At 70.2% G+C, this 56,290-nt stretch carries 55 protein-coding genes, 1 tRNA gene and 1 pseudogene (1 of these 57 cut by a window edge); 14 read left to right on the top strand and 43 right to left on the bottom strand.

The annotated features are described in order from the left end of the window. From E1218_RS05610 to metG (E1218_RS05585), 7 genes are all read right to left on the bottom strand, one after another. Positions 1 to 776 carry the 5' portion of a 4-(cytidine 5'-diphospho)-2-C-methyl-D-erythritol kinase gene (locus E1218_RS05610; RefSeq protein WP_132316920.1) on the bottom strand. The gene continues 163 nt to the left of window position 1, outside the view, so 776 of the gene's 939 nt are visible here — the first part of the coding sequence; it begins with the start codon at positions 774 to 776; the stop codon falls past the left edge of the window. Positions 777 to 800: 24 nt separating this feature from the next. Next, positions 801 to 1,625 (bottom strand): 16S rRNA (adenine(1518)-N(6)/adenine(1519)-N(6))-dimethyltransferase RsmA, encoded by an 825-nt coding sequence (gene rsmA / locus E1218_RS05605; protein ID WP_233712026.1) that lies wholly within the window; start codon positions 1,623 to 1,625, stop codon positions 801 to 803. 75 nt (positions 1,626 to 1,700) lie between these two features. Then, the gene (locus E1218_RS37035; protein WP_132316916.1) at positions 1,701 to 2,819 is read right to left on the bottom strand and encodes a resuscitation-promoting factor; all 1,119 of its coding nucleotides are present in this window, start codon (positions 2,817 to 2,819) and stop codon (positions 1,701 to 1,703) included. A gap of 232 nt (positions 2,820 to 3,051) precedes the next feature. Further along, on the bottom strand, positions 3,052 to 3,666 hold the full coding sequence (locus tag E1218_RS05595) for a nitroreductase family protein (protein ID WP_132316914.1): 615 nt from the start codon (positions 3,664 to 3,666) through the stop codon (positions 3,052 to 3,054). A 9-nt stretch (positions 3,667 to 3,675) separates the two neighbouring features. Further along, the gene (locus E1218_RS05590) at positions 3,676 to 4,590 is read right to left on the bottom strand and encodes a TatD family hydrolase (RefSeq protein ID WP_132316912.1); all 915 of its coding nucleotides are present in this window, start codon (positions 4,588 to 4,590) and stop codon (positions 3,676 to 3,678) included. Between the two features lie 5 nt (positions 4,591 to 4,595). Beyond that, the gene (locus E1218_RS37715; protein ID WP_267900274.1) at positions 4,596 to 4,721 is read right to left on the bottom strand and encodes a hypothetical protein; all 126 of its coding nucleotides are present in this window, start codon (positions 4,719 to 4,721) and stop codon (positions 4,596 to 4,598) included. A gap of 63 nt (positions 4,722 to 4,784) precedes the next feature. Beyond that, positions 4,785 to 6,539, bottom strand: coding sequence for a methionine--tRNA ligase (gene metG, locus E1218_RS05585; protein ID WP_132316910.1), 1,755 nt, complete (start codon positions 6,537 to 6,539; stop codon positions 4,785 to 4,787). Between the two features lie 132 nt (positions 6,540 to 6,671). Here metG (E1218_RS05585) and E1218_RS05580 point away from each other — a divergent pair, with 132 nt between their 5' ends. Beyond that, a complete protein-coding gene (locus E1218_RS05580) occupies positions 6,672 to 6,935 on the top strand; it encodes a hypothetical protein (protein ID WP_132316908.1) in 264 nt (87 codons plus the stop codon). Here the strand turns inward: E1218_RS05580 and E1218_RS05575 are convergent. Then, on the bottom strand, positions 6,905 to 9,505 hold the full coding sequence (locus tag E1218_RS05575) for an ATP-binding protein (RefSeq protein WP_132316906.1): 2,601 nt from the start codon (positions 9,503 to 9,505) through the stop codon (positions 6,905 to 6,907). The two genes, E1218_RS05580 and E1218_RS05575, sit on opposite strands and share 31 nt — an antisense overlap. Before the next feature lie 109 nt (positions 9,506 to 9,614). Between E1218_RS05575 and E1218_RS05570 the strand changes: the two genes are divergently transcribed. After that, positions 9,615 to 10,856: an NAD(P)/FAD-dependent oxidoreductase gene (locus E1218_RS05570; RefSeq protein WP_165949137.1), complete on the top strand. Its 1,242-nt coding sequence runs from the start codon at positions 9,615 to 9,617 to the stop codon at positions 10,854 to 10,856. Here the strand turns inward: E1218_RS05570 and metG (E1218_RS05565) are convergent, their stop codons facing one another. After that, complete coding sequence (gene metG / locus E1218_RS05565; protein ID WP_132316902.1) at positions 10,857 to 12,425, bottom strand: methionine--tRNA ligase; 1,569 nt, start codon at positions 12,423 to 12,425, stop codon at positions 10,857 to 10,859. A 28-nt stretch (positions 12,426 to 12,453) separates the two neighbouring features. After that, complete coding sequence (gene rsmI, locus E1218_RS05560) at positions 12,454 to 13,299, bottom strand: 16S rRNA (cytidine(1402)-2'-O)-methyltransferase (protein WP_456073190.1); 846 nt, start codon at positions 13,297 to 13,299, stop codon at positions 12,454 to 12,456. Positions 13,300 to 13,583: 284 nt separating this feature from the next. On the opposite strand from rsmI, the gene E1218_RS05555 reads away from it, so the two are divergent. Beyond that, positions 13,584 to 15,134: a dolichyl-phosphate-mannose--protein mannosyltransferase gene (locus E1218_RS05555; RefSeq protein WP_165949138.1), complete on the top strand. Its 1,551-nt coding sequence runs from the start codon at positions 13,584 to 13,586 to the stop codon at positions 15,132 to 15,134. 100 nt (positions 15,135 to 15,234) lie between these two features. Here E1218_RS05555 and E1218_RS05550 read toward each other — a convergent pair whose 3' ends face one another. The 16 genes and pseudogenes from E1218_RS05550 to E1218_RS05475 all read right to left on the bottom strand — a co-directional run bounded on the left by E1218_RS05550 (position 15,235) and on the right by E1218_RS05475 (position 30,060). Beyond that, positions 15,235 to 15,906 carry a DUF1707 SHOCT-like domain-containing protein gene (locus E1218_RS05550; RefSeq protein WP_132316896.1) on the bottom strand — a complete coding sequence of 224 codons (672 nt, stop codon included), beginning with the start codon at positions 15,904 to 15,906 and terminating at the stop codon, positions 15,235 to 15,237. 20 nt (positions 15,907 to 15,926) lie between these two features. Next, positions 15,927 to 17,204, bottom strand: a complete 1,278-nt coding sequence (locus E1218_RS05545) for an MFS transporter (RefSeq protein ID WP_233712025.1) — start codon at positions 17,202 to 17,204, stop codon at positions 15,927 to 15,929. Beyond that, the gene (locus E1218_RS05540) at positions 17,201 to 18,034 is read right to left on the bottom strand and encodes a Rossmann-like domain-containing protein (RefSeq protein ID WP_132316894.1); all 834 of its coding nucleotides are present in this window, start codon (positions 18,032 to 18,034) and stop codon (positions 17,201 to 17,203) included. The genes E1218_RS05545 and E1218_RS05540 overlap by 4 nt, the downstream gene beginning before the upstream one ends. Beyond that, a complete protein-coding gene (locus tag E1218_RS05535) occupies positions 18,031 to 18,783 on the bottom strand; it encodes a phytanoyl-CoA dioxygenase family protein (protein WP_132316892.1) in 753 nt (250 codons plus the stop codon). The genes E1218_RS05540 and E1218_RS05535 overlap by 4 nt, the downstream gene beginning before the upstream one ends. A 48-nt stretch (positions 18,784 to 18,831) precedes the next feature. Beyond that, positions 18,832 to 19,890, bottom strand: a complete 1,059-nt coding sequence (locus E1218_RS05530) for a pyridoxal-phosphate dependent enzyme (protein ID WP_202865799.1) — start codon at positions 19,888 to 19,890, stop codon at positions 18,832 to 18,834. Next, positions 19,887 to 21,485 (bottom strand): ABC transporter ATP-binding protein, encoded by a 1,599-nt coding sequence (locus E1218_RS05525; protein WP_132316890.1) that lies wholly within the window; start codon positions 21,483 to 21,485, stop codon positions 19,887 to 19,889. Before E1218_RS05525 ends, E1218_RS05530 begins: the two co-directional genes overlap by 4 nt. Then, entirely contained in the window at positions 21,482 to 22,303 is an 822-nt protein-coding gene (locus E1218_RS05520) for an ABC transporter permease (RefSeq protein ID WP_132316889.1), read from the bottom strand. Before E1218_RS05520 ends, E1218_RS05525 begins: the two co-directional genes overlap by 4 nt. Beyond that, a complete protein-coding gene (locus E1218_RS05515; protein ID WP_132316887.1) occupies positions 22,300 to 23,238 on the bottom strand; it encodes an ABC transporter permease in 939 nt (312 codons plus the stop codon). Before E1218_RS05515 ends, E1218_RS05520 begins: the two co-directional genes overlap by 4 nt. After that, on the bottom strand, positions 23,239 to 24,789 hold the full coding sequence (locus E1218_RS05510) for an ABC transporter substrate-binding protein (protein WP_132316885.1): 1,551 nt from the start codon (positions 24,787 to 24,789) through the stop codon (positions 23,239 to 23,241). Between the two features lie 452 nt (positions 24,790 to 25,241). After that, positions 25,242 to 25,783, bottom strand: a pseudogene (locus E1218_RS05505) (NADPH-dependent FMN reductase). 36 nt (positions 25,784 to 25,819) lie between these two features. Next, complete coding sequence (locus E1218_RS05500) at positions 25,820 to 26,305, bottom strand: MarR family winged helix-turn-helix transcriptional regulator (RefSeq protein WP_132316883.1); 486 nt, start codon at positions 26,303 to 26,305, stop codon at positions 25,820 to 25,822. Between the two features lie 39 nt (positions 26,306 to 26,344). Further along, on the bottom strand, positions 26,345 to 27,358 hold the full coding sequence (locus E1218_RS05495; RefSeq protein ID WP_233712024.1) for a copper resistance D family protein: 1,014 nt from the start codon (positions 27,356 to 27,358) through the stop codon (positions 26,345 to 26,347). A 40-nt stretch (positions 27,359 to 27,398) separates the two neighbouring features. Continuing rightward, entirely contained in the window at positions 27,399 to 27,902 is a 504-nt protein-coding gene (locus tag E1218_RS05490) for a copper resistance CopC family protein (RefSeq protein ID WP_407657574.1), read from the bottom strand. Between the two features lie 11 nt (positions 27,903 to 27,913). Then, positions 27,914 to 28,630: a YcnI family copper-binding membrane protein gene (locus tag E1218_RS05485; RefSeq protein WP_132316881.1), complete on the bottom strand. Its 717-nt coding sequence runs from the start codon at positions 28,628 to 28,630 to the stop codon at positions 27,914 to 27,916. A gap of 44 nt (positions 28,631 to 28,674) precedes the next feature. Continuing rightward, the gene (locus E1218_RS05480) at positions 28,675 to 29,202 is read right to left on the bottom strand and encodes a hypothetical protein (protein ID WP_132316879.1); all 528 of its coding nucleotides are present in this window, start codon (positions 29,200 to 29,202) and stop codon (positions 28,675 to 28,677) included. A 21-nt stretch (positions 29,203 to 29,223) separates the two neighbouring features. Continuing rightward, the gene (locus E1218_RS05475; RefSeq protein ID WP_165949136.1) at positions 29,224 to 30,060 is read right to left on the bottom strand and encodes an alpha/beta fold hydrolase; all 837 of its coding nucleotides are present in this window, start codon (positions 30,058 to 30,060) and stop codon (positions 29,224 to 29,226) included. A gap of 39 nt (positions 30,061 to 30,099) precedes the next feature. Between E1218_RS05475 and E1218_RS05470 the strand changes: the two genes are divergently transcribed. From E1218_RS05470 to E1218_RS05460, 3 genes are read left to right on the top strand one after another with little or no spacing between them, the layout of a single operon-like run. Further along, positions 30,100 to 30,942, top strand: a complete 843-nt coding sequence (locus tag E1218_RS05470; protein WP_132316875.1) for an ROK family protein — start codon at positions 30,100 to 30,102, stop codon at positions 30,940 to 30,942. Positions 30,943 to 30,973: 31 nt separating this feature from the next. After that, positions 30,974 to 31,645, top strand: coding sequence for a pentapeptide repeat-containing protein (locus E1218_RS05465; protein ID WP_233712023.1), 672 nt, complete (start codon positions 30,974 to 30,976; stop codon positions 31,643 to 31,645). Between the two features lie 51 nt (positions 31,646 to 31,696). After that, on the top strand, positions 31,697 to 33,913 hold the full coding sequence (locus tag E1218_RS05460) for an NADP-dependent isocitrate dehydrogenase (RefSeq protein WP_132316873.1): 2,217 nt from the start codon (positions 31,697 to 31,699) through the stop codon (positions 33,911 to 33,913). A gap of 53 nt (positions 33,914 to 33,966) precedes the next feature. Here E1218_RS05460 and E1218_RS05455 read toward each other — a convergent pair whose 3' ends face one another. The 3 genes from E1218_RS05455 to E1218_RS05445 all read right to left on the bottom strand — a co-directional run bounded on the left by E1218_RS05455 (position 33,967) and on the right by E1218_RS05445 (position 37,654). Further along, positions 33,967 to 34,953 carry a response regulator transcription factor gene (locus E1218_RS05455; protein ID WP_132316871.1) on the bottom strand — a complete coding sequence of 329 codons (987 nt, stop codon included), beginning with the start codon at positions 34,951 to 34,953 and terminating at the stop codon, positions 33,967 to 33,969. A 66-nt stretch (positions 34,954 to 35,019) separates the two neighbouring features. Next, complete coding sequence (locus tag E1218_RS05450; RefSeq protein ID WP_202865798.1) at positions 35,020 to 35,829, bottom strand: hypothetical protein; 810 nt, start codon at positions 35,827 to 35,829, stop codon at positions 35,020 to 35,022. 388 nt (positions 35,830 to 36,217) lie between these two features. Beyond that, the gene (locus tag E1218_RS05445) at positions 36,218 to 37,654 is read right to left on the bottom strand and encodes a GuaB1 family IMP dehydrogenase-related protein (RefSeq protein ID WP_132316869.1); all 1,437 of its coding nucleotides are present in this window, start codon (positions 37,652 to 37,654) and stop codon (positions 36,218 to 36,220) included. Positions 37,655 to 37,724: 70 nt separating this feature from the next. Between E1218_RS05445 and E1218_RS05440 the strand changes: the two genes are divergently transcribed. Further along, positions 37,725 to 38,672 (top strand): phosphotransferase, encoded by a 948-nt coding sequence (locus tag E1218_RS05440; protein WP_165949135.1) that lies wholly within the window; start codon positions 37,725 to 37,727, stop codon positions 38,670 to 38,672. Between the two features lie 105 nt (positions 38,673 to 38,777). Here the strand turns inward: E1218_RS05440 and katG are convergent, their stop codons facing one another. Both katG and E1218_RS05430 read right to left on the bottom strand, forming a co-directional pair. After that, positions 38,778 to 40,997: a catalase/peroxidase HPI gene (gene katG, locus E1218_RS05435; protein WP_132316865.1), complete on the bottom strand. Its 2,220-nt coding sequence runs from the start codon at positions 40,995 to 40,997 to the stop codon at positions 38,778 to 38,780. Positions 40,998 to 41,030: 33 nt separating this feature from the next. Further along, a complete protein-coding gene (locus tag E1218_RS05430; RefSeq protein ID WP_132316863.1) occupies positions 41,031 to 41,462 on the bottom strand; it encodes a Fur family transcriptional regulator in 432 nt (143 codons plus the stop codon). Between the two features lie 189 nt (positions 41,463 to 41,651). Here E1218_RS05430 and E1218_RS05425 point away from each other — a divergent pair, with 189 nt between their 5' ends. Further along, positions 41,652 to 41,879: a hypothetical protein gene (locus E1218_RS05425; protein WP_132316862.1), complete on the top strand. Its 228-nt coding sequence runs from the start codon at positions 41,652 to 41,654 to the stop codon at positions 41,877 to 41,879. A gap of 92 nt (positions 41,880 to 41,971) precedes the next feature. Further along, positions 41,972 to 42,271, top strand: a complete 300-nt coding sequence (locus tag E1218_RS05420; RefSeq protein WP_132316860.1) for a hypothetical protein — start codon at positions 41,972 to 41,974, stop codon at positions 42,269 to 42,271. Between the two features lie 239 nt (positions 42,272 to 42,510). Here the strand turns inward: E1218_RS05420 and E1218_RS05415 are convergent. From E1218_RS05415 to E1218_RS05375, 8 genes are all read right to left on the bottom strand, one after another. Then, a tRNA-Ala gene (locus E1218_RS05415) sits at positions 42,511 to 42,583 on the bottom strand. Between the two features lie 85 nt (positions 42,584 to 42,668). Further along, entirely contained in the window at positions 42,669 to 43,526 is an 858-nt protein-coding gene (gene sepX / locus E1218_RS35910) for a divisome protein SepX/GlpR (RefSeq protein WP_165949133.1), read from the bottom strand. Positions 43,527 to 43,624: 98 nt separating this feature from the next. After that, on the bottom strand, positions 43,625 to 44,242 hold the full coding sequence (locus E1218_RS05400; protein ID WP_132316854.1) for a GNAT family N-acetyltransferase: 618 nt from the start codon (positions 44,240 to 44,242) through the stop codon (positions 43,625 to 43,627). Beyond that, complete coding sequence (locus tag E1218_RS05395) at positions 44,242 to 44,730, bottom strand: MogA/MoaB family molybdenum cofactor biosynthesis protein (protein ID WP_132316852.1); 489 nt, start codon at positions 44,728 to 44,730, stop codon at positions 44,242 to 44,244. The genes E1218_RS05400 and E1218_RS05395 overlap by 1 nt, the downstream gene beginning before the upstream one ends. Next, a complete protein-coding gene (moaC, locus tag E1218_RS05390; protein ID WP_267900273.1) occupies positions 44,727 to 45,272 on the bottom strand; it encodes a cyclic pyranopterin monophosphate synthase MoaC in 546 nt (181 codons plus the stop codon). Before moaC ends, E1218_RS05395 begins: the two co-directional genes overlap by 4 nt. Next, positions 45,269 to 46,495: a molybdotransferase-like divisome protein Glp gene (gene glp, locus E1218_RS05385; protein ID WP_132316850.1), complete on the bottom strand. Its 1,227-nt coding sequence runs from the start codon at positions 46,493 to 46,495 to the stop codon at positions 45,269 to 45,271. The genes moaC and glp overlap by 4 nt, the downstream gene beginning before the upstream one ends. 33 nt (positions 46,496 to 46,528) lie before the next feature. After that, entirely contained in the window at positions 46,529 to 46,999 is a 471-nt protein-coding gene (locus tag E1218_RS05380) for a GNAT family N-acetyltransferase (protein ID WP_132316848.1), read from the bottom strand. 14 nt (positions 47,000 to 47,013) lie between these two features. After that, positions 47,014 to 48,402 carry a UTP--glucose-1-phosphate uridylyltransferase gene (locus E1218_RS05375; RefSeq protein WP_132316846.1) on the bottom strand — a complete coding sequence of 463 codons (1,389 nt, stop codon included), beginning with the start codon at positions 48,400 to 48,402 and terminating at the stop codon, positions 47,014 to 47,016. 66 nt (positions 48,403 to 48,468) lie between these two features. On the opposite strand from E1218_RS05375, the gene E1218_RS05370 reads away from it, so the two are divergent. Both E1218_RS05370 and E1218_RS05365 read left to right on the top strand, forming a co-directional pair. Then, complete coding sequence (locus E1218_RS05370; protein ID WP_132316844.1) at positions 48,469 to 49,035, top strand: 5-formyltetrahydrofolate cyclo-ligase; 567 nt, start codon at positions 48,469 to 48,471, stop codon at positions 49,033 to 49,035. 96 nt (positions 49,036 to 49,131) lie between these two features. Further along, positions 49,132 to 50,196, top strand: a complete 1,065-nt coding sequence (locus E1218_RS05365) for a serine hydrolase domain-containing protein (RefSeq protein ID WP_132316842.1) — start codon at positions 49,132 to 49,134, stop codon at positions 50,194 to 50,196. Here E1218_RS05365 and E1218_RS05360 read toward each other — a convergent pair whose 3' ends face one another. Then, entirely contained in the window at positions 50,197 to 52,725 is a 2,529-nt protein-coding gene (locus E1218_RS05360; RefSeq protein ID WP_132316840.1) for a penicillin acylase family protein, read from the bottom strand. 186 nt (positions 52,726 to 52,911) lie between these two features. On the opposite strand from E1218_RS05360, the gene E1218_RS05355 reads away from it, so the two are divergent. From E1218_RS05355 to mscL, 3 genes are all read left to right on the top strand, one after another. Then, on the top strand, positions 52,912 to 53,247 hold the full coding sequence (locus E1218_RS05355; RefSeq protein ID WP_132316838.1) for an FmdB family zinc ribbon protein: 336 nt from the start codon (positions 52,912 to 52,914) through the stop codon (positions 53,245 to 53,247). 66 nt (positions 53,248 to 53,313) lie between these two features. After that, positions 53,314 to 53,934 carry an SAF domain-containing protein gene (locus E1218_RS05350; RefSeq protein WP_233712022.1) on the top strand — a complete coding sequence of 207 codons (621 nt, stop codon included), beginning with the start codon at positions 53,314 to 53,316 and terminating at the stop codon, positions 53,932 to 53,934. A gap of 126 nt (positions 53,935 to 54,060) precedes the next feature. Continuing rightward, on the top strand, positions 54,061 to 54,447 hold the full coding sequence (gene mscL, locus E1218_RS05345; RefSeq protein ID WP_132316932.1) for a large conductance mechanosensitive channel protein MscL: 387 nt from the start codon (positions 54,061 to 54,063) through the stop codon (positions 54,445 to 54,447). Between the two features lie 195 nt (positions 54,448 to 54,642). Here the strand turns inward: mscL and E1218_RS05340 are convergent, their stop codons facing one another. The 3 genes from E1218_RS05340 to E1218_RS05335 all read right to left on the bottom strand — a co-directional run bounded on the left by E1218_RS05340 (position 54,643) and on the right by E1218_RS05335 (position 55,997). Continuing rightward, positions 54,643 to 55,125 carry a GNAT family N-acetyltransferase gene (locus E1218_RS05340; protein WP_233712020.1) on the bottom strand — a complete coding sequence of 161 codons (483 nt, stop codon included), beginning with the start codon at positions 55,123 to 55,125 and terminating at the stop codon, positions 54,643 to 54,645. 78 nt (positions 55,126 to 55,203) lie between these two features. Next, positions 55,204 to 55,344 (bottom strand): hypothetical protein, encoded by a 141-nt coding sequence (locus tag E1218_RS35905; protein ID WP_165949134.1) that lies wholly within the window; start codon positions 55,342 to 55,344, stop codon positions 55,204 to 55,206. Next, positions 55,341 to 55,997 carry a hypothetical protein gene (locus E1218_RS05335; protein WP_233712019.1) on the bottom strand — a complete coding sequence of 219 codons (657 nt, stop codon included), beginning with the start codon at positions 55,995 to 55,997 and terminating at the stop codon, positions 55,341 to 55,343. The genes E1218_RS35905 and E1218_RS05335 overlap by 4 nt, the downstream gene beginning before the upstream one ends. Between the last annotated feature and the right edge of the window lie 293 nt (positions 55,998 to 56,290).

Here is a 56,290-nt window from a genome sequence, read left to right as displayed (position 1 = left end):
TGGGCGGCCAGGGCGCCCTGGTCGAGGCCGAACTGGAGGGTGTCGCCCAGCTCGGGGCGCAGGGACAGCGCGGCCGCCTGGAGGTCGTTGCTGAGAGCAACCGCGAGGGCGTCCGCCCGGCCGGACAGCAGCGCGGACAGCAGTTCCGGCCGGACCTGCGGTGCCTCGACCCGGCGGAGCGGGCGGAGGCGGTCCAGTTCGCCGTACACCGCGGGGGTGGACAGGCCGCCTTCGGCGATCGCGAACACCCAGTGGAACGTCCCGCGCGACATCACCTCGGTGACCTGCTCGCCCCGGCCGCGGCCGAGCGCGGTGTGGCCGACGAGGCAGAACGGCACGTCGCTGCCGAGTTCCCCCGCGAGGTGCTGCAACTCGGTCTGCGACAGCTGCAGTCCCCACAACCGGTTGCACGCCACCAGAGTCGCTGCCGCGTCAGTGGAACCGCCCGCCATCCCCCCCGCGACCGGGATGGTCTTCCGGATGGTCAGCGCGACGCCTTCCTCCACGTCGTACTCGGCCTGCAGCAGTTGCGCCGCCCGTACCGCCAGGTTCGTCGCGTCCGCCGGTACGTCGGCCGCGAAGTCGCCGGCCACCTCGACCGAGATCGTGGCGTCGTCGTCCCGCACGACCGCGGTGACATCGTCGTACAGGGCAACGGCCTGGTATACCGTGGCGACGGGATGGAAACCGTCCGGGCGCGGCGGACCGACCGACAGAGCGAGATTGATCTTGGCCGGCGACCGCACCGTGACCTCAGCAGAAGGTGGCACTCGCACAGGCTAGGGCATGCCCCAGGTGCCTCAGACAGTCCGCGCCGCGCCGGCGAGCGCGGCGAACTCGGTGATGCCGAGCATCTCGCCGCGCAACCGGGCGTCGACCCCTGTCCGGCGGAAGACCTCGTCGAGCCGGTCGCGGTCCGGCAGCCAGCGTGCCAGCGCGGACCGGATCGTCTTGCGCCGCTGCGAGAACGCGGCCTCGATGACGGCGAAGACCTCTTCCCGACTCGCTGACGTGGAAGGCGGTTCCCGGCGCTCGAACGCGACCAGGCCGGAGTCGACGTTCGGCGCCGGCCAGAACACGTTCCGCCCGATCGGCCCGGCGCGGCGGACCTCGGCGTACCAGGCCGCCTTCGCGGACGGTACGCCGTACGTGCGCGAACCGGGCCCGGCCGCAAGCCGGTCGGCGACCTCGGACTGCACCATCACCAGCCCGTGCCGCAGCGAGCCGGACACCTCGAGCAGATGCAGCAGCACCGGTACGGCGACGTTGTACGGCAGGTTGGCGACACATGCGCTCGGAGCACCGATCTCGGCAGGACCCACGTCCATCGCGTCCGCCTCGACCACGGTCAGTCGATCGGCCTGCCCCGGCGCGTACGACGCGATCGTCGACGGCAGCGCGGACGCGAGCAGGGGGTCGATCTCGACCGCCGTGACCCGGTGTCCCCCGGCGAGCAGCGCCAGCGTCAGCGACCCCAGTCCGGGTCCGACCTCCAGCACCGTCTCCCCGGCCTCGTCGAGCGCGGCCGCGCGGACGATGCGGCGGACCGTGTTCGGGTCGATGACGAAGTTCTGGCCGCGCTGCTTGGTCGGGCGGACCCCGAGCGTCGCGGCCAGTGAACGCACATCGGCCGGACCGAGAAGTCTCGGTCCGGCCGATGTGGATGAATCAGACGAGGTCACCTCGTCAGTGTGTCAGGCTCAGGCCCGCTTGCCGCAGACCGGCCAGTCGCCGTAGCCGCCACGCGCCGCGCGAACCTTCTCGGCGATCGCGATCTGCTGCGCCTTGCTCGCCAGGTGGGCGTTCTCCGCGTAGGCGTCGCCGCCGTACGCGACCCAGGTCTGGTGGCTGAACTGCAGACCGCCGTAGTACCCGTTGCCGGTGTTGATCGACCAGTTTCCGCCCGACTCGCACTCGGCGATCCGGTCCCACACGCTGGTGTCGCCGATCGGCGGCTCGGTGTCGGTGGTCGGCTCCTCCGGCTTCGGCTTGGTGCCGACGGTGACCTTCGCGTCCACCGGCGCACTGACGACCTTGCTCGTGACCACCTTGGTGGCCGACAGCTTGCCGTCCAGGTAGGTGTAGAGGTACGTGATCGACTTCGCACCGGCCTTGCCCGCCGCAGTGATCTTCTTCGTCCCCTCGAGCAGGGCGTCCGACGTGGTCTCGTCGGTGCCGAACGCGATCGCCTCGGTCTTGGTGACCTTCTTCAGGTCGACCTTCACGTAGCCGATCTTGTTGACCCCGGGCTTGAGCGCGGTGGCCGGCGCCGGGCTGATCCGGTCGTCCTTGTCCCAGACGATCTTCGCCGCGGTCAACGCCTCACCGACGGTCCCGGCCATCGACTTCACGGTCGCGACCTTCCCCTGCCGCACGATCTGCACGGTCTTCGGTGTCTTGACGACGAGCTCCAGTCCCTCGCGGCCGATCGGCGCGCTCCGGCTGGTGGAGAAGACGGCCGCGGTGTCGTACCGCAGGCCCAGGTCGGCCAGCGCCTCGTTCACGCTGTCGGCCGTGGTCCAGAAGGTCCTCTTGGTGCCGTCGGAGTTGACGGTCAGCTGGCGACCGTACTGCACCGCGATCTCCTGGCCGTCCTTCAACTTCGCGTCCAGGCCCGGTGCCACGACGTCGTGCTCACCGACCTGGATCTTCTCGTCTTCCAGGGCGTCCGCCACGGTGGAGCCGAAGGTGTGCACCTTCTGCACCTGGCCGTCGACGGAAAGGCTGACTGTCTTGCTCTTGCTGGCATAGGCCACGGAGCCGCCGGCGACGGCGAACGCGGCCGTCGCTGCGACAGCCGCGATGATGGACTTACGCACTAACGCTCCCAGGTAGGGCTACCCGGGCACGGGGTTTGGACAGCACAGGCGCGGGCCGCGTATGCCGGGTAAGGTCCGGCCCTCCGGTCCGGAGGATTGGCACGGTTCACGCCGAGGGGCGTGCTGTCCGGAACCTTCCCCGATCCCGGCCAACATCACGAGACAGTAACGAAGAAGTTCCGGATGCGCCAATCCTCTCGTCGACAGGTCGCCGGAAGGTGTAATGGGACGATCACACGTCGTGACGGCCCCAGTGCCCCCGATGTACGACGTCCGCCATCCCGCGGCGGCCTCGCCGCAGCGACGGCGACCGCTTGTCCGGGGCCCGGTAGCCGACCGACAGCAGGCCGATCAGGTCGAACCCCGCGGGCACCCCGAACTCCTGGTTGAGCTTGCCGACCTTGTCGGCGGGAGGCCCGAAAAAGCAGGCTCCCAGGCCTTCGTCGACGACCGTCTGCAGCATCAGCAGCACAGCCATCCCGGTGTCGACGTACCAGTACGGCGCCGTCCACCGGGACTCGTCGCGGTCGGTCCAGCCCTTGTCCGGCTCGGTGTAGCGATCGAGGTATGCGTCCTTGTGCGCGAAGGCCAGGATCAGCAACGGCGCGCGCCGGAGTCCTGTGATCCATTCCACATACTTCTCGTCGACCTCGGCGCCCGCGATTGCCCAGTACCGCTCCCGGTCGTCGCCCTCCAGCGTGAGGAACGCCCAGCCCTGGCTGAACCCACCCGACGGCGCGTGCAGCCCGTTCTCCAGGATGCGTTCCCGGACGTCGGCCGGCACGGGGCGATCGGGGTCGTAGTTACGCACCATCCGGCGCCGCCGGACCACCTCACTGAACTCCATGAGGCCTGTCTACCAGCTGCCGCCGAAGGCCCTGTCCGCGTTCGTGTTCAGCGCGTCGCACAGCTCCGCGACCGAGATGTTCAGCACGCCCGCCATCTTCCGGACCGTGTGCGGGACCAGGTACGACGCGTTCGGCTGCCCGCGGTGCGGCGAGGGCGTCAGGTACGGCGCGTCCGTCTCGACCAGTACGCGGTCGAGCGGGGTCACGGCCAGCGCGTCCCGCAACGACTGGGCGTTCTTGAAGGTCACCACGCCGGCGAAGCTCAGGTACGCGCCGCGGTTCACGCACTCGCGGGCGAACTCGGTGTCGCCGGAGAAGCAGTGCATCACCAGCCGGTCCGGAACCCCTTCCCGGTCGAGGATCCGGAGGATGTCGTCGTGCGCGTCCCGGTCGTGGATCATCAGGGTCTTGTCGAGCCGCTTCGCCAGGTCGATGTGCGCGGCGAACGACTCGTGCTGGGCGGCCCGGCCGTCCTCACCGGTGCGGAAGTAGTCCAGCCCGGTCTCGCCGATCACGCGGACCTTGCCCGAGCTTTTCGCGAGCTGCTCGATCTCGGCGAGCGCACTGTCCAGCTCGCCGGCCGCCTTCAGCTTGGGTGCCTCGTTCGGGTGCAGCGCGACGCCCGCGACCAGACCCCTGTGCCGCTCCGCGGCCTCGACCGCCCAGACCGCGCCGGGCAGGTCACAGCCGACCTGGACGATCCGGGTGACGCCGACCGACGACGCCAGCTTGATCGCGTCGGCGGGGCTCAGCCAGGCACCGTCCTCGCCGTCGGCGATGTCGAGGTGGCAGTGCGCGTCGACCACACTCATCGGCAGCGGGTCGGGCACCGCTGGGCGCGACCGGTCCCGCGAGCGGCCGTCCTCCCCGATCGCGGCCCGCTCGCGGGTCGGCCGGTCGACCTCCACACCGTCAGCAGACATACGGCCTAGGTTACTGACTGCGCCTCGGCGGCTTCCTCGACCTTCGCGACGAGCGGCTCCTCCAGGCCGCGCGAGTGCGCCGCCTCCTCCTCCGCGATATCGGTCCCCGCCGTGGCCACGAAGTTCGCCATCGTCCTCGAATCCTCTCCGCCGGACGTCCGGACCGGTGTCCGCCTGCGGTTCGTGGGAACGCGTCAGCCGAGCCGCGCGAGCTCCTCGTCGACCACTTCCGGGGCGAGCTTGGTGAAAATCGGCGTCGGCGGACGCACCGGCGTCCCGGGGACGACGGGCTCCTGCGCCCAGCGCGGTTGGGTGGAGTAGTCGCCGGTGATGACCGGGTAGGCCGGGCCGCCGTCGAGGTCGTCCACCTCCCGGATCCCGGGTTGCGGCAGGAACGTCCCGGTGCCGCCGAGGGCCTGGTGCACGCGTTCGGCGGAGTGCGGCAGGAACGGCGCGAGGAGACGATTGCTGTCGGCCACCACCTGCGCGGCGACGTGCAGGATCGTCGCCTTGCGTTCCGGGTCGGACTCCTTCCACGGCGCCTGCTGGGAGAGGTACTGGTTCGCCTCGGCCGCGTTGTGCATCGCGGCGTCGATCGCACGCTTGAGCCGCTGGTGCCGGAGGTAATCACCGACGGTGCCGAACGCCTCCTTGCTCGCGGCAAGCAGTTCCTGGTCGGTTGTGGTGAGCTGCCCGGCCGCAGGGATCGCGCCGAAGTTCTTCGCAATCATCGAGGCGGTCCGGTTCACCAGGTTGCCCCAGGTGCTGACCAGCTCGTCGTTGTTCCGGCGGACGAACTCCGCCCAGGTGAAGTCGGTGTCCTGGGTCTCCGGTCCGGCCACGGAGATGAAGTACCGCAGGGCGTCCGGGCCGTAGCGTTCCAGCACGTCGCGGACGTAGATCACCACCGAACGGGACGACGAGAACTTCCGGCCCTCCATGGTGAGGAACTCGCTGCTGACCACCTCGGTCGGCAGGTTCAGGGCGCCGTACTCGCCGGGTGAGTGGTTGTAGCCGAGGAGTTCGGCCGGCCAGATCTGTGCGTGGAAGGTGATGTTGTCCTTGCCCATGAAGTAGTACGACAGTGCCTCCGGGTCGCACCACCACCGGCGCCAGGCGTCCGGGTCACCTGTCCGGCGGGCCCACTCGACACTCGCGGACAGGTAACCGATGACGGCGTCGAACCAGACGTACAACCGCTTGTTCGGGTTGTCCTCCCACCCTGGCAGCGGGACCGGGATCCCCCAGTCGATGTCGCGGGTCATCGCCCGGGGCCGGACCTCGTCCAGCAGGTTGAGGGCGAACTTGAGCACGTTCGGCCGCCAGCCGGTACGGGTCTGCAACCAGGACCCGAGCGCGTCGGCCAGGGCCGGGAGGTCGAGGAAGAAGTGCTCGGTCTCGACGAAGACCGGTGTCTCACCGTTGATCCGGCTGCGCGGGTAGCGCAGGTCGATCGCATCCAGCTGGTTGCCGCAGTTGTCACACTGGTCGCCGCGCGCGGCGTGGTACCGGCAGATCGGGCAGGTGCCCTCGATGTAGCGGTCCGGCAGGGTGCGCCCGGTCGACGGGGAGATCGCACCCATCGTCGCTCTGGGGACGAGATACCCGTTGCGGTGAACGGTTCTGAACAACTCCTGCGCGACCGCGTAGTGGTTGCGCGTCGTCGTCCGGGTGAACAGGTCGTACGACAGTCCCAGTCCCTGCAGGTCCTCGACGATCACCCGGTTGTACCGATCCGCGAGCTCCCGCGGCGACACCCCCTCCTGCTCGGCCTGCACGAGGATCGGCGTCCCGTGCTCGTCCGTCCCGGACACCATCAGCACGTCGTGGCCAGCCATCCGCAGATACCGGCTGAACACGTCGGAAGGAACGCCGAAGCCGGACACGTGGCCGATGTGCCTGGGCCCGTTCGCGTACGGCCAGGCCACGGCGGACAAGATGCTGGTCATCTGCCGACTGTAGAAGCGTGGCCGGGTTTGTGCAGCCGAATAGTGCAGCAAGTCAGCAGGTACGGCGATGTCCTGAGCGGCCCCGGCCGGACTTAAGTTCCGAGTCGTTCCCGCCGACCGAAGGAGCAGCCGATGACCAGGAAGTCCCGGATCAGTGCCATCCTCGCCGTACTGGGCCTGGTGGACGACCGGACGCTGAGCTTCTCGCTCCGCGGCCGCAAGGCCGCCGTGTACAAGGAACTCGTCTGCAAGAGCGCGGCCTGGGGCGTCGCCAATCGATGCTCGGCCTCCCGGCCCGGCGCCGGCGCATCACGGACACGCCCACCGGGCCGCCGTGGCGTGACTGGCCGACGGTTCAGGTGGCTTCAGCCGGTGACGCCATGCCTTCTGGCGTAGCGGGCCGCCTCGGTGCGGTTCGGCATTCCCAGCTTGCGCAGTACCGCGGCGACGTGATGTTCGACTGTCCGAGTCGACAGAAACAGCGTCTGTGCGATCTCGGCGTTCCGCAGCCCGTCTGACAGCAAGGTGAGCACCTCCAGCTCACGGGCGCTCAACCCTTCGGGTGACGTCCGAGTCGACCGCCTGGGGATGTCGCGCGCACCCGCCCGGCGAAGGCGGTGTGCCGTGAGGTCTCGCATCGGAGTGGCACCGAGCCGGTCGAACCCCGCAAGGGCCTCACGAAGAGCCCACTCCTCGGAGGCGTCGGCGAGTGCGACGGCCGCTTCGTACGGGCAGCCGAGTTCCTGCCAGGCCTGCGCCGCCTTCGTCCATTCACCTGCGATCTGCAGGCGGTACGGCTCGGCGGCTTCGGGCGGTGGAGTCATCGGCCCGTCCGCCCGTGACGACCAGTAGGCCAACTCGCCGACGAGCCAAGGCTCGCGCGCCTGCTCTGCGCCGATCAGCACCGGAGACACAACCGAGCGGACCCGGTCGGGGTCACCGGCGTAAACGCCGGCTTCGGCCAGCGCCGGCGCGGTCCCGACGATCCAGCCGACAACCGGTTCAGCGGACCGCATCGCCGCCCGGGCCTGCTCGAGCAACCGGTGCGGTTCGGGATCCCCTCGGCGGACGCGGAGACGGCCGAGCACGACCATGCTCACCAGCTTGCGACCGTCGTCCACACTCGCCGATCGCAGTACGTCGGCAGCCATCGCCTCGGCCTGCTCCCAGCAGCCCTGGTCGAGCAGGGCCCGGGCGTGGAACGCACGCAACCACTGGCGCCAAACTTCCTGGCCGTGCTCCTCGGTGAACGCGATGCCTTCCTTGTACGACCGTTCGGCCTGCTGGTACCAGCGCCGGGTGACACAGATGAGCTGGAGCCAGAAGTACCCCAGCGCCGCCTCGTTGTACGCGCCGGCCTGCTGCGACAGGCGAATGCTGTCGTCGATCAGCCTGAGGCCGGCCAACTCGCCGCCGACGGCACGACCCACACCGACCGACAGCAAGGACATCGCGTGGACGACAGGCTGTACGGCTGGACCGCCGGCGGGAACGATCCGCTCACTCCAGGCGATCGCCTCGGTGGGGCGGAACGCCATCGCACGGAGCTTTGCCTGCACGGCGCAAGCGAGTGCCTGCTCCGGTCCCGGCTGTCCGCCGAGCAGTTCCAGCGCGTCGTCGCACGCAGCTTGGGCGATCGGAATCCACCGGGCGCCCAAGGCCGCGGTGATCGCGAGACCGACCAGAGCGCCACCTTGGCGACGGCTGTCACCGACGTGCCGCCAGGCGGCGACCGCGTCCCGCCACGCCGCGAGCGCGTTCTCCAGCTCATCAGCGAGGTGACATTCCTGGGCCAGGCCTTCGAGAAGCTCTGCTCGAAGGCGCGACGGCGCCTGCCCGCAGACCTCGATCGCGCGGCGGAAATGCATCACCGCCTGGCGATGAGCGCCCATGACAGCGGCCTGCTCGGCGGCGGCTCTGGCGAACTCGAGCACCGCCGCCGCGTCACCGGCCAGTACGGCGTGTCCGGCAAGACGAGCGGGTTCGACCTCGCCCGGTGGCCGAGACCGCAGTACGGCGAGCGCGCGTTGATGGAACACCGCGGCGCGACTCGGGGTGATCGACTCCTCGACGGCGACCCGGGCGAGCTCGTGCCGGAAGAACACCGCACCGTCGGCGGAGGTCAGCAGTCCACGGTCCAGGCACTCGTCGAGTTCGGTCGCCGGACGACCCGACACCGCCGCCACCATCGCCGGAGCGACGCGGGTGCGGAGGCAGGCGACGGCGTCCAGCGCATCCCGCGCGGCCGGCTGCAGTCTCGCCGCCCTCGCCAGCACCGCATCGCGGACGGTCGCCGGGACGGCCAGCTGTCCGTCCGCGATGACCTGGGTGACGAAGAACGCGTTGCCCCCGGTGCGCCGGTGCAACTCGCCGGGGTCGACATCGCTACCGGCGGCCAGCCGGGCGACCGCGTCCCTGGTCAGCGGCGGTACGGTCAGGCGCCGTACGACCGGGAGCGTCGCGAGATCGCCGGCGAGCACCCGCAGCGGATGCCGCGGGCCGACTTCGTCCTGCCGGTACGTGACCAGGACCATCACCGCAGAGTGCTCGAGTCGGCGGGCGAGATAGCGCAGTACGTCGAGCGTCGCCTCGTCCGCCCAGTGCGCGTCCTCCACCACGACGAGCACCGGTCCGCGCGCGGCCAGTTCGCCGAGCAGCCGGCGGCGCAGTTCCACCGGATCCTCGTCGCCGGTCAGGACCGCGGCCAGGTCGAGAGCCAGGTCGCCCGCGATGTCGCGGAGCGGACCCAGCGGAATCGGCGTGGCGAGCGGCTCGGCCGCCCCCCAGCAGGCCTGGACATCGCCGAGACCACCCCGGAAGGCACTGACGAGAGCGGTCTTGCCGGCGCCCGCATCACCGCCGACGAGCACCAGTCGCCCGTCTCCGGCAACTGTCTCCGCCCACCACGAGGTGAGCGACGCGAGTTCCCCGTCGCGCTCCTCGAGGATCGTGGAAGCGTCGATCACAGTTCGATGCTAGGTATCGGGACCGCTCTTTGGGTATCCGCTACCGATGTCCGTCCCTGCCCGCCACCCGCATCGTCGGGGATGTCCGGAAACGACAGGGAGGGCGGACATGACGTACGACGTGATCATCGTGGGTGCCAGTATCGCGGGCTGCACCGCCGCGACGGCCTATGGCCGCGCAGGCCTGCGAGTGGCCCTGCTGGAACGACACGGTAACCCACAGTCACACAAGACACTGTGCGGACACTTCATCCTCGGCGGCACGCACGATACGTTGCAACGGCTCGAGCTGTGGCAGCCGATGCTGGCGAATGGGGCGGCCGTCTCGCGCGGACTCGGGGTGTGGTCGGAAGCCGGCTGGATCGTCCCCCGGCCGAACCAGGGTGTTCCTCCGGCCATCAGCCTGCGGAGAAGCAAGCTGGACCCGCTGCTGCGCGAGATCGCCGGCAACACCCCCGGGGTCGACCTCCTGCTGGGACACCGGGTCGTGGATCTCGTCGCGGATCCCGCCGGACCCGTCGACGGAGTCGTCGCCGTCACGCCCGACCGCGAACGGCTCACCTTGCGCGGCAGGCTGATCGTGGGCGCGGACGGCCATCGGTCGGCCGTGGCCGGGCTGGCCGGCGTGCCCGAGGACCTGGCGCCCAACCAGCGCTTCCTGTTCTGGGCGTACTACGAGGGCGCGCAACCGAACGGTCCCGGTGACGGCCAGGTCTGGCTGCTCGATCCCGATATCGCGGTCTGCATCCGGGTCGACGACGGGTTGACGCAGGTGGGCGTGTTCCCGGCCAAAGCCCGGCTTAAGGAGTTCGCCGACAACCGCGAGCAGGCCTTCCGCCGCTTCGTGGACCGGTTGCCCGACGGCCCGACGCTCGCCGGGGCGCGACGGGTGTCGAACCTCGTCGGCACCACCGACTATCCGTGCGTACGGCGGGATCCGGTGCCCCGTCCCGGTCTCGCGCTGATCGGTGACGCCGCGACCGCGTCCGATCCGGTGCCGGCGGTCGGCTGCGGCTGGGCGTTCCGAAGCGCGGCCTGGCTGGTGGACGCGACTGCCGAAGCGCTCGCGACCGGTGGAAGCCTCAGCGCTGCCCTGCGCACCTACCGCCGGGCACACCGGTTCATCGACAAGTGGGACGACATCGGTCGCACGGACGCACTGGCCGCCCCACCGAACGCGATCCAGCGCGCCATCCGCACGGCCGCCGTCCACGACGACGCCATCGCGCGGAGGCTCGCGATGTTCTCGATGCGCGCCGCCGAGCCATCGGTGCTGGTGAATCCCGCTGTCGCCGTCCGCGCCGCCGTCCGGTCCCGGCGCCGTACTGCGCCCGAGCCGGTCAGGGTCTGATCAGTCCGCCTCGGCGAGGCGTGGGAAGAGTGGGTCGCCCTTGGTCAGGGTGGCGCCGGGTGGGAGCTGGCCCCAGGTGCCGGCGTCCTGGACTCGCTGGTCCTTCAAGGACCCGAGCTTGCCCTCGGCGCCGAGCAGCGTCCAGAGCTTCGCCGACGTCTTCGGCATCGTCGGGTTGTGCAGTACGGCGACCGCCCGCAACGCCTCGGCCGCCGAGTACAGGATGGTGGCCAGCCGGTCCCGCCTGGACTCGTCCTTCGCGACCTTCCACGGCTCCTGCTCGGTCACGTAGCCGTTGATCGCGCCGACCAGGTCGTTGGTCGCGGCCAGCGCGTCGTGGAACGCGAGCGTCTCGATCGCCTGGTCCGCGGTCGCCACGGTCTGGGCGAGCTTGTCCGCCAGTGCCTGCTCGGCCGGGCCGTGGTCGGTCGGCTCCGGCAGCGCGCCGTCGAAGTACTTGCCGACCATCGCCGCGATCCGGCTGGCCAGGTTGCCCAGGCCGTTGGCGAGCTCCGAGGTGTAGACCGCGCTCAGGTGCTCCCACGAGAACGATCCGTCCGAGCCGAACTGGATCGTGCGCAGGAAGTAGTACCGGAACGCGTCCGAGCCGAAGTGGTCGGTGATCTCGTGCGGCGCGATCGCGGTCAGCTTGGACTTGCTCATCTTCTCGCCGCCGACCAGCAGCCAGCCGTGCGCGAACACCTGCCGCGGGACCGCGAGTTCGGCGGCCATCAGCATCGCCGGCCAGATCACGGCGTGGAACCGGAGGATGTCCTTGCCGACCAAATGGACGTCGACCGGCCAGAGCTGCTCGAACCGGTCAGGGTCGGTGCCGTAGCCGGCCGCGGTCACGTAGTTCAGCAGGGCGTCGATCCAGACGTAGAGGACGTGGTCCTCGTCCCACGGGACCGGGATGCCCCAGTCGAAGGTCGACCGGGTGATCGACAGGTCCTGCAGGCCCTGCTTGACGAACGCGATCACCTCGTTGCGGGCACTCGCCGGGGCGACGAAGTCCGGCTGCGACTCGTACAGCTCCAGCAGCCTGTCGGCGTACGCCGAGAGCCGGAAGAAGTAGTTGGTCTCGGACACCGTCTCCAGCTCGGTGCCGTGGATCATGCAGCGCTGGGTGCCGTCCTCGTCGACCCGGATGTCCGTGGGGAGCTTGAACTCCTCGCAGCCGACGCAGTACAGGCCCTCGTACTCGCCCTGGTAGACGTCACCCTTGTCGTACAGCCGCTGCCAGAACTCGCGGACCCGCTCGGTGTGCCGCTGCTCGGTGGTCCGGATGAAGTCGTCGTACGCGATGTCGACGTCCACCCACGCCGGCTTCCAGGACTCCTCGACCAGCTTGTCCGTCCAGGCCTGCGGGGACATGCCCTGCGCCTCGGCGCTGCGCATCACCTTCTCGCCGTGCTCGTCGGTACCGGTCAGGTACCACTTCCGCTCGCCGCGCTGGGCGTGCCAACGGGTCAGGACGTCCCCGGCCACCGTCGTGTAGGCGCTGCCGATGTGCGGCGGGGCCGTGACGTAGTAGATCGGGGTGGTGACGTAATAGGCCTTCTCGGACATAGGGAAAGGGTAGTGCGGCCCGCCGGCGCTATTCACCAGGGTCCCGGGCGGCGAGAACGGCGTCGTACACGGTCCGTTTGGGCACGTTGAAGCGTTTGGCGACGTCCGCGATGGCCTGCTTGCGGGGCGTCCCGGCCTCCTCGTCGGTGGCGACCTCCCGGGCCAGGTCCTCCGGGGTCATCACCTTGTCCGGATCCGCACCCGCCACGACGACGGTGATCTCACCACGGACGCCGTCCGCGGCCCACTCGGCCAGCTCCGCGACCGGACCCCGCCTGACCTCCTCGTACGTCTTGGTGAGCTCGCGGCAGACCGCCGTACGACGGTCGGCTCCGAAAGCGTCGGCCAGCGCCTCGAGGGAGGCGGCCAGCCGGTGAGGTGCCTCGAAGAACACCATCGTCCGCGGCTCGTCCGCCAGCTCACCCAGCCGCCGGGCCCGCTCCCCCGGCTTCCGCGGCAGGAAGCCCTCGAACGTGAACCGGTCCACCGGCAGCCCCGACAGCGCCAGCGCGGTCAGCACGGCCGACGGCCCCGGTACGGCCGTCACGTCCACACCGGCCTCGATCGCGGCGGCCACCAGCCGGTAGCCGGGGTCGGAGACACTCGGCATCCCCGCGTCCGTCACCACCACAACGGTCTGGCCCCCGACCAGCGCCTCGACCAGCTCGCCGGTCCGCTCCCGCTCGTTGCCCTCGAAGAAGCTGGTCACCCGCCCCTTCAGCGCGATCCCCAGCGCACCGGTCAGCCGCCGCAACCGCCGGGTGTCCTCGGCCGCCACCACATCGGCCTCGGCCAGCACCTGCCCCAACCGAGGAGAAGCATCCCCGGCATCGCCAATAGGCGTCCCCGCCAGCACCAGCCGCCCGTTGGTCACGGCCAAGAGTCTAAGCCCGTGCATTTCGACAGGAGGTGTTTGCCTCCAGGCTCGCTTGCGCCGCCTGAAGCCCGCCTGAAGCCCATCATCGAGGGGACTACCTCCTGTCGAGCTGCACCGGTCCTGAGGCGGTGGGACCGGCCCGTCCGTACCATGGCGGCGTGACTGCTGTGATCGAGGACGGGACCGCTCGGCGTGGGGACGCTGCCGAGGGGCGGGACACGCTCGGGCGGGACGTGCTCGGGAGGCGGTTGCCACCGCTGAAGGAGCGGCTGTACCCGCCGATGCCGAAGGACTTCGAGGGTGGGTGGATCGCCACCCTGGCGATCACCGCGCTGGCCGGGTTCCTGCGGTTCTGGAACCTCGGCGACCCGGTGAAGTTCGTCTTCGACGAGACGTACTACGCCAAGGACGCGTTCAGCCTGCTGAAATTCGGCTACGCCCGGCAGTTCATCGACCAGCCCGAGGGCGCCGCGGACAAGGCGATCCTGGCCGGCAACCTGGACGTGTTCAAGGACACCCCGAGCCTGACCGTGCACCCCGAGGTCGGCAAGTGGATGATCGCCGCCGGGGAGCAGTTGTTCGGGATGAACACGTTCGGCTGGCGGTTCATGCCGGCCCTGTGCGGCACGCTGACCGTCCTGCTGCTGATCCGGACCGTACGGCGGATGACCCGGTCGACCCTGATCGGTTGCGTCGCCGGCCTGCTGCTCGCGGTCGACGGCCTGCACTTCGTCATGTCCCGGGTCGCGTTGCTCGACGTCTTCCTGGCGTTCTGGCTGGTCGCCGCGATCTCCTGCCTGGTCGCCGACCGCGACTGGACCCGCCGCCGGCATGCGGACTCGCTGGACACCCCGACGCCCGACGGCGAGCGCCGTACGCTCGGCCGCTGGCTGCTGATCCGGCCGTGGCGGATCGCGGCCGGGGTCTGCTTCGGCCTCGCGCTCGGCACCAAGTGGTCCGCGGTCTGGGTGATCGCCGGGTTCGGCATCCTCGTCTTCGCCTGGGACTTCGGCGCCCGGCGCGCGCTCGGCGTACGGCGGGCGTTCGTGAAGTCGGCGCTGGTCGACGGCATCCCGGCGTTCCTCAGCATCGTCCTGGTCGCGCTCGTCACCTACACCGCGACCTGGACCGGCTGGCTGCTGCACGACAACGCCTACGCCCATGACTACGCGTCCAAGAATCCGGCGCAGGGCGTGATGAAGGTCGTTCCGGACGACTTCCGGTCACTGCTCCACTACCACGAGGAAGTGCTCGCCTTCCACACCGGCGACTACATCAAGGACGCCACCCATCCGTACGCGTCCAACCCGGCCGGCTGGCCGATCATCGCCCGCCCGATCGGGTTCGACGCGGTCAACGACATCAAGCCGGGTACGGCGGGCTGCGACGCGCCGGCCGGAACGAACTGCCTGTCGGTGATTTCCGCGCTCGGCACACCGTTGCTGTGGTGGGGCGGCGCGCTGGCGCTGATCGCCGCACTGGTCTTCTGGATAGGCCAGCGCGACTGGCGGTTCGGCATCCCGATCGTCGGCTACGTGACCTGCTGGGTGCCGTGGTTCGCGTTCGACGACCGGCCGATCTTCTTCTTCTACGCCGTCACGATGGTCCCGTTCACGGTGATGGCGCTGGCCCTGGTGCTCGGCAAGATCCTCGGCCCGGCCCGGACGGCGCGCGGCCAGGCGACCCCGCGCCGGCTGATCGGCAGCGCGGTCGTCGGCGCGTTCGTCGTTCTGGTCGTGCTGAACTTCGCCTACATCTGGCCGATCCTGACCGACGAGGTCCTCCCGCATCCTGACTGGCTCAGCCGGATGTGGTTCAAGTCCTGGATCTAGCCCCATTTGGCTGGTTGACCCACCAGAATGGGGGTTGACCACCCGGAATCAGGGTGCACAACCCCACATCTGATGGGTCAACCGGCCGGATTGCGGCGGACTAGTGGCTCAGGTGGCCGTGGCCGCCGTGGTTCTTGAAGCGCTTCTTGTGGCGCTTGGAGGAGACCTGGCCGCCGACGCCGCCGAACAGGGCCAGTCCCTTGACGACGACCACCGGCGCGTTCGGGTCGGGTGAGTCACCGCCGCGGGCGGCGAAACCGCCGAAGATGCCGACACCCTGGTTGCGGACCTCGACCGCGTCCGGGACGGTCAGGTCGATCCCGCCGAACACCGCGAACGCCCAGATCGTCACCTCGCGGCCCTCGAACACCGCGTCCGTCATGTCCAGGTCGTGCCCGCCGAAGATCGCGACCGCGTTCGTCCGCCGCCGGACCCGCCAGCGGCCGGTCCGCTCGCCGCCGCCGAAGATCGCGAACATGGTGTCGAAGCTGTCCGACGGGTTGGCCGGCTCCTCGATCGGCACCGGGCTGTTCGAGGGCGTGGCACTCGTCGCCGGCATCGCCTGCTGCGGGACGACGAGGTCCTTCGTGATCGGCTCGAGCTCCCCCAGGGTGCGCGCCTGCAGGGTCTGCTCGAGCCGCTCGGCGTGCTCGTCCTGCGTCAACCGGCCGGACATCAGCGCATCCCGCAGTACGTCGACCACGCGGTCGCGGTCGGTGTCGGACGCGCGCAGGTGCGCGTGCGGGTGCGGGCGGTCGGGCAGGTTGTCCATGAAACGGAAGAATAAACCCCTCAGCGGCGAACCCGCAGGGAGAAAAGTACCGCGATCAGGGTGATCGACGCGAAAGTCAGGGCGGTGCCGGGGTATCCACCGAGGCCGAGCCCGAGACCGCCGAGCGCGGCGCCCAGGAAGGTGCCGAGACTCATGCCGGCGGCGTTGACGCTCAACGCCGAACCGCGGAGGTCGCCGCTGCGGCGGACCAGCAGCGTGGTCACGCAGGCGGCGACCGTGGCGTGGCCGGCGCCCATCAGCGCGGTGAACAGCAGCGTCAGCGGGAGGCTCGGCGAGAAGTAGAACGCGGAGACACTGGTGAGGGCGACGGCGAGGCCGACCAGGAGCATCTTCTCCGGGCCGATCCACGGACGCTCCAGCGCGATGTAGCGCCCGGCGAGCAGGTTGCCGAGGAAGAACGACGCACCGCTGAGTGACCAGACCAGTGCGAACCAGCCCGGGGCGAGGTCGAACTTCTCGTCGTAGAACGCGGCCAGGTAGGCCAGGTACCCCATGAACGCGGCCGTCCGCAGCATCGCGATTACCAGCAGCGGGACCGCGCCGGGGATCCGGGCCAGCTCGCGGTACGTCGCCAGGTAGCTCATCCGCTGTCCGCCGTCGGCGCGCAGCGGTGCCTTTCGTCCACGCCCGCGCCAGAAGAACGCCGCCGACAATGCCAGGGAGATGACCGACGCGGCCAGCAGATTGCCTCGCCAGCCCCACAGCATTCCCGGTACGGCGAGGACGGGTGCGGCCAGCATCGCCATCGCCGAGGTGGTCGCGGACACCAGCGTCGCCGCCCTCCCGGCCGCCGCCGGGGTCGCGAACCGGTCGGCCGCGGCGGCACCGATCGACGGCGCGAGGATCGAGGTCGACGCACCGATCAGCAGACAGAACGCCGCCAGCGCAAACACGTTGCCAATGGCGCCTAATGCCGCCGAGATGCCGAGCAACGCCAGCCCGCCGGCGGCCACCAGTTCCCGCGCCAACCGGTCGATCAACGGCGCCAGCGAGAATCCGACGATCAACGCCGCCAGACCACCGAGCCCCCGCAGCCCGCCGATCTCCGCCACGTTCCCGCCCGCGGCCCCCGCGATCGGCACCAGGTACATCCCGAACACCGTGAACGGAATCAGACTCACCGCGGAGGCCAGCAGGAACGGCCAGAGCCGCCGAGCCATCCGCCAGTCCCCCGGCACCTCCACGACAGCTACAGACGTCGGCGGGGAGCCGGCGCCCAGCGTGAGCGCACGACGAGGGCTGGTGGCAGGTGCCGGGTTCGGGGTGGGGGTGCTCATGGTTCCGTCCTCGGGTAGCGGTAGAGGCTGCTCGGGCGGGAGCTGAACTGGGAGAAGGGGAAGGGTTCGGCGGAGAGGGCGGTGACGCCGGTGCCGAGGAAGGACCGGATCACGGCGCTTCCGGTCTGAGCATAGACGGCCAGCGGTTTCGATTGCTCACGGCAACGATTGAGGAGAACGTCGAAACTCCCGTTGGACAACGTCATCCCGGTGGCGACCACCGCGTCGGCGGCGTCGACGACCTCGGTCATGTCCCGGGCGACCGGCAGTCCGGACGCGGTCTCGCGCAGATTGAAGTCGCACGGCAGGCAGGTCCCGCCACGGGCGGTGATCGCGTCGACGAGCGGGTTGACCACGCCGATCAACGCGACCTTGGTGCCCTCGGCAACATCCAGCAGCCCGGCGACGGCCGCGTCCCGGGCCCGCGCGCGGACGTCCGGCGTCCCGGCGGGAAGTACGATCTCCTCGGCCAGCGGCGACGCGTGATGGGGCTCGACGGCCGCCAGGTACGCGTCCAGCGCCGCGATCCGCACCGGCAGGGCGGCACCCGACCGCAGTACGTCGGCCAGCGTGCGACCGGACGTGTCGGCGCAGTACGACGGATCCAGCTCACCCGCCTCGAACGAGCTGGCCCCGAAGACCTCGCCGACCCGGAGCAGGACGTAGTAGTTCCGGTAGGTCACGTCCGCACCGGGCAGCCTGGTCGTGTGGTGCAGCCAGAAGGCGGACGTCACGGACAGCTCGGCCGGCGGAACGCCGAGCGAGCCGCCGAGCACGGCGGCGGTCAACTCGGCGACGGACGTGGGCGGCACGGTTTTCGACTCGGTCATGGCAGATCGGCCAGCCTTTCGGGGTCGTACGTCAGGGCGGAGAACTCTGGGCGACCCGCGGGCTGGAAGCAGTACAGCAGGGAGCGACGGTCGGACGCGGACCGGTTCGGCGCCGAGCGGTGCACCATCAGCCCGGGGAACATGAGGACCGATCCGGCCGGCGCCTCCACCACCACCGCGCGGGAGGCGTCGACGGCCCGCGGATCGACCAGCAGGCCGGTCGGGTCCTGCGGGTCCCGGCGGACCGGCCCCTCGGCGGGACTTCCCGGGATCAGCGTCATCGCGCCGTTCGCGACGGTGTTGTCGTCGAGCAGCACGATCGCCGTCGCGATGTCGTACGCGGCCGGCCCGGCGCAGCAGTACCAGTACGGGAAGTCCTGGTGCCAGGCGAACTCCGAGCCGACCCCCGCCCGCTTGAAGTTCAGCTTGGCCACGAACCGGCCGGCGGGCGCGCCGATCAGCGAACTCATCGGCCCGGTCAGCCGCGGCTCGTCCCACAACTCCTCCAGCGCCGGGTGGAGCTGCGACACCGGCGACAGGCTGCGCACCGCCTTGCCCGTCAGGCCGGGCTCCCAGTGGATCGTCGTCCCGCGCACCTTCTCCAGCCGGTGACCGTCCGGCCAGACGGTCACGTCGGTCTCGCCGGACTCGGCGGCCGCGACGACCTCCGCGTGCACCTGCTCGACCACGGTCCGCAACCGCTCGACTTCCGTTGCCGTGAACAACTCCGGTACCACCACATACGCCATCTCGCGTCCTTCCCCGCCCCACCTCCCCGGTCAGGCATCGTCACCACATTAATGCGACGGAGTCGCAGATGGGAACTCTGCCCGCACGGTCAGCGCCGAGTCCCGCCGATCCCATGACATCGCCGACCACGGCACCGCGAGCTCGTCCAGCGATCCGATCTCCCGCGGCCGCATCGTCGCCATCGGCCGTGCCTCGGCATGGCGGGCGAACGCGGACTCGACGTACCGCGTGCCGGTGTCGGCGGCCAGGAAGACGTGCTTGCGGCTGCTGTCGCAGTTGTGCTCCCACAGCGCCGACAGGTACGCCGCCCCGGCCGACAGCCCGGCGAAGACCCCGGAGGTCCGGAGCAGGTCGACCGCGGCCGACATCGCGTACTCGAACGACACCCAGTGCAGCCGGTCGTACAACTCGTGCCGCACGTTCCGGAACTCGATCGAGCTGCCGATCCCGGCGATGATCATCTCCGGGTCCTGGGTGTGGCCGGCACCGAAGGTGATGCTGCCGAACGGCTGCACCCCGACCAGGTTCACGTCCCGGCCGCGGTTGCGCAGGTACTCCGCGATCGCACCGGTCGACGCACCGGTCCCGACCCCGCCGACCAGGCACAGCGGCCCGGTCGGCACCAGGTCGTTCACCTGGTCGGCGACCGCGCCGTACCCGAGGTAGTGGATGTCGTCGTGGTACTGCCGCATCCAGTGGTACGTCGGGTTGTCGCGCAGGATCTCGCCGATCCGCCGGACCCGGAGGTTCTGGTCGAGTTGCAGGTTGTTCGACGACGGCACCTGCTCGACGGTCGCGCCGAGAATCTCGAGCTGGACCTTCAGCGTCCGGTCGACCGTGGTGGAGCCGACGATGTGGCACTTCATCCCGTACCGGTGGCAGGCCAGGGCGAGCGCGTGCGCGTAGATCCCGCTGGAACTGTCGATGAGCGTGTCGCCGGGACGGACGGCCCCGGTCTCCAGCAGGTGGCGTACGGCGCCGAGCGCGGAGTACACCTTCATGGTCTCGAACCGCAGGCAGATCAGGTCGTCACCGGATTCGACCCCGACCCGGATCGGATCCGGGTCCTTGATCGCCTCCGCCAGGTGGTCGTGCAGTCGCGTCATCGGCGCGGTTCGCTCCTCGTGTCGGGGGTCAGCACGGGCGGAGATTCGGGGGATCGCCGTCCGATCCGGGCGGCCGCCACCAGCCGCCGGGTCAGTTCGGACCGGGGCCGGGTCATCACGGCGGCCGGTTGGCCGTCCTCGACCACGCGACCGGCGTCGATCACCAGCACGTGGTCGGCCACCGCCGCGACCAGACCGAGGTCGTGGCCGATCCAGACCACCGCGGTGCCGCGGTCCTTCAGCTCGGCGAGCAGCTCGACCACGAGCGTCGTACCGCGATCGTCGAGTGCGGTGGTGATCTCGTCGCAGACCAGGACGTCGGGCCGCGCGAGCACGGCCCTGGCGAGGGCGGCGCGCTGGAGCTCGCCGCCGGACAACCGGCTCGGCGGGCGGGCGGCCGTGACGGCCGAGACACCGAGGCGGGCCAGGGTGGCGACCGCCTCGGCCTGCGCGTCCTCCGCCGACAGTCCGCGCAGGCGCCGGGCCGTCCGGGCGACCTGCTGGTCGACGGGACGGCGTTCGTCGAAGGAGCCGCGGACTTCCTGCCAGACGTACTGGACGCGCCGGTTCTGCTCGAGCGACCGCCTGCGCAGGACGGGTAGCTCCTCGCCGTCCAGGAGGATCCGGCCGGTGTAGCGCTCGTGCAGGCCGGCCAGGCAGCGGGCGAGCGTGGTCTTGCCGCTGCCGGAACGACCGACCACGCCGAGGCACTGGCCCGGCCGGACACCGAGGTCGACGTCCCGCACGATCGGATCGCGGCCACGCGGGCGCAGTGACGCGGACAATTTCATTGCCTGGAGCAACGGCTTGGCCGGCGCCGGCGTTCCCGCCGGTGGCAGCTCCGGCGCGGCGGGCAGGATGTCGGCACCGCCGGCCTCGATCACCCGTCCGGCGGAGAGGACGACGACGTGCTCGGCGAGCGCGCGGACGAGATCGAGGTCATGGCTGAGCAGCAGGATCCCGAGGCCGTTCCGGGCCAGGTCCTCGAGTTCGCCGACGAGTTGCAGCCGGGTGATCGAGTCCAGGCCGGTGCTCGGTTCGTCCAGCACCAGGACCTTCGGCCGGCAGGTCAGCGCCTGCGCCAGGGCGACCCGCTGACGCTGCCCGCCGGAGAACTGGTGCGGGAACCGTCGCAGCGTTCCGCGATCACCTGGAAGCTGGGCCGCACTGAGCGCCTGCTGGACGACCGGCTCGCCGCGATGGTGAAGGCCCTCCAACTCCCGGAGAGTCGCACCGATCCGCCGGGCCGGGTTGAGTGCACTGCCGGGATGCTGCGGCATGTAGGCGACCACCCGGCCGCGCAGACCGGACGCCGCGGACGTCGGTCCGTTGCGGTCGACCGCGAGCTGCCCGTCGACCTCGACCTGCCCGTCGAGCCGTACGCCGTTGCCGTGTTCGCCGAGCAGTGCGAGCGCGGAGGTGGTCTTGCCCGATCCCGACGCACCCACCAGCGCGGTGACCTGCCCGGGCCACACCTCGAAGGACACGTCGTCGACGAGGATCGCCGAGCCGGCGGTCGCGGCGAGGCCGCGCACCCGCACGAGCGCCTGTCCGGGGACCGCGCCGGCAGGGCGGACGTCACGAGGCGGCGTCATCGGGCCACCTCCACCAGGCGGCGCGAGTGGTGCACGAGACGGTCGGCCAGCAGGTTGAAGCCCAGAGTGAAGGAGACGAGCATCAACGCGGGCGCGATCACGGCCCACGGCTGGAGAAGTAGGCCTTCACGGTTGCGGGAGACGCTGACGGCCCAGTCGGGTGCGGTCGGGCTGAGACCGAGCCCGAGGAAGTTCACCGAGGCGACCAGGAAGACGGCCAGCGTGATCCGGGTGCCGATGTCGGCCGCGACCGGGCCGAGGACGGCGCGGCCGACGTACCCGAGGTGGATGCCGAACCAGCTCTCGCGCTGCATCCGGAGCGCCTCGACGACCGGTCCACTGGCGGCGTCGAGCGCGGCCGCCCGGACCAGCCGGGCGACCGTCGGAACGTTGACCATGGCAACGGCAAGGGTGATCGCGAACGCCGACGCCCGCCAGCCGACGGCGACCACGCTGATCACCAGCAGGGACGGCAACGGCAGCAGGACGTCCAGCGGCCGGATCAACGCCTCGTCGAGCCAGCGGTGCCGGGTCGAGGCCGCGGTCAGCCCGATCAGCCCACCGGCGAGGTACGCGACGAGCACGGCGCCGAAGGCCATCCCGAGCGCCGTCCGGCCGCCGGTCAGCAGGAGTTGCAGCACGTCCCGGCCGAGGCCGTCGGTGCCGAGGGCACCCTGCGCGTTGTACGGCAGTCCTGGGCGCGCATCGAGTGGGACCAGCGGCCCGAGGACGGCGACGAGGAGCGGGACGAGCACCAGCGCGGCCGACACCGCGAGCGGCACACGCGCCAGCACACCGGATCGTGCCCGACTCGTCATCGGAGAAGCTCCGTGCGCGGAACGAGCCGGTTGCACAGCAGGTCGGCGCCGAGGTTGATCACCAGCGCCGCGACCGCGAGCACGAGCGTCAACCCCTGCACCACCGGCACGTCCCGCGTCTCCACCCCGTCTACGAGTGCGGTCGCGAAACCGGGGATCGCGAAGATCGCTTCCACGACCAGGACCCCACCGAGCAACGTGTCGCCGGTCCGCGCCAACTCCTGCACACCCGGCACAGCCGCGTTCGGCAGTACGTGCCGCACCAGCAACCGCCGGCGCGGCACCCCGAGCCGCCGAGCCTGGACGACGTACTCCGCCTGCAGGGCCGTGATGGTGCCGGCCCGGACCTGGCGGGACAGCAAGCACACCGTCCGCCCGAACAAGACCGCGACCGGCAGCACCAGCAACACCGGGCTGGCCAGCAGGTCACCGCCGATCCACGTCGCCGGCAGCCAGCCCAGCTTGAGCGAGAACACCGCCACCAGCAGCACGGCGATCACGAAGTCCGGGATCGCGCTCAGCGCCAGCGTGACCGAGGTGATCGCCCGGTCCAGCCGGCCGTTCTCCCGGGTGCCCATCACGATGCCCAGGGCAACGGCGAGGGGAACCACGACCGCCAGTGTGGCGAGCGTGAGCACCACTGTCGCGCCGACCGAGTTCCGCACGATGTCGGTCACCGGCCCGCCGCTGATCAGCGACGTCCCGAGATCCCCGGTCAGGACGTTGCCGAGCCACTGGGTGAAGCGTTCGAGCGCGGGCTGGTCCAGGCCGAGCTGCGCGCGCATCCGCTCGACCTGCTCGGGTGCCAGCGTCTCGGTGAACCGCATCTCGGCCGCGTCCCCCGGGAGGAGGGTGGTCAGGACGAAGACGAGGACCGACAGAACGGCGAGCTGGACTATCGCGAGGACGGCGCGCTGGGCGGCGTACGAGCGCATTCAGGCCAGCCACACCTTGTCGAACCGGCCCTGGTCCAGGGTGTTCGGCGGCACCGCCTGCACGCCCTGCAGCTTGGCCGACACCGCGATCAGGTAGTCGGGCAGACCCCAGGCGAGGATGCCGCCCTCGTCCCGGAGGGTCTGCTGCAACTCGCCGTACTTCGCCGACCGCGCCGCCTCGTCGGTCAGGACTCGGGCGGCCGCGAACGCGGAGTCGAACTCCGGCCGCAGCCACCGCGTCACGTTGAACGGCGACCTGGTCAGCAGCCGGTCGGTGACGTACTGCGGGATCGGCATCGCGCCGGAGCGGTGGTTGCCGATGACCCCCTTGGTGAGCAGGTCCTTCGCGTACGTCTGCGGGCTGCCGGTGGTCACCTTGAGCTTCACGCCCGCCTCGGCGGCCTGCTCGGCCAGCAGCGTGGCCGACTCGACGAACCCGGCCGACGCGTCGGCGGTGAAGATCTCGATCTCCTTGTTCACCAGGCCGGCCTTCTTCAGCAGCGCCTTCGCCTCGTCGAGGTCGCGCTCCCGCTGCGGCAGGTCCTCGGGGTAGTACTGGTAGCCCTTGCCGAACAGGTCGTTGCCGACGGCACCACGGCCGGCGAGCACTACGTCGACCAGCCGCTGCCGGTCGGCGAGCAGCTTGAACGCCATCCGGACGTCCGGGTCGTCGAACGGCGGCCGGTCGCACTTCATCACGAACGCCTGCATCGTGCTGGCCTTGGCCGCGACGATCCGGACCGTCCGGCCGGCTTCCGCCGTCCGGGCGAAGGTCGCGGTCATGTCGTTCGCGTACTCGGCCTGGCCACCCTGGACGGCGTTCGCCCGGGCCTCGGCGTCGGCGGACAGGATGTGCAACTCGTCGATCCGGGCCGGCCCGTCCCAGTAGTCGGCGTACCGGGTCGCGACCATCGAGCGGCCGGCGTCGAAGGAGACGAACCGGAAGGCGCCGGTGCCGATCGGCCGGGTCGGGTCGGTGAACCCGTCACGGACGATCTGGGTCCCGATGCCCGCCAGCACCGCGGGAAACTCGGCGTTCGGCGCGGACAGCGTGAGCTCGACCGTCCGCGGGTCGATCGCCTTGCTGCGGCGCAGGTCCAGCGTCGCCAGCGACGACTGGGCGACCCGGTCCGGGACCTTCGCGTCGGTGATCCGGGCGAAACTGTAGAGGACGTCCTCGCTGGTCAGCTTGCTGCCGTCGTGGAAGGTCGCGTCCCGGAGGGTGAACCTCCAGGTGACCGCCTGCGCGTCACTCTCCCACTTCTCCGCCAGCCGCGGCACCGGCTTCAGGTCCGGCCCGAGCTCGACGAGCTTCTCGTACATCGCCTTGTGCCGGGCGATGTCGACGAACAGGCTCTGGACGTGCGGGTCGAGCACCTCCTTCGCCCCGCCGCCGGCGTACACGGCCCGCAGCCGCCCGCCCTGCTTGGGCTGGGCGGCTGCCCGGCCGTCGCTTCCACACCCGGTGAGCGCCGCCAGCCCCAGTCCACCGGCCAACCCCAGTCCACCGGCCAACCCCAGGAAGCCTCGCCTGTTCAGAGCGTCGGACATGCGCGTTTCCTTCACGGTAGAGGTCCCGACGGCACCAGCCGCCGTCGGTGAGGATCCTGCCGTTAATGAAAATCGTTGTCAAATTCAGCGCGCATCCGAACGAGACGAGTTCATTCTTTCCGCCTCACCGACCCCTTGCTCATCGTGACGGCGTGTCACCGCCATCAACCTCCGAGTACCGGGAGTCACCAAGCGCCACCCCCGCTGATCTCGCCGCCCCGCCGTGGGCGTGAACACCATCTGGCGGGCTTACACAGGCAATAACCTGTACAAGCCCCCGGCGAGGTGTTCACGTCCCCGTAAGGTGCTTGTCGCGGGCCAGGTGTTGAGCCCTGCGGACGGTCGTCAGGTCGCGCGGGAGACTTGCGCTCCCGCGGTTATGCACAAACGCACGCTCCCGCGCGGGTGCCTACCTTTCCGCCGGCTCTCACCCCGGGCAGGAGGCTCGCGGCTCAGGCCGCCCTCGTGCGAACGGAGGCGAGGGCGTTGCTCCAGCTGACGACCTGGTCGAGCATCGCGTGCAGGGACGGCTCCTGGTGGTCGCCGGGGGTGAAGTCGCGGTAGTCCTTGAAGTCCGTGGCGAGCGAGAGGGTGACCTGGTTGCGGACGTCGGCAACCTTCAGCTCGCCCATCACCAGGCGCAGGTGCTCGACCGCGCGGGCACCGCCGACCGCGCCGTAGCTGACGAACCCGGCCGCCGTGTCGTTCCACTCCTTGAACAGGAAGTTGATCGCGTTCTTCAGGGCGCCGGAGGTGGAGTGGTTGTACTCCGGGTGACGAAGGCGAACCCGTCGAAGCTGTCGATCGTGCGCGCCCAAGCCAGGGTGTGCAGCTGGGTGTACCGCCCCATCGACGGCGGGATCGCCTCGTCGAGGTGCGGCAACCGGTAGTCGGCGATGTCGATCAGCTCGAACTCGGCGTCGCCGCGCTGCTTGGCGAGGTCCAGCGCCCACCGGGCCACGGCTTCGCCGTTCCGGCCGGGGCGGGTGCACATGTCAACTCAACGGGTGTCGCGGCTATCTGACGAGGGCTAGTCGTCGCAGGCCGCGGGCGCGCACGGGTCCGCGGGGATGTTCGCCGTGATGCGCTCGAGGACGGCCGCCAACTGGTCCTGCTCCGCGCGGCTCAGGTGGTCGAGGAAGTACGTCCGGACGGCGTCGACGTGGTCCGGCGCGGCCGCCTCGATGGCCTTGCGGCCGACGTCGGTGAGCCGGACCATCGAGCCGCGGGCGTCGGACGCGCACTCCTCGCGGCAGACCAGCCCGCGCCGCTCCATCCGGCTGACCTGGTGCGACAACCGGCTGCGCTCCCAGCCGACCGACCTGCCGAGGTCGCGGGTCCGCAGAACGCCGTCCTCGGCGACCGACAACGGGTGCAGAAGGGCGTAGTCGGCGCCGGACAGGCCGGAGTTGCCGATCAGCCGGCTTTCCAGGGCACGCATCAACTCGCGATAGGCGTCACGGTACGACTGCCACAACCGCGCCTCGCGCCCGTCCAGCCACCGCGGGTCCGTCATCCGACCATCATACGGACTTCTGTTGACATATCACCGAGCTCACGGGGTGCGCGACAGGGCGACCGCCAGCCCGACGGTCCCGGCCATGATCACCAACTCGACCATCGCCAGCCGCCGGAACGCCGCCGGATCGCCGGCCACCAGCTCCGGCATCGTCGTCCGGCGGTGCCACCAACCGAAAGTGACGAGGAATGCGAACGCGACCGACTTGGCGAGGACGAGGGCCCCGTAGCCGGTGGTCACCCACTGCGTGATCAGGCCCCATCCGTCCTCGCGCCCACCGAGGTGGATCTCCCCCGTCAGCAGACCGGTCCCACCCGTCGTGATCGCGCAGATCAGCGCCAGCCGGCTGAACCGCTCGACCGCGGGCCGCTCCCGGGCATACCGCAGTACGGCGCCCAGACCGCCGATCCAGACGGTCGCCGCGAACACGTGCGCGATCAGCGAACCGGTGGCGAGGACCGACCAGACACCGGTGCGTTCGATCGCGCCGTGGCCGGTCAGCAGCGGGCCGGTCAGCGCCGCCGCGGTCAGCACCAGCGCGAACCGAGCGCGGCGGATTGTCCGGCAACCGCTGAGGACCACCGCGAGCACGGCCGTCAGCACGACGGCGGCCGCGAGCGCCCGCACCTGATCCAGTTCGCCGGCCATGGGCGCATGGTCGGCGAGATGTGACAACGGAACACCGAGGATGACGGCCGCGGACGTGATCAGGCCGCCGATGCTCGCCACCGCCCAGACTCCGGCCGTCACCGCCGCGTCCTGGCAGGCCCGCAACGCCTGCGGGCCGAGCTTCCCATCCGTTGCCGGGAGCAACAGTACGGCGGCCAGCAGCGCGCCCCCGGTGGCGATCGCGGCCGCGTCGGCGGCGAAGCGCAGGACCGGAACCGCCCAGGACACCGGCATTCCGGCGCTGATCAGACCTTCGGGCGGACGCTCCGGAGCACCGCCGGCGACCACCAGCGCCACCACCATCACCACGGTGCCGGAGGCAACGATTCCGGCCGCCAGCACCCATCTCGACGGCCGGCCGTCCACCCACCCGGTGGTCACCGGCCCGGGTCCGTCGGACACGGCCCGGGCGAGCCGGCGTTCATTGCGAGGCGGGACGACGACGGACGATCACGACGGCGAGGGCGACCACGACCAGCATGACCAGGAACATCGCGACGATCGTGACCGTGTTCGACGTGCGTTGGTCCGCGGTCGGCGGCGTTCCGGCCGGCTGGTCCGGCGGGTGTCCGGCGTGGGTGACGGTGAAGGAGCCGGCCACGGTGATCGGGTGGCCGTCGGCGGACACCACCCGGGCGTCGACCTGGTACCGGCCGGCCTCGACCATCGCGCCGACCGGCTGGGTGACCTTCTTGTCGAGCACCTGGACGTCACCGGTGGCGACGTTCTTCCCGCTGGGCGACTTCACCTGGACCCGGGTGCCGTTGCCGGCGACCGGTTCGCTGAACGTCAGCACCACCTGGGTCGGCGGCGCGGCCATCGACGAACCGTCGGCCGGAGTCATCGACTCGAGCTTGGCGTGCGCCGACGCCGGCCCGGTGCAGACCGCCAGGGCGAGGAGCGACGTCAGGAGAACTGCGATCAAGCGGTGCACAGTCACGACCGGGCCTTTCCGGGGTTCGCGGGGCCAGTCGCAGCAGGTGCGGCCTTCCGCGGCCGCAGACCGAAAGCGACACCGAGCAGGCCGACCAGGAGGCCGCCACCGCCGAGCCAGCGCGCCACCGGGTCGGTGGAGTCCTTGCTCTGGGCGGCCGGCGCCATGGCCGGCGCGACCGCGGCGGCCAGCTTCAATGTCGGTGCCGGGTGCTCCGGCTCGTCGGACCCGTCCGTGGCAACCTCGGCCCACTTCACCACCTCGCCGTCGCTGTAGGTCTGGTCAGCGGGAAAACTCAGCGAGTCGACGCGTTCGGGCAGCCGGCCCACCGACAGGGCGAACTCGTCGAAGTCGTTCGGCGGGATGCCTGCGCCGGTGGCGGTCCAGGTGACCGTGGTGACGGCCTCGGACAGGTTGACGTCACCGACCTTGACCGGCGTGGGCAGCTTCTCGGTCTTCTTCTCGACCTTCCAGCCGTCCTTCACCTGCGTCCCGACATGAGCGAACGGGTGGTCCTCGGGAAGCGAGACGACGAGTCTGGTGGTGCTGGTGGTGTCCGACTCGGTCGGCACCCGGAACACGAGCTTCGCGTAGCCGCCGGGCTCGGCGTCCGGCGAGGACACGGTGACATGGGCCGACGCCGAGGTGGCGGCACCGGCCAGGACGAGCGTGGACGCCGCGGCGATCGCGGCGGCACGCAGGACGAACCTCTTGGGCATGACAGAACCTTTCGCGGTCACCGACCGCGTGACGACGCGGTCGGTCAGGACGGAACAGAGATCGCTCCGCTGACCGGCGGTCCGCGCCGGGAGACGTTCGCGGTCAGCCACCGCAGCAGTCGTGGCGGCGACGGCACGGTCGGCACCGTGACGGAGCGCAGTACCGGAGTCAGGGTCGGAAGCCGGGGCAGGAGGCGCGCGAAGGTCCGGGCGACCCGGTGGATCCAGCGGTGGGCCCGGCCGATCGCCAGCACCCCCGCGAACAGGACCGCGAGGTGGGCAGCGGGCATAAGCAGGCTGCTGTTGCCCTCCGTGTGCATGCCTTCGTGCCCGGTGTGCGAGGCGGCCAGCGTCACGTGGACGAACAGTTGAACTCCGGCGAGGACAAGCGCGGTCAGCAGGCGTTCGCCGGCGAGGTACTCACCCAGCAGCCAGCAGACACTCGTCAGCGCCAGGAGTGGTGCGATGACGTCGAGTGGCACCGGTCCGCCGCCCGCGAGCACATGGCCGACCACCGCGACCACGACGCTCAGCGCCGCGACCACGGACGGCGCTCTGCTCTCCGCGGGCATCCCTGTCCCCTCGAGTCCCGATCAAGACACTCTACGAACAAACTCCACGACGCAGTCCCGGAAGACGTCCGGTTGCTCGAGATGCCCGAAGTGCCCACTTTCGGCAAGAACAATCAGCTCGGACCCCGGAATCCCGTCGGCCAGCTCCCGCGCCGAGTTCTCCGGACAGATGAAGTCGGCGACACCGACGAGCACCAGCGCCGGTACGGCGATCTCGCCGAGCCGGCCGCGGATGTCCCAGCGCGAGTCCTTCCGGTTCGGGTCGATCGTGAGGTCGATCGTCGCGCCCCAGTCGGTCAGCCGGCCCTCGATCGCCTCGTAGTCCTTGAAGTAGACGGGCAGCAGCCGCCGCAACGCGTCCAACTGCTCCTCGCGGTCCGCGGGGTCGTCCTGCCAGGCCTGAAGGACCTGCGCGGCCAGCGGGTCACCGGGCGGCCGCCGGCCGACGTACGCGTCGATGTTGCGGGACGCCTGCTCCCCGAGCTCGGGACCGTTGAACGCCATGCCGTCGTACACGATGATCCCGGCCAGCCGCTCGGGGTGGTCCAGGGCGGTCTGGAGGGCGACGAATCCACCGTGCGAGTGGCCGAGCACGAAGACCTTCGACTCGCCGAGGTGCCGGGCCAGCCGGTCGACGAACGACGCGTAGCGGGTCATCGAGTAGTCGCCGTCGGGGAGCAGGCCGGAGTTCCCGGTGCCGGGCGGCTCGACGTACACCATCGTCAGGTGCTTCTCGAGCGCCGGGAGGCGGAGGTACGGCCAGTGGATGCCGGGGCCGCCAGGGTGGACCAGGCAGACCGGGCCGTTGCCGTGGACGTGGTACGCGAGCCGGACACCGTCGACCATGAGTTCGTGCACGTCCGAAGTCTGCCAGGCGGCTGCTGACATGATGACCGGATGGACGTAGCGGTGCTGGAGATCGGGGGCAGCCACGTGACGGCGGCCGTGGTGTCGTCGGGCAGTTGGGCCGTGGACGTGGTGGAGCGGGCGGACCTGGAGTCGCGCAAGGCGGCCGAGGTGGTGCTCGACCAGTTGGCGGCCGCGGCCCGGAAGTTGCCGTTGGCAAACGGCCTGGCGGTGGCGCTGCCCGGGCCGTTCGACTTCGCCACCGGCGTCGCCTGGTACCGCGGCCAGGGCAAGTTCGACCACCTCTACGGATACAAGGTCGGCGAGCGCCTGCGCGGCCTGCTCGATCTCGACCAGATCCTGTTCATGAACGACGCCGAGGCGTTCGCGGTCGGCGAGTGGACGGCCGGCGCGGTCCGCGAGGTGGACCGCTGCGTCGGCGTCACCATCGGCACCGGCATCGGTACGGCGTTCCTCGCCGACGGCCGCGTGGTTCGTGCGGGCGAGACCGTGCCGCCGGGCGGTGAGCTCTACAAGACGTCGTACGACGGGAAGCCGCTGGAGGACTGGATCTCCGCCCGGGCGATCCTGCGCGCGTACTTCGCCCGGACCGGCACGGAGGAGCCGGAGATCGGGGTGAAGGAGATCGCCGACCGGGCCCGGGAGGGCACCGGCGACGCGCGGGAGGTGTTGGTCGAGGCGTTCGGCGTCCTGGCTGCCGCGCTGCCCCCGTGGCTGGAGCGGTTCGGCGTGACGAAAGTGGTGCTGGGCGGGTCGATCTCGGGGGCGTTCGACATCGTCCGGGAGGTGTTCGACTTCGACGTCGCGGCGACCGAGGACACCGAGCATTCCGCGCTGATCGGTGCCGCCGCGCACTACGTCCGGTCGCGGTGAACTGTCCGCAGCCCTCGTTACGGTCGGTCTCATGAAGATCGCCGTTCCCAGGTTGCGTGCCCACCTCGACGCCGCGTCGCCCACACCCGACGAGATCGACGACGAGGAGCGATTGCTCGACGTCGCCCTGGAGGACGTCGACCTGAGCGATCTGGAGGCCGAGCACGTCGAGATCGGCGGCTGCCGGCTGACCCGGTGCAAGCTCGCCGGCTCGGACCTGGACAAGCTGATCCTGGTCGACTCGGAACTGACCCAGTGCGACCTCGCGAACGCCCGCTGGGCCGACGCCGCCGCGACCCGGCTCGCGATCACCTCGTCCCGGCTGACCGGGTTCGCGGCGCCGGGAAGCAGCTTCCAGCACGTCACTGTCCGCGACAGCGTGCTGGACTTCGCGTCGTTCCGGTTCGCGAAGTTCGTGAAGGTCGAGCTCAGCGACTGCCGGCTGCACAGCGCCGACTTCGTGTCCGCCGAGCTGAGCGGCGCGGTCTTTCGCCGGTGCGACTTCACCGGCACGGAGTTCTCCCAGGTCAGTGCGCGGGGCGCGATCTTCGTCGACTGCACCTGGGACGCCGCCCGCGGCCTCACCTCGCTGGCCGGCGCCACCGTGGCCGCCGCCTCCCCGATCGACTCCCTGACCTTCACCTCGGCCGTCACCACCGCCACCGGCATCACCCTCGCGCACCCCGACGACCTCGATGCGTGAGTCTGCCCACGTGGCGGCGGCAGCGGCCGTGGCGCCCATTAGGGTGGGGCTGTGACTGACTCGACGATCATCTACACCCACACCGACGAGGCTCCGGCGCTCGCCACGTACTCGTTCCTCCCTGTCATCCAGGCGTACGCCGGTCAGGCCGGTGTCGGCGTGGAGACCCGGGACATCTCACTCGCGGGCCGGATCATCGCCGTCTTCGCGGAGTACCTGAAGGAAGACCAGCGGATCGCGGACGCGCTGGCCGAGCTCGGTGAGCTGGCCAAGACGCCCGAGGCGAACATCATCAAGCTGCCGAACATCTCGGCCTCGATCCCGCAGCTGAAGGCCGCGATCGCCGAGCTGCAGGCCCAGGGCTACGCCCTGCCGGAGTACCCGGACGAGCCCTCGACCGACGAGGAGCGCGACATCCGCGCCCGGTACGACAAGGTCAAGGGCTCCGCGGTGAACCCGGTGCTGCGCGAGGGCAACTCCGACCGCCGCGCACCCGCCTCGGTGAAGAACTACGCGAAGGCGCACCCGCACCGGATGGGCGCCTGGACCGGCGACTCGAAGACCAACGTCGCGACGATGGACCGAGACGACTTCCGGTCCACCGAGAAGTCCACCGTGATCGAGGCCGACGGCGCGCTCCGGATCGAGCTGGTCGGCGACGACGGCACCACCACCGTGCTGCGCGACTCGGTGCCGGTGCTGGCCGGTGAGGTCGTCGACGCCTCGGTCATGCACGTGGCCGCGCTGCGCGAGTTCCTGACCGCCCAGGTCGCCCGGGCGAAGGCCGAGGACGTGCTGTTCTCGCTGCATCTGAAGGCCACCATGATGAAGGTCTCCGACCCCATCGTGTTCGGTCACGCGGTCCGCGCGTTCTTCCCGAAGACGTTCGCGCAGTACGGCGAGGTGCTCGCCGGCGCCGGCCTGAGCCCGAACGACGGCCTCGGCGGCATCCTCAACGGGCTCGCGTCGCTGCCCGAGGGCGCCGAGATCAAGGCCTCGTTCGACGCCGAGCTGGCCGACGGCCCGGCGCTGGCGATGGTCGACTCCGACAAGGGCATCACCAACCTGCACGTCCCGTCGGACGTGATCGTGGACGCCTCGATGCCGGCCATGATCCGCACCTCCGGGCACATGTGGGGCCCCGACGGCGAGGAGCACGACACCCTCGCGGTCCTGCCGGACCACAGCTACGCCGGGATCTACCAGGTCGTTTTGGACGACTGCCGGGCCAACGGCGCCTTCGACCCGGCCACCATGGGCTCGGTGCCGAATGTCGGCCTGATGGCGCAGAAGGCCGAGGAGTACGGCAGCCACGACAAGACGTTCGAGGTGCAGACCACCGGGACCGTCCGGCTCGTCGACGAGGCCGGGAACGCCGTCCTCGAGCAGACGGTCTCGGCCGGCGACATCGTCCGCGCCTGCCAGACCAAGGACGCCCCGATCCGCGACTGGGTGAAGCTGGCCGTCACCCGGGCCCGAGCGACCGGCGACCCGGCGGTGTTCTGGCTGGACGAGACCCGCGCCCACGACGCGAACCTGATCACCAAGGTCCAGCAGTACCTCTTCGACCACGACACCGAGGGCCTCGACGTGCGGATCCTGGCGCCGGTCGACGCGATCACGTTCTCGCTGGAGCGGATCCGCCGCGGGGAGAACACCATCTCGGTGACCGGGAACGTGCTCCGTGACTACCTGACCGACCTGTTCCCGATCCTCGAGCTCGGCACCAGCGCGAAGATGCTCTCGGTGGTCCCGCTGATGGCCGGCGGCGGTCTGTTCGAGACCGGGGCCGGCGGCTCGGCGCCCAAGCACGTGCAGCAACTGGTCAAGGAGAACTACCTGCGCTGGGACAGCCTCGGTGAGTTCTTCGCCCTGGCCGCGAGCTTCGAGCACCTGGCCCAGGCGACCGGCAACGCCCGCGCGCAGGTCCTCGCCGACACCCTGGACCGGGCGACCGCGACGTTCCTCGAGGAGGACAAGTCGCCGACCCGTCGCGTCGGCGGGATCGACAACCGCGGCAGCCACTTCTACCTGTCGCTGTACTGGGCCCAGGAGCTGGCCGAGCAGACCGACGACGCCGAGCTGGCGAAGGCGTTCGCCCCGCTCGCCGAGACCCTGGCGAGGAACGAGCAGACCATCGTCGACGAGCTGCTCACCGTCCAGGGCAGCCCGGTCGACCTCGGCGGCTACTACCGGCCCGACCCGGCCAAGGCGGCCGCGGTCATGCGTCCCTCCAAGACCTGGAACGAGGCTCTCGCGGCGCTCTAGTCCTGGCTGATCCCGCCCCCGGCTCCGCTCGGAGCCGGGGGCCGGGCCCGTTCTCAGCCGGCCAGGTACCTGCGGACGTCGTCGGCGACCTGGGCCCGGTTGGCCATGCCGTACTTGCGCAGGATCGCGCTCAGGTGGGTCTTGACCGTGTTCAGGCTGATGCCGAGCTCGGCGGACAACTGGTCGTTGTCGAGGCCGTCGACCAGCCGGACCGCGACCCCCTGCTGGGCCTTGGTCAGGCTCAGGAACCGGCGCTCCGGGCCCTCGTCGGTGTCCATCAGCATCTCGATCAGCTCGGACTGGATGTGCTCGGTGGCGTCGATGATCCGGGTCAGGTGGCTCTGGACCACCGCGGTCACCTCGGACTCGCTCATCGCCTCGACCGCGATCTCCCGGATCGACCCGACCCGGTGCGCGAGGTACTCCATCACGTGGTCCGAGGTCAGCACGTTCGGCCCGACGTCCCCGGCCGGCAGCCGCCGCAGCGCCTCCCGGTCCTCGCCCTCGCGGGTCAGCACCCGCTCGACCACGCCGCTCAACCACTCGAACGCCCGGACGACGTTGTCGTCGTAACTGTCCGGCACGTAGCTCTGCATCGACAGCATGCCGAACAGCTGGCCCGGTCCGTCCTTCCCCGGCCGGAAGATCGGCACCGTGACCGCGTCCTCGGACCGTCGCCCGACGTCCCCGATCGGTACGCCGGCGTGCAACACCGCACCCTGGTCGTAGGCGTACCTGTACGTCTGCCGGTGCTTCAGCAGCCAGGCCGTCTGCCCGTTCGGCCCGAAGATGTGCGTGTCCGGGTCGACGTACCGGCCGGCGTCGTACGCGTAGGGGTAGCGGACCCGGCTGGTGCCCTGCAGGAAACCGACGAAGAAGGTGTCGACGCGGGCGATCTTGCCGGCCACCACCCGGACGTAGTCGTACAGACCGTAGTGATCGGCCCGGAACAGCGCCTCGATCTTGTGGTACGCCTCGCGCAGGATGATCGCGGTCTCGGGATCAACCCGCAGCGGGGCGGCTGCATGGTCTTCCTGCACGACACCGGCTCCCTGCTGCTGTATCGATCACCCGACTATGCGCCGTACGCCGACTGTTGCCAAGGGCTAACGAGTCAGTCTGGTCCAGGACGGTTCGTCGATCCACAGCGACCGAGGGTCGAGGTACGGGCGAAGGAGTGCACTGACCTCGGTGTCGTCGGCACCTTTCAACTGGTCGGACGCGACCTTGCGGGCCACGCCGGCCAGGAAGTCGGCGACCTGGACCCGCTGGTCCGTGAAGGAATCCACCTGCTCCAGGCCGGCGAAGTTCGGGGCCGACCGGCGGAGGGTGAAGACCCGCTCGGGCGACAACGTGGTCTGCCGGTCGTGCGCGATCGCCACCGGTCGCCCGTCACTCCCCCAGTACTCGACCGCGCGCACGATCGCCGGGATCAACGGGTCCAGCGGCGACACGACCGGATGTTGGTCGCGGAACGTGAAGCGCAGGAAGTCGTTGGCCGCGACCAGGAACGCCTCGGCCTCCGCGGTCCGCCGGGCGGCGTCGTACAGGAACCTGGCCAGTGCGGGCCGCGCGCCGAGGTGGCCGACGAGCCCGCAGGCCAGGAAGTAGGTCTTGTCGACCAGGAAAACCCGGGCGTTGCCCAGCAGGGGGCCGTCCGGGCCGAGCAGCCACAGCAAGACCGCGCGATGCTTCGACCTGAGCAGGTGGTTGGCCTTGTACATCGTCGCGGGCGACCGGATCCGCAGCCGCAGCTCGGTGATGCAGTCGGCCGCGGTCTGGTCGTCGATCCGCACACTCGCGTGCGCGAACACGTCGGTCACCCCGCCGACCAGCTTCTCGCCTTCGTACCCGGACTCGTCGCAGGTGATCTCTAGAGCCGCGGGCACCGGCTCCGTCCTCGCCGCGTCCGTCACGCCCCGACTCTCTCACCGGTCCGGGTCGGCCGCACACGGCGACCGGGCGCGGACAGCGGTCGCGGGCAATGGTTCCGAGTTGCCGAGTCGCCCTCCCAAGCCTCGGTCCAACTCTCCGCCACCACCCGCGACCACGGTTCCGAACGCCCGGCTGTGAGCCCCGTGTCGTTCGATCCCACGCCCCCTGCGAGATCGGCGACTCCCGACAGTGTCCCTGGCGTCCTTTCCTCCACCCCGTTGACTACACAGTGCCACCCCGTCCGGGACATGCCTATCGCCCGGCGCATGAGATTGTTGGGCGTTCAACCTCACTCCGGGAATGAGACTCTCCGTAGTCGTTGACGCAAGCTCAGCCGCGCATAATCTGCGGTCCACGGATCGAGGTCGATCACCAACTGGTGTCGAGCGGCTTGCCTTCGCTGTAGCCGGCGGCGGTCTGCAGGCCGACGACGGCCCGCTCGTGGAACTCGGCCAGGTTCGCGGCGCCGACGTACGTGCAGGAACTGCGGATCCCGGACACGATCGAGTCGAGCACGTCCTCGACACTGGGCCGCTCCGGGTCGAGATACATCCGCGCGGTCGAGATGCCCTCGCCGAAGAAGCCCTTCCGGGCCCGCTGGAACGGCGTGTCGTCGGCCGTCCGCGACCGGACCGCGCGGGCCGACGCCATCCCGAAGCTCTCCTTGTAGATCCGGCCGTCGCTGTCACGGTGCGGATCGCCCGGCGACTCGTACGTGCCCGCGAACCACGACCCGATCATCACGCTCGACGCCCCGGCCGCCAGCGCCAGCGCGACGTCCCGCGGATGCCGTACGCCGCCGTCCGCCCAGACGTGCTTGCCGAGCTGCCGGGCGCGCTCGGCGCACTCCAGCACGGCGGAGAACTGCGGCCGGCCCACAGCCGTCTGCATCCGCGTCGTACACATGGCGCCCGGGCCGACGCCGACCTTGACGATGTCCGCCCCGGCCGCCACCAGGTCGTCGACGCCCTCGGCGGTGACCACGTTCCCGGCCACGACCGGCACCTGCGGCGCCAGGCCGCGGACCTGCTGGAGGACCTCGATCATCCGCTCCTGGTGACCGTGCGCGGTGTCGACCACGAGGACGTCGATGCCGACGTCCAGCAACGCCTTCGCCTTCTGCTCGGCGTCGCCGTTGATCCCGATCGCGGCGGCGACCCGGAGCTTCCCGTTCGCGTCGACGGCCGGCTCGTACAGGGTCGCCCGGAGCGCGCGCTGCCGGGTGAGGATGCCGACGATCGTGCCGTCGGCGTCCACGACCGGCGCCAGCCGGTGCCGGCCGTCGTGCAGCAGGTCGAAGGCGCGCTCGGCATCCATCCCGGCCGGCAGCGTCAGCAGCTCGCGGGACATGATCGCGTCCAGCTGGGTGAACCGGTCGGCGCCGGCGCAGTCGGCCTCGGTGACCACGCCGACCGGACGGCCGTCGTCGACCACGATCACCGCGTTGTGACCCCGCTTGGGCAGCAGGTTGAGCGCCTCGCCCACGGTCCCGGTCGGCGGCAGCACCAGCGCGGTGTCGTGCACGGTGTGCCGTTGCTTGATCCAGGCCACCACCTCGGCGACGACGTCGACCGGGATGTCCTGCGGGATCACCGCCAGTCCGCCGCAGCGCGCGATCGTCTCCGCCATCCGCCGCCCGGACACCGCGGTCATGTTCGCCGCGACGATCGGGATCGACGTCCCGCTGCCGTCACTCGTGGACAGGTCCACGTCCAGCCGGGACGCGACCCCGGACCGGTTCGGCACGAGGAACACGTCGCTGAAGGTCAGGTCCCCAGCAGGCTCGCGATCATGGTGAAAGCGCATGGCATGGCCCCTTCCGGCGGCTGAAACCACAATGGTCCCACGCGGTACCTGCAGACCTGGGAGCCGGCCGATGAGTGGAATCCTGGACCGGGTGGTCGAACGTGTCGTTCTCGAAGGCCACGACGGACGCTCCGGTGCGCGGCTCGAACGCGTCCGGCTCGACGACGGTACCCCGCTGGTGGTCAAGTACGCCGATCCCGCGAGCGATCTCTCCGTCGCCCTCACCGGTGGCGTGGACCGTGAGCGGCTGCTGTGGTCGTCCGGCGTCCTCGACCGGCTGCCGGCCGGCGTCGGCCACGCGATCGTCGAGGTCTTCGGGCGGGACGGTTCGACCGTGACCGTGATGCGCGACCTCGGGGACGCCGTACCGGGGTGGAAGCGCACGTTGACGACCGCCGAGTGCGATCGGATCCTCGGTGCGCTCACGGATCTGCATCGGGAGTTCACCGGCCAGGCTCCGCACGGATTGGTTCCGTTGGAGACTCGGCTCACGCTGATGTCACCCCAGGTCGCGGGGTCGAGGTCAGGTGAGTTGCCAGGTGCTGTGCTGCGCGGCTGGGAGCTGTTCGCCGAAATCGTCGAGCCGTCGGTGGCCGACGCCGTGTTCGCCGTGCACGGCGATCCCGGCCCGCTGGCCACCGCGCTGCGTCGTAGCGGATCGACGCTGCTGCACGCCGACCTGTGGCTGGTGAACCTGGCGCTGCCGCCGGACGAGGTCGTTCTGCTCGACTGGGCCTTGGCGACCGAAGGACCGCCTGCGCTCGATCTCGCGATCTTCCTGACCGGCTCGGCCGCGCACGTCGAGCCCGGCCGCGAGGACCTGATCTCCCGGTTCCGCAGCCTCGGCGACGTCACTGCCGCCGACATCGACCTCGCGCTGCTCGCCGGCCTGGTCGACCACGGCTGGAACAAGGCTCTCGACGCGGCCGATCACTCGGACCCGGTGATCCGCGACCGCGAACGCGACGACCTGGCCTGGTGGGTCGAGCACGGGCGCGCCGGTCTCGACCGCCTGTGACGACGCGACCGGCCCCCTCGGTGTCGAGGGAGCCGGTCGCGGGTGTCGTGCCGGTACTGCGGTCCGCCGGTGCTGCGGGTCGTACCGCGATCAGTCGTACCGCGGTCAGCGGAGGTCGAAGCGGTCGAGCTCCATGACCTTGGTCCAGGCGGCGGCGAAGTCCCGGACGAATTTCTCCTTCGCGTCGTCGCTCGCGTAGACCTCGGCGACGGCGCGCAGCTCGGAGTTCGAGCCGAAGACCAGGTCTGCGCGGGTGCCGGTCCACTTGACCTCGCCCGACGCGTCCCGGGCCTCGAAGGTGGTCGCCTCGTCGTCGGTCGCCGTCCACTCGGTCCCCAGGTCGAGCAGGTTGGCGAAGAAGTCGTTCGTCAACGTGCCCGGGGTCTCGGTGAAGACACCGAGCTTGGAACCGTCGTAGTTCGCCCCGAGGACGCGCAGGCCGCCGACCAGCACGGTCATCTCCGGCGCGCTCAGGGTGAGCAGGTTCGCCTTGTCCACCAGCAGGTACTCGGCCGGCAGCCGGTTGCCCTTGCCGTAGTAGTTGCGGAATCCGTCCGCGATCGGCTCGAGCGCGGCGAACGAGTCGACGTCGGTCTGCTCCAGGGTCGCGTCCACCCGGCCCGGAGTGAAACCGACCTCGATGTCGTACCCGGCGTTCCGGGCCGCCACCTCGACACCCGCCGTACCCGCGAGCACGATCAGGTCGGCCAGCGAGACCTGCTTGCCACCGGCCGCGTTGAAGGACTTCTGGATGTCCTCGAGGGTGCGCAGTACGACCGCGAGCTCGGCCGGATTGTTGACCTCCCAGTCGTTCTGCGGCTCGAAGCGGATCCGGGCACCGTTCGCACCGCCGCGCTTGTCGCTGCCGCGGAACGTCGACGCCGCCGCCCACGCGGTCGACACCAGCTGCGAGACCGACAGCCCGGAAGCCGCAATCTGCGCCTTCAGCGCGGTGATGTCGGCGGCGTCGATGAGCTCACCCTCGACCGCGGGCAGCGGGTCCTGCCAGATCAGCGTCTCGCTCGGGACCTCCGGGCCGAGGTAGCGCACGATCGGGCCCATGTCGCGGTGGGTCAGCTTGTACCAGGCGCGGGCGAACGCGTCCGCGAACTCGTCCGGGTTCTCCAGGAAGCGCCGCGAGATCTGCCCGTAGATCGGGTCGAAGCGCAGCGCGAGGTCGGTAGTCAGCATCGTCGGCTTCTGCTTCTTCGCCGCGTCGTAGGCATCCGGGATGATCTCCCCGGCGTCCTTCGCCACCCACTGGTGCGCACCGGCCGGGCTCGCGGTCAGCTCCCACTCGTATCCGAAGAGGATCTCGAAGAAGTCGTTGCTCCACTGGGTCGGCTTCGTGGTCCAGGTGACCTCGAGGCCGCTGGTGATCGCGTCGGCTCCCTTGCCGGTGCCGTACGTGCTCTTCCAGCCCAGACCCTGCGCCTCGATCGGCGCACCCTCCGGCTCCACGCCGACGTGGTCGGCCGGACCGGCACCGTGGGTCTTGCCGAACGTGTGCCCACCGGCGATCAGCGCGACGGTCTCCTCGTCGTTCATCGCCATCCGGCCGAACGTCTCGCGGATGTCGCGCGCCGCGGCGACCGGGTCGGGGTTGCCGTTCGGGCCCTCCGGGTTCACGTAGATGAGGCCCATCTGGACCGCGCCCAGCGGGCTCTCCAGCTCGCGGTCACCGGTGTACCGCTCGTCGCCCAGCCAGGTGGTCTCGGGACCCCAGTAGACGTCCTCGTCCGGCTCCCACACGTCCGCGCGGCCACCGGCGTACCCGAAGGTCTCGAAACCCATCGTCTCCAGCGCCACGTTGCCGGTCAGGATCAGCAGGTCGGCCCAGGAGATCTTCTGCCCGTACTTCTTCTTCACCGGCCACAGCAGCCGGCGGGCCTTGTCCAGGTTCCCGTTGTCCGGCCAGCTGTTCAGCGGCGCGAACCGCTGCTGGCCGGCGCCCGCGCCACCGCGGCCGTCGCTGATCCGGTACGTGCCCGCGCTGTGCCAGGCCATTCGGATCATCAGCGGGCCGTAGTTGCCGAAGTCGGCCGGCCACCAGTCCTGTGACGTGGTCAGCACCTCGGCGATGTCCCGCTTCACCGCGGCCAGGTCGAGCGTGGCGAACTCGGCGGCGTAGTCGAAGTCGTCACCGAGCGGGTTCGCCACCGCCGGGTTCTTCGCCAGGATCTTCAGGTTGAGCCGCTCCGGCCACCAGCCCCGGTTGCCCCCGCCCTGCGTCGGGTGCGGCGCACGTGTGCCGTGCGCGACCGGGCACTTGCCCTGGCTTTCCGTGCTCGCTTCCGCCGGCAGCGGCGGGTGGTTCTCAGACATCGGATTCCTTCCGGACTGGACGTTTCGAGAAAGTCATGAAGCGCTTGCGGTGGAACAGTCGGAGCACAGGCCCCAGTAGACGACCTCGGCCTCGTCGATGACGAAACCGTGGCCGTCCGCCGCGGTCAGGCACGGCGCATGACCGACAGCACAGTCGACGTCGGCGATCGCACCGCACGACCGGCAGACGACGTGATGATGGTTGTCCCCCACCCGCGACTCGTACCGCGCCACCATCCCGTGCGGCTGGATCCGCCGCACCAGCCCCTTCTCGGTGAACACCCGCAGCACGTCGTACACGGCCTGATGAGAGACCTCGGGAATTTCGTTGCGCACAGCCCCGATAATCGTGTCCGTGTCCGCATGCGCGATCGCCTGCACCACGCCCAGCACGGCCACCCGGGGCCGGGTCACCCGGAGCCCAGCCCCGCGCAACCTCCCCTGAAGCTCCTCGACCACCGGCATGCGACACATCCTGTCCGGTTTTCTGGAATGAGTCAAGATTAGTTTCCGCGACATCCTCCGCGAGCGTGGCGACACCCCGACGTAACGATTCCGGCGTGGATGTCCGCAGCTCTGGACGCTCCGGCTACCGGCTGTCACCCTCACGGTGAGCGCCGACCGTGGGGGGACGGCGGGACAGGGGGAACCACCGTGAAAGTGCAGTGGCCGAGCAACGCAGTCAACGCCGACGGGGACGACCTGAGCCAACCAGTTCAGCAGTTCCTGCTGGACCTACGACTGCTCGAGGACAAGAACGAGATCGCCAGCAAGACGTTCACTACTCCCGCGAGCCTCCAGGTCATCACCGCCGGCGCGACGAGCTTGGGCAAGGTCTGCCGGCGATCGTCGCCTTCATCGGTGGCGGCAGCGCGGCCCTGACCGGCCTGGCGGGCTTCGGCGTCGGCCCGGACGATGCCAACCTCGTCCAGCGAGCAGTCTTCACCGCATCGGCGTCAGTCCTCGCCTCAGCGGTGGCGATCGCCGTCGCCATCATGGTGCGAGCCGACGTCAACGCCCGCTCCGCAGCCTCCGCCGCCCAGTTCGAGGCCCGCGCGGCGGTGACCGCCGCGATCCTGTCCAGCCCCGAGTACGGCCGTCCCGTCGCGGCTCCACCCCCACCGAACTACATGCTCAGAACCAACAACGACGAGTGGCTCCCGGTCCTCGCCTTCAAACTGACCGCCAACGGACTCGCCGCCGACGTGGGCAACAACAGAGTCGTCCTCAGCCAGAACTTCCAAGCCCTCATCCCCACCAACAGCTGGCAGTGACCCCCACAGCCGAGCGAAGCGAAGGCCCACCGCGTACAGCGGCGACCAGCCCCAAGAGCCGAGCGAAGCGAAGGCCCACCGCGTACAGCGGCGACCAGCCCCAAGAGCCGAGCGAAGCGAAGGCCCAGGGGGTGCGGGTGGCGGAGCCCCCGCCCGCGCCGAGCGAAGCGACGGCGCACAACACGACGAAGGCGAGGCGGTCCGCGCACTCCGCGGACACACCTCGCCTCTCGCCTTCGTGGAGCTGAGGGGATTCGAACCCCTGGCCTCTTCGTTGCGAACGAAGCGCGCTACCAACTGCGCCACAGCCCCGAGCTGATCGCCGGGTCTCCCTGGCGACCGCGAAACTCTAACACGCTCATGGTCGCGGACTGAAACCGAGGTTGTCGAGCGGGTTTCAGTCGCCGACGGCGCGCTTGATCTCCGGCTCCTCGGCGGCAGGAGGGGCCGGGGACTCGACGATCGGCGGGGTCTCCGCGGGGTCCGTCGTACGGGCGCTGGAGAAGACTTCGTCGTCGGACAGCGAGATGGTGCGGACGGTGCGGTCCGGTGCCTTCTCCTTCAGCACGTACGTCGGCAGCGTGACCGGCACCGGATCCCACAGACCCTCGGATGCGGCGGACTTCTCGGCCGGGGCGGCCGGCGGCGCGGGGAGCTTGACCTCGATGGTCAGCTCCTCGTCCGGTGACGGCGCGGGCTTGCCGGCGGGACCGCGGTCGTGCCGGGCCTTGGCGCGGGCACGGCGCTCGGCGGCGAGCCGGGCACGCTCGCGCGCCTGACGCCGCAGTTGCACCCGCGTCAGGACGACGAACGCGACGATCAGCGACCCGGGGATCGCGACCGTCCACCACAGCAGCATCTCGAGGCCGGCGAGCGCGGTCACCGACAGCAGCGAAAGGGTCAGGAGCGACAGGACCCGCCGGCGGCGCATGGCGGCCACCCGGCGGGCGCGGTTGGGGACGTAACGCTTCGGCGGCGGCGGCAGGTCTTCGTCGGCGGCCGCGGCGACACCGGTTCCGACGACACCGACACCGGCACCGACACCGACACCGGCACCGACACCGGCACCGGCACCGGCCGGGCGTACGACGTACCGCGAACGCGACTGCGGATCGCCCTGCCGGGCGAGCACGCGCGCGTCGGACGAGGCCACCGGCGGGCGCCGGGCCTCGTCGTTCCGCTTGAGCATCATCGGGACGAGGTAGGCGGCCCACGCGGCGACGATCGCCACATAGATCAGCCCTGTCGTCCCCATGCGACGACGCTAAGACCCAGGGAGGTTCAGATCAGGCATGTCTGTCGGTGTGTCGCAAGAAGACTCGTGTGACTGATGTGAATAGCGACGCTGCGTGATCACCGCAGTCGCGCTACGAGACCGGGCCCGACTTCCTCCACGTTCAGGGCGAAGATCCGATGGTCGCGCCAATCACCATCGATGTGCAGGAACCGCGGCCGCTCGCCCTCGTACCGGAAGCCGAGTTTCTCGACGACCCGCAGACTCGCCTTGTTCTCGGGGCGGATCGCGACCTCGATCCGGTGCAGGCCGAGGGTGAACCAGCAGTGGTCGGCGGCCATCGCGACCGCGGTCGGCACGATGCCGCGGCCGGCGTACTGCTCGTCGACCCAGTAGCCGAGGTTGGCCCAGCGCGCGGATCCGTAGGTGATGCCGGAGACGGTGAGCTGCCCGACGAGCGGCCACTTCGATCGTGGCCCGACGCCGGCAGCACCGCCGTAAGTGATGACGAACGGGAGCATCCGGCCGTACCGCGCCTGCCGGTTCCAGTCCCTGGCCATCGCGCGGAACGTCCGCGCACCCTCATCGGCGCCCGGCGGCTGGGTCGCGTCCCACGGCCGCAGCCAGCTCACGTTGCGCTGTCGCGCGGCCGCCCACTCGGTACCGTCGCCGGCCCGCAGCGGCCGGAGTGCGACCTGCCCGTGCCGGAGTTCGACCGGCCAGCGGACGATCGCCATCAGTCGTTGTCCGTCCGGACGTGGTCACCGCCGCGGACCTGCTCGACCGCGTGCCGCAGCAGCGGCTGCAACACGGACAGTCCGTCCTTCACGCCGCCGCGCGAACCGGGCAGGTTGACGATGACCGTCGTACCCGCCACCCCGGCGAGACCGCGGGACAGAGCAGCCGTCGGGACGCCGTTCGCCACGCCGTACGCACGGATCGACTCCGCGATCCCGGGTACGACGCGGTCCAGCAGCCCGGCGGTCTGCTCGGGCGTCTCGTCGGTCGGCGAGATCCCGGTCCCGCCGGTCGTCAGGATCACGTCGTACGACGCCGTGACTCCCGCACGCAGTGCATCGCCGACCGGCGGGCCGTCCGGGACGACCTGCGGACCGGACACCTCGAAGCCCCACTCGGCCAACCGCTCGGCGATCAGCGGACCGGTCGTGTCGGTGTAGACACCGGCGGCCGCGCGGTTGGACACGCTGACGACCAGGGCTCTCACGGCCGCTCCCAGTGACCGGTCTTGCCGCCTTCTTTGAGCTCGACGCGTACGTCGGACAGCACCGCCGCCGGGTCCAGAGCCTTCACCATGTCGATCACGGCGAGCCCGGCGACCGCGACGGCGGTGAGCGCCTCCATCTCGACACCGGTGCGGTCGGTGGTCTTCACCTGGGCCCTGATCAGTACGGCGTCGTCGGCCACCTCGAGGTCGACCTTCGCACCGGTGATCGCGATCGGATGGCAGAGCGGGACCAGGTCAGGCGTCCGCTTGGCGCCCATGATGCCGGCGATCCGGGCGACACCGAGCGCGTCCCCCTTGGGTACGCCGTCGCCGCGCAGGGCCGCGACCACCTCGGCCGAGACGAAAACCTTGCCGCTGGCAACAGCCCGGCGGTCGCCGGTCGCCTTGGCCGACACGTCGACCATCCGCGCCGCCCCGGTCTCGTCGACATGGGTCAGCCCACCGGGTCCGGTCTGGTGGTCAGCCGGCGCCGGGGCCGGGGGGTCGGCCGGGGTACCGGCAGCACCCGGGTCCTGCGTCATCCCGTCTCCTCGTCCAGCAGCAAGAGCTCCACCTGGTCACCGGCCCGGACCGAGGTCACGTCCTCGGGCACCACGATCAGCGCGTTCGACCGGCTCAGCCCGCCGAGCAGGTGCGAGCCGTGGCCGCCGACTGTACTGGCCATCCAGCCCTCGTCGCCGGAGGTGGCCGAGGCTCGGACGAACTGCCGCTTCCCGGCCGGGGAGCTGAAGCTGTCCAGCGAGACCCCGTGGACCGGCTGCCGCCGGTACGGCATCTGACCCATCAGCTTGCGCAGCGCGGGCCGGACGAACACCTCGAACGACACGTACGCCGACACCGGGTTGCCGGGCAGCGTGAAGACCGGCACCTCGTCCTCGCCGAGCACGCCGAACCCCTGCGGCTTCCCGGGCTGCATCGCGACCTGCGGGAAGTCGACCGTGCCGGTCTTCGACAGCACCTCCTTGACCACGTCGTACGCGCCCATGCTGACCCCACCGGTGGTGATCACCAGGTCGGCCCGGACGAGCTGGTCGGACAGCGTGTCCATGATCCGTTTGGGGTCGTCGCCGACGATGCCGACGCGGTAGACCACGGCCCCGGCCTCCCGGGCGGCGGCGGCCAGGGTGTAGCTGTTCGAGTCGTAGATCTGCCCCTCACCCAGCCGGCTCCCCGGCTCGCGCAACTCGGCGCCGGTCGACACCACCACGACCCGCGGCCGCGGTCGCGCCTTGACCCGGGCCCGGCCGACCGCGGCGAGAACGGCGATCTGTCGCGGCCCCAGCACGGTGTCCTTGTCGAGGACCTTCTCCCCCGCCTTCACGTCCTCGCCGGCGCGCCGCACGGACGCACCGAGCGCGGGTTGCTGCGCGATCCGCACGTTCGCTGTGCCGCCGTCGGTCCACTCCACCGGTACGACGCTGTCCGCGCCCCGCGGCATCGGCGCGCCGGTCATGATCCGGACGCACGTTCCCGGCGTGACCACGATCGGCTCGACCCGGCCGGCCGCGATCTCGCCGACCACCGGCAGCGTGACCGGGTTGTCCTGCGTGGCCCCGGCCAGGTCGCCGGTCCGGACGGCGTACCCGTCCATCGCGGAGTTGTCGAATCCCGGCAGGCTCAGCCCGGAGACGATGTCCTCGCAGAGCACCAGCCCGACAGCCTCCATCAACGGCTGCTCGAACGCCGGCAGCCCCCGCACCCTGCCCAGCACTACTTCCAGATGCTCATCCACACTCCGTCTCACGCCCCGACCCTAATCCAAGGGCGCCGCCGGAGCTCAGCCGGTGGATTCCGGGTGGTTCCCCCAGGTCATCCGGATGTCCGGGGCCTGCTCCTCGTTCGTCTCGCCGTTCGTACGGCGGACCTCGGTGAAGCCGTGGTGGAGGTAGAAGGATTGGGCGCGGGTGTTGGTCTGGAAGGTCCACAGGGCCAGACCACCCGGGCGGAGGTCCTTGGCCAGGTCGACCAGGGTCGAGCCGATGCCCAGCCCGACGGCATCGGGGTCGACGTACAACTGGTCGAGGTCGTCGCCGTCGAGGGTCAGGACCGCGACGATCCGGCCGTCGTCGAGCGCCACCCAGGTCTGCGCGTCCGGCAGCAGCATCTCGGCGAACCAGGTGGCGACCTCGTCGGCGGTGTGGACCGCGGCCGGCAGCAGGTCCGGGTACGCGTGCCGCGACCGCCACCACAGCCGGGCCGCCTCGTCGGTGTCGTACGGCTCCAGCGGCCGGATCAGCAGCTCGTCCATTCCCCCAGCTCTCGTCAGCCCTCGAGTACGGCGCCGTCCTCGATCAGCCTACGGTCCCCCGCGTCCGCCGCGACCTCGACCTCGCCGACGACCGTCACATCCTTGCCGAACGCAACATCACCGCGGACCTCGAGCCGGTCGGCCCGGACCAGCGACGGCGGCCCGGCCGGGAACCGCGCCTCGAAGTCGGCCAGGATCCTGAAGTACTCCGGGTCCAGGTCGACGTACGGCTCGTCACCCTCGTGCGTCGTGGTCAGGTCGCCGGACTCGGTCAGTTCGTACACGTCCGACCGCAGTACCAGCAGGTCGTTGGTGGTCTTCACCGGCTTGAACCGGCTCCGGTCCACCAGCACGGCCTGCGACCCCTCGAAGGTCTCGATCGCCGTTCCCATGCCGGTCTCCAGCTGGATCACCTTCGGCGACGACGGGTCGGCCGGGTCGACGGTCTTGCGGTTCACGATGATCGGCAGCCCGAGAATCCCGTCGTGGCCGGCCATCAGCTCCGCCAGCCGGTCCAGGTCGATCCACAGGTTGTTCGTGTTGAACGTCTTGTGCCGGGTGATGTCCTGGAAGTGCTTGGTGTCCTCGTCCGCGACCTGGGCGCTGTCGCGCAGGATCAGCCGGCCGTCGGACTTGCGCACCGCGACGTGCCCGCCCTTGCGGTCCGACCGGGTCCGCCGGCAGACCTCCATCCCGAACGGTACGTCGTGCTCGGCCATCCAGGCCGCGATCCGGGCGTCCGGGGTGGCGCCGAGGTTGTCGGCGTTCGAGATGAACGCGTGCCGGAAACCGCGCTCCCGCAGCGCGTCCAGGGTGCCGGAGGCAACCAGCGCGGTGAACAGGTCGCCGTGGCCGGGCGGGCACCAGGCCAGCTCCGGATCGGCCGGCCACTCGGCCGGGGTCAGGTCGTCGGCGAGCAGCTTGGGCTCCATGTTCTGCAGGAAGTCCAGCGGTACGCCGTCGACCGCGAGCCCGTCGTACTCACCGAGGACCTGCAGCGACTCCTCCCTGGTGCGGAAGGAGTTCATCAGCACCAGCGGCAGCGGGACGTCGTACGCCTTCCGGGTGCTCAGGATCTGTCGCGCGATGATGTCGAGGAAGCTCAGCCCGTCCTTGACCGGCAGCGCGGACTTGGGCCCGGTCACGCCCATCGAGGTGCCGAGGCCGCCGTTCAGCTTGATCACGACCGTCTCGGCCAGCGCCGCGCGCATCGCCTCCGAGTCGGTGTCGAGGTGGTCCAGGTGCGGCAGGTCGCCCACCGGCTCGATGTCGTCCTCGCGGATCGTGCCCTGCTGACCGGACTCGAGCAGCCGGTAGTAGTGCGTGAAGACCCGAATGGCGACGTCAGCAGCGCCGGCCGCGCCCATCTTCTCCTGCGCCTGTCGTAGACCTGCCTCACTCATGTCACAACCCTAGGGGACGCCGGGTGATCACCGTGTTATCCGCGTCACGCCGCATACGATCAGGGAGTGTTCCCGTCGAAGGCCGCGGCGCGGCAGTACCTGCTCAGTGCCCGCAGGGCTCGTCCTCACACCGGCGACCTGCTGGCCATCGCGCAGGCTCAGCCCGCGGTGCAGGCGGCGCGGCGGATCGCTCTGTACGTGTCGATGGGTGCGGAGCCGCAGACCGGTGCGCTGATCGACTGGCTGCTGGCCACCGACCGTGAGGTCCTGCTGCCGATCCTGTACGCCGACAACGACCTCGGCTGGGGCGTCGCACCAGGCGCTGCCGACCTGGTGCCGGGCCGGCGAGGCATGTCCGAGCCTCCGGTCGACCTGGGTCCGGACGAGATCGCCACCGCTGAGCTGGTCATCTGCCCGGCGGTGGCGGTCGCCCACGACGGCGTACGCCTGGGACGCGGTGGCGGCTCGTACGACCGGGCGCTGGCCCGTGTCCGTCCCGGTACGCCGATCTGGGCGGCGGTGTACGACGCAGAGGTTGTCGAAGCGCTCCCGGCCGACGAGCACGACCACCTGGTCGACGCAGCACTGACGCCAAATCGGTTGATCGTGCTGGGAAGATCGCAGGATGACTGAGAGCGCCGTACAAGCCGCTGCTGCCGCTGCCCTGGGCAGGCCTCCGGACGAGCGTGTCCATGCCGTCATGGACACGGCCCGGGGTGGGCGGGGCTGATGCTCAGCACGTACGTCGGCGACGTGGTACTGCCCGGCCTTGTCTCGCTTGTGAGCCATGCGGGCGAGACACGGGTCCAGGTACTGGGCAGGACCGCCTTCGACGGCCCGCCGATGCAGCGGGACAGCCTGTTCCGGGTCGCGTCGTTCACCAAGCCGATCGTCGCTGCCGCGGCAATGGTCCTGGTCGACGAGCTCCGGCTGTCGGTGGACCGCCCCGTCGACGACCTGCTGCCTGAGCTCGCCGGGATGCGTGTACTGCGACAACCGGACGGCGTACTCGACGACACGGTCGCCATGGACAGGCCGATCACGTTGAGGGACCTGCTGACGTTCCGGCTGGGGCTGGGTGAGTCGGACAATCCGGCGATCCGGCAGCGGGAGGACGAGCTGGGGCTGCGGACGTTCGGTCCGCCGGTGCCACGGACGTCGCTCGGACCGGACGAGTGGATGCGCAGGTTCGGCACGGTCCCCCTGCAGTACCAGCCGGGTGAGCGGTGGATGTACTCGACCGGCTCGCACGTGCTCGGCGTACTGATCGCACGCGTCACCGGGCAGCCATTGGAGGAGTTCCTCCGGGAGCGACTGTTCGAGCCGCTCAGGATGCGGGACACCGGGTTCACCGCGTCGGACCCCGCGCGGCTGACCACGGCGTACGTCGGCGACGACGTACTCGACCCGGCCGCGGCAAGCCAGTGGCTGGAGCCGCCGTCGTTCCCCGACGCCAGCGGCGGGCTGATCTCGACGGCGGACGACTTCCACGCGTTCGCACGCATGTTGCTGACCGGCGGCGACGGCATCCTGTCGCCGGCGGCCGTTGCGGAGATGACGACGGACCACCTCACCCCGGCGCAGCGTACGGCGGCTGCCGACTACCTCGGCCCGGACACCGGATGGGGCTACGGCCTGTCGGTCAGCCCGGATCGCTACGGCTGGGCCGGTGGGCTGGGCACATTGTGGTCGACCACGCCGGCGGAGGGGACGATCTCGATCCTGCTGACCCAGCGCGCGCTGTGGACCTGGCCGGAGGAGCTGTTCGCGGAGGCCAGCGCCCCGGCCTGGTGACTACGGCTCGGGCTTGGTGAACGTCACCGTGTGTTCCCGGGTCGCCTCGACGGCTCCCCTGGTGTACGCCCACTGCAAGGTCTCCCCGCGCACCCACAGGTCGGTCTGGTCGGTGTAGTTGGACGAGAACGCGTGCCCGGACACACCGGTCAGGTTGATCCATCGGGACTTGTCGAAGTCGGCCAGGTCCACGACCATCCGCATCGACGGCGTCGCGGTCACGGTGTAGCCCTTCGACGCGTCCCACGCGGTCGCGTTGACGATCGACGAGCCGCCGCCCAGCTCGTACGGGCCGCGGTTGAACAGTCTGTCCACCACACCGATGCCGGACTTGCCGAGCGTCTGGTTGGTCAGCGTGAGCTTGTGCAGCCGGCCCCACTTCCAGTTGGCCGGGTCGCGGGCCATCTTCTGGGTGATTTCCTGCCGCGCGTCGACCAGCGCCTCCCGGAGCATGTCGTCCCGGCTCTCGTGCTGTGGCGTACCGATGTTGTCCCACCAGCCGCTGTTCGGCTGGTTGAGGAGCGTGCGGATCACCTCGAACCAGCGGGGACCACCGTCCGGCCAGGTGCTCTGCGGGAGCTGGTCGTGGAAGGTCAGCGCGAGCAGGTTGCGCCAGACCACGTTGAAGTACGCCGCCGCCGCGGAGTCGGCCGGCTGGGTGAAGTCCCAGTTCCGCAGGGTGTCCTGGCCCTGGCGCTCGAAGTCGTCGTCGATGCTGATCTGCAGCAGGTACGGCACCAGCATCTCGGCGGCCCGGTTCTTGGTGTCCGACTGGATCGCCGCCATCGCGTTCGCGTCGAGCTTGCCGGCCGCCTTGATCCGGTCGAGGATCTGCTGTGACCGGAAGCCGTAGTCCCAGTCGTTGCTCAGGTAGTACGGGTATGCCGGCGGCACGACCGCCTGGTTCGCGGTCACGATGATCCCGTCCGCCGGGTCGTACTCGGCCGGCAACGCCTCGAAGGGGACGTACCCGGTCCAGCGGTACTTCGGGTCCCAGCCCGGCGCCGGCCAGTCGCCCAGGCCGGTCCTGCGAATAGGGATCCGCCCGGGCGCCTGGTAGCCGATGTGGCCGGCGGTGTCGGCGTACACGAGGTTCTGCGAGGGGACCTCGAACAGCTGCGCGGCGGAGCGGAACTGGGTCCAGTTCTGCGCCCGGTTGATCGCGAACAGCGCGTCGGCGGTGCGGCCCGGGGCCAGCGCGGTCCACTGGATGGCGACGCCGTACGCGTTCGGGTATCTGTCCTGCTTGGCGGCCAGCTCACCGGCCTCGCGCTGGTCCTTGCCGACGTCGGAGATCAGCGGACCGTGCCGGGTCTCGCGGACGGTGATCGTCACCGGCTCGTCCTGGCCGGCCACCTCGAACGTCTCCTCGCGGGTTGCCATCGCGCGCCACTTGTTGTTGTAGAGCACGTTGTCGCCGTCGACGCGCTCGAGGTACAGGTCGGTGACGTCGGGATCGAGGTTGGTGAATCCCCAGGAGATCGCGTTGTTGTGGCCGATCACGACCCCCGGCAGCCCGGAGAAGCTGAAGCCGGAGACGTCGTACGGGCAGCTCCGGCTGACGGTGTTGCAGTGCAGGCCGACCTGGGTCCAGATGCCCGGCATGGTCGCGCCGAGGTGCGGGTCGTTGGCCAGCAGCGGCTTGCCGGTGGTCGTGTGGTCGCCGGAGACCACCCACGAGTTCGAACCGATGCCGTCACCCCGGCCGAGCAGCTGCGGGAGACTCTTGGCCACCTTGTCGACGGTGTCGAGCGAGGCGAGCAGCTCCTTGGTCAGCATCCCGCGGCGGGCCTCGGAGGCGACCGGCTCGGTGGTGAACCTCCCGGCCCGGACCGCGCCGGTGGCCACGATCGGCTCGTTCCGCTCGTACGGGTACGCCGGGTACAGACTGTCGATGTTGCGCGCCGGGTACGACGCCAGCAGCTTCGCCCGGGTGATCTCCTCGTCCATGTTGCCGCCGAGGTCCCAGGCCATGGCCTTCAGCCAGGCCAGCGAGTCGGCCGCGGTCCACGGCTCCGGCCGGTACTCCGTGCCCTTCAGCGACAGCACGGCGTACTCCAGGCTGAGCCCGGAGCCGCTGTGCGTGTCCAGGTACGCGTTCACGCCGCGGGCGTAGTCGTCCAGGTACTGCCGGGTGGACGGGCTGAGCAGACCGAGTTCCTTCTCCGCGACCTTGCGCCAGCCGAGGGTGCGGACGAACTTGTCGGTCTCCAGCGCGTCCCGGCCGAACAGCTCCGCCAGCCGGCCGGCGGTGACGTGCCGGCGGAAGTCCATCTCGAAGAACCGGTCCTGCGCGTGCACGTACCCCTGCGCTGCGAACAGGTCGCTCGGGCTGTCGGCGTAGATCTGTGGGATGCCGTTGCTGTCCCGGACCACCTCGACGTCACCGTCGAGACCGGTCAGCTCGATCGTTCCGTCGTACGTCGGGAAGGAGTGGCGGACGACGAAGGCGACGGTTCCCGCGATCACCACGAGGACGGTGGCGAGGGCGATTCCGCTGATGATGACGACTCGTAACAGGCGACGCACGGACCAACCGTAGAGAATCCCGACGCCTCCCCCAAATGGGGTCCGCACAACTTTGCGTAGCTCTGCGTCCGGTGGACATCGACCCGGAGTTGGGGTATCCCACGCCCGAGTTGGAATACTTCGGCCCGCTGGAGCATTATTAGCAGTCGAGTAGTAGGAGTGCCAACGGCCTGAAGGGAACGAACCGTGCCGACGTACCAGTACCAGTGCACCGACTGTGGTGAGGCGCTCGAGGTGCGGCAGAGCTTCACGGACGACGCGCTCACCGTCTGCCCCGCCTGCGAGGGCACCCTGCGCAAGGTCTTCAACGCCGTCGGCGTCGTCTTCAAGGGCTCCGGCTTCTACCGCACCGACAGCCGCAACTCCGGCAAGAGCACGGTCTCGGCCCAGTCCGACTCGTCCTCGACCGCCGGCTCCTCCTCGTCGTCCGACTCCGGATCCTCGTCGAGCCCCACGCCGTCGTCGACCTCGTCGAGCACGACCTCGGCCTCGACCTCGAGTTCCAGCACCAGCGCTGCCTGACCTCCAGGGCCGGCCGCTGTGGACAACTAGCGGGTGGGGTGCCGGGAAACTCGTACTTTCTCTGGCATGAGAATCCCTTCCGTTGTTCGTGACCTGTTGCGCGCCGCCCGTTGGCACCGTCGGCTGCTGGCCGGGGTGGCCGCCGCGGTGGCTGTGTACTTCGGCCTCGTCGCCCTGTCCCCTCCTGCTCCACCGACCGTCCCGGTGCTGGCCGCCGCCCGCGACCTCACCGGCGGAGCCGCGCCCTCGAGCGATGACCTCCGCACGCTCGAGCTGCCGGTCGACGCCGTTCCCGAAGGCGCACTCACACCCGGCGCCGACCTCACCGCGCGCGTGCTGAGCGGGCCGGTCAGATCCGGCGAACCGTTGACCGACGCCCGTTTCCTGGCGCCGGTCTCGGTCCCAACCGGTTTCCTCGCCTACCCGTTCCGCATCGACGACGCCGACATCAGCGCCCTCCTCCGCGTCGGCGACCACCTCAACCTGTACGCCGCCACCAGCAGCTCAGCCGAGTCCGCGATCCTCCTCGCCCGCGCGGTCCGCGTGGTCGCCCTGCCGACCGGTCCACGAACGTCGACCGCCGGTGCGCTGATCGTGGTCGCCACCACGCCGGCCGCCGTCGCCCGCCTGGCCCAGGCGACCGCCAACTCCCGAATCACGGTGGCGCTGACCCCGGACACCAGTTAGACCTGACGATCACTTTTCGGACACAACCGGACACGATGAGTGCTGCCGCGGCGTGCTTTCTCGCACTGACCTAGCCGGAGTCCTACTTTGGCCAGGAACATCACCCGCTACGTGGAGGCATCCGCAATGCTCAAGGGCTTCAAAGAGTTCATCATGCGAGGAAACGTCGTCGACCTCGCGGTCGCCGTCGTCATCGGCGCAGCGTTCGGTCAGATCGTCACCGCCTTGGTCGAGAACCTGATCAACCCGCTGATCGCGGCGATCTTCGGCAAGCCGGACATCAGCCAGGTCCTGACGTTCACCGTCAACAACGCGGAATTCTCGATCGGTGCCGTGCTCCAGGCCGCGCTGAACTTCCTGTTCGTCGCCGCCGCCGTCTACTTCTTCATCGTGATGCCGCTGAACAAGCTCGCCGAGCGCCGCGCCCGCGGCGTCGAGCCCGAGCCCGAGCCGCTGACCACCGAGCAGCAATTGCTCACCGAGATCCGCGACGCGCTCCAGACCCGTTCCTGATCCCACCGCGGAAGCGGGCGGTCAGCCTCAGCCTTCGAGCTCGCCACCACCCGCCCGCTCCTGTCGCGTGACCGCGGAACGCCTGCGAGCCAGCCGATCGGGGCACCGGGTAGCCGCTGGCCCCGCCGTGCCCCCGGGGGTAGCGGCTTGGGCCGCGGCTGCTCTACCCGGCGTGGCGGCTTGGGGCGCGAGTGCTCAGCCGGCGTACCGCATCCAGCGATAGGCCACCGGCTGGGCGGCGTTCCACTCGTCCATCTCCTGCTGTGACACGTCCACGAAGCCCACGCCGAGGTAGGTCCTGATCGCGACGGCGTTCTCCGGTCGCACCCGCAGGAAGATGTCCGGGTGGCCGGCCGCGACCGCCGGCTTCAGCAACGCACGGACCAGCTCGGCGCCGATTCCCCGCCCCCGCCGGTCCGGGTCGACGATGACGCGGGCCAGTTCGACCTCGTCCTCCTCGTCGTCCAGCCACACCTCGCCGTAGCCCACCGGCGTCTCACCGTCGAAGTACAGGTACGACTCGATGTCGGGGTCGTCCTTGTGCCAGCTGCCGATCAGGTCGGCGGGAAACGGGTACTCCTCCCGGCCCGACAGCACACCCACTTCCTGTGCGGTCCGGGTCCACCCGGCGACCAAGCGCCCGTGCTCGTCCCCGAACCCCCGAAGCTCCATCCCCATGCGGGCGATTGTCCGGCAGCGGGAGCAGCGCCGCCACCGGGATTCGCCCGCCCGGTCACTCGTGGTGCCCCCGCGCGGTCACTCGTGGTGCGGCGGGACCTCGCGGAGGATGCGCTCGTCGTCGTCGCTGCCGAGGTCGTTGTCGCCCCAGGTGCGCGGGTCGTCGTCGCGGGTCTGGTCGGGCAGCACCGGCTCGTCATCCTCGTACGGGGTTGTCATGGCTCCAGATTACCGAGTCGGCGCGGCTCACCGGTATCGAGTTCACCCTGCACGGCCCCCGGCGCAAGCTGCTGCCCGGTCGCAGCCTGCAGCAGCGGCGCGATGCCCGGTTCGCCTTGCCAGCGGTCGTTTCCGAGCACGCACCATGCCGTCAGCACCGACAACGTCGGCACCGCCAGCCCGGCCAGCCGGAGCGGCTCCGCGTTCTGGAATCCGAAGGTGATCGTCCAGTTCGCCGGATCGGGGTAGAACTCCTGCACCGCGCTGTAGTAGAAGCTCAGCCAGCCGCGCTGCGGCAGCATGCACAGCAGCCGGTGGTTCGTCGCGACGGTCGGCACTTCCTGCAGGTCGCGCCACATCAGCTGCATGTCCCGCTTGGCCGCGGCCTTCCGGCTCGCGTTGACCGCCGCGTTCGCTGCCATCATCCCGAGCACGAGACCCGGTTTGCCGATGAAGACCCCGCTGTTGTGCGTGTACCGGCCGCTGCCGCCGTACAAGCGGGCGTAGTGCGCCGGGGTGTTGACGTACGCGATCTCACCCGGCTCAAGAACGAGGCCGTACATGGTGAGCGGTTGCGGGGAGTTGCCGGCCAGCAGCCAGCGGGCCCAGTCGATGCCGAGCTGCCACTCCTCGCGCTCTCGCTGCGCTGTCACCTCGTCGCTCTTCTTCCGGCCCACGGCAGATCATCGTAATCAGGGCCGAACAGCGCGTGCACATTACAGGTGTGCCTCGGTTGCCGATCGATCCGGCGGCGTGACCGGAACGACGCGCCGCCGTGATGCTCCTGGCAGGCGGGACGAGACCCCGGTCGACCATCATAGGTGACCTTGCCAACCCGGAAGGACCCAGTCGTGAGTGCATTACGGACACGGGGCCTGATCGGTGCGACGCTCGTCGTGGCTGTGCTCGGACTCACCGCCGCCTGCGGTGACGAGACCGCCTCGCC

This window comes from Kribbella turkmenica, from assembly GCF_004348725.1.
In the GTDB taxonomy this organism is placed as follows: Bacteria; Actinomycetota; Actinomycetes; order Propionibacteriales; family Kribbellaceae; genus Kribbella; species Kribbella turkmenica.
The sequence above is the reverse complement of the archived record's forward strand: the minus strand, read 5'-3'. Positions and strand labels throughout refer to the sequence as shown.

Excerpts from the sequence above, each read along its gene's own strand:
- E1218_RS05440 (WP_165949135.1), top strand. The coding sequence starts at position 37,725 with ATGAGTGGAATCCTGGACCGGGTGGTCGAACGTGTCGTTCTCGAAGGC.
- E1218_RS05485 (WP_132316881.1), bottom strand. The coding sequence starts at position 28,630 with ATGCCCAAGAGGTTCGTCCTGCGTGCCGCCGCGATCGCCGCGGCGTCC.
- E1218_RS05520 (WP_132316889.1), bottom strand. The coding sequence starts at position 22,303 with ATGACGAGTCGGGCACGATCCGGTGTGCTGGCGCGTGTGCCGCTCGCG.
- E1218_RS05595 (WP_132316914.1), bottom strand. The coding sequence starts at position 3,666 with ATGGAGTTCAGTGAGGTGGTCCGGCGGCGCCGGATGGTGCGTAACTAC.
- E1218_RS05590 (WP_132316912.1), bottom strand. The coding sequence starts at position 4,590 with ATGTCTGCTGACGGTGTGGAGGTCGACCGGCCGACCCGCGAGCGGGCC.
- sepX (WP_165949133.1), bottom strand. The coding sequence starts at position 43,526 with ATGGGGACGACAGGGCTGATCTATGTGGCGATCGTCGCCGCGTGGGCC.
- E1218_RS05380 (WP_132316848.1), bottom strand. The coding sequence starts at position 46,999 with ATGGACGAGCTGCTGATCCGGCCGCTGGAGCCGTACGACACCGACGAG.
- E1218_RS05365 (WP_132316842.1), top strand. The coding sequence starts at position 49,132 with ATGCTCAGCACGTACGTCGGCGACGTGGTACTGCCCGGCCTTGTCTCG.
- E1218_RS05375 (WP_132316846.1), bottom strand. The coding sequence starts at position 48,402 with ATGAGTGAGGCAGGTCTACGACAGGCGCAGGAGAAGATGGGCGCGGCC.
- E1218_RS05535 (WP_132316892.1), bottom strand. The coding sequence starts at position 18,783 with ATGGCGTATGTGGTGGTACCGGAGTTGTTCACGGCAACGGAAGTCGAG.
- E1218_RS05570 (WP_165949137.1), top strand. The coding sequence starts at position 9,615 with ATGACGTACGACGTGATCATCGTGGGTGCCAGTATCGCGGGCTGCACC.
- E1218_RS05340 (WP_233712020.1), bottom strand. The coding sequence starts at position 55,125 with ATGGGGATGGAGCTTCGGGGGTTCGGGGACGAGCACGGGCGCTTGGTC.
- E1218_RS05510 (WP_132316885.1), bottom strand. The coding sequence starts at position 24,789 with ATGTCCGACGCTCTGAACAGGCGAGGCTTCCTGGGGTTGGCCGGTGGA.
- E1218_RS05500 (WP_132316883.1), bottom strand. The coding sequence starts at position 26,305 with ATGACGGACCCGCGGTGGCTGGACGGGCGCGAGGCGCGGTTGTGGCAG.
- E1218_RS05430 (WP_132316863.1), bottom strand. The coding sequence starts at position 41,462 with ATGCCGGTGGTCGAGGAGCTTCAGGGGAGGTTGCGCGGGGCTGGGCTC.
- E1218_RS05515 (WP_132316887.1), bottom strand. The coding sequence starts at position 23,238 with ATGCGCTCGTACGCCGCCCAGCGCGCCGTCCTCGCGATAGTCCAGCTC.
- E1218_RS05400 (WP_132316854.1), bottom strand. The coding sequence starts at position 44,242 with ATGGCGATCGTCCGCTGGCCGGTCGAACTCCGGCACGGGCAGGTCGCA.
- E1218_RS05480 (WP_132316879.1), bottom strand. The coding sequence starts at position 29,202 with ATGCCCGCGGAGAGCAGAGCGCCGTCCGTGGTCGCGGCGCTGAGCGTC.
- E1218_RS05540 (WP_132316894.1), bottom strand. The coding sequence starts at position 18,034 with ATGACCGAGTCGAAAACCGTGCCGCCCACGTCCGTCGCCGAGTTGACC.
- E1218_RS05580 (WP_132316908.1), top strand. The coding sequence starts at position 6,672 with ATGACCAGGAAGTCCCGGATCAGTGCCATCCTCGCCGTACTGGGCCTG.
- E1218_RS05530 (WP_202865799.1), bottom strand. The coding sequence starts at position 19,890 with ATGACGCGACTGCACGACCACCTGGCGGAGGCGATCAAGGACCCGGAT.
- metG (WP_132316902.1), bottom strand. The coding sequence starts at position 12,425 with ATGTCCGAGAAGGCCTATTACGTCACCACCCCGATCTACTACGTCACG.
- E1218_RS05445 (WP_132316869.1), bottom strand. The coding sequence starts at position 37,654 with ATGCGCTTTCACCATGATCGCGAGCCTGCTGGGGACCTGACCTTCAGC.
- E1218_RS05350 (WP_233712022.1), top strand. The coding sequence starts at position 53,314 with ATGAGAATCCCTTCCGTTGTTCGTGACCTGTTGCGCGCCGCCCGTTGG.
- E1218_RS05550 (WP_132316896.1), bottom strand. The coding sequence starts at position 15,906 with ATGGACAACCTGCCCGACCGCCCGCACCCGCACGCGCACCTGCGCGCG.
- mscL (WP_132316932.1), top strand. The coding sequence starts at position 54,061 with ATGCTCAAGGGCTTCAAAGAGTTCATCATGCGAGGAAACGTCGTCGAC.
- E1218_RS05465 (WP_233712023.1), top strand. The coding sequence starts at position 30,974 with ATGAAGATCGCCGTTCCCAGGTTGCGTGCCCACCTCGACGCCGCGTCG.
- E1218_RS05545 (WP_233712025.1), bottom strand. The coding sequence starts at position 17,204 with ATGAGCACCCCCACCCCGAACCCGGCACCTGCCACCAGCCCTCGTCGT.
- E1218_RS35905 (WP_165949134.1), bottom strand. The coding sequence starts at position 55,344 with ATGACAACCCCGTACGAGGATGACGAGCCGGTGCTGCCCGACCAGACC.
- E1218_RS05555 (WP_165949138.1), top strand. The coding sequence starts at position 13,584 with ATGCCGAAGGACTTCGAGGGTGGGTGGATCGCCACCCTGGCGATCACC.
- moaC (WP_267900273.1), bottom strand. The coding sequence starts at position 45,272 with ATGACGCAGGACCCGGGTGCTGCCGGTACCCCGGCCGACCCCCCGGCC.
- E1218_RS05525 (WP_132316890.1), bottom strand. The coding sequence starts at position 21,485 with ATGACGCCGCCTCGTGACGTCCGCCCTGCCGGCGCGGTCCCCGGACAG.
- katG (WP_132316865.1), bottom strand. The coding sequence starts at position 40,997 with ATGTCTGAGAACCACCCGCCGCTGCCGGCGGAAGCGAGCACGGAAAGC.
- metG (WP_132316910.1), bottom strand. The coding sequence starts at position 6,539 with ATGACCAGCATCTTGTCCGCCGTGGCCTGGCCGTACGCGAACGGGCCC.
- E1218_RS05470 (WP_132316875.1), top strand. The coding sequence starts at position 30,100 with ATGGACGTAGCGGTGCTGGAGATCGGGGGCAGCCACGTGACGGCGGCC.
- E1218_RS37715 (WP_267900274.1), bottom strand. The coding sequence starts at position 4,721 with ATGGCGAACTTCGTGGCCACGGCGGGGACCGATATCGCGGAGGAGGAG.